Here is a 56690-nt window from a genome sequence, read left to right as displayed (position 1 = left end):
CGATGAAGGGAGCCGATGGCAGGGAAGGGGCGTTCAGCGACGATCTATGCGTGTGCAAGTGCGATGTTCCACCTCGCCTGCTTCCATCCCAGTATTCGTCTTATGTGGAAATCTGAGCGAAATCCGAATGGCGTAAGTTTCGGATTGCCGCCAGGACGGGCGGCATCGGTTCGCAACAGACGCGGGGGGAAACCGCTCGCCGGATTCAAGCGCGCCACCCGCCGTGCAGATTCAGCGAGACCGGTTTCTTGTCCATTCCAGGAATGGTTGGCGCAGCCGGACAGCGGGCTGCCACGTGAGAACCCGGAACCAGCCATCCCGGGTGTTCATTTTCGTGCGGCCACAACGGGTCGTCGGAGCAACCACACGGGCAGTTGGCGCCCATCCCCCGCCACCGCGCCTGCCTACTTGACCGCGCCGAGCGCGAGCCCCTTCACCAGATAGCGCTGCAGCCACGCGAACACGACCGATACCGGCAGCGTCGCGCACAGCGTGGCCGCCATCACGAGTTGCCATTCGACCACGTATTTGCCGGCCACCATGTCGGTCACCTGCACGGTCAGCGTCTTGTTCTCGGGCGAACGGATCAGCGTGTAGACGACCGCGAACTCGTTCCACGCGGCAATGAACGTGAAGATCGCGGTCACGACGATGGCCGGCACCGCCAGCGGCAGGAACACCTTGAAGACCGCCTTCGTGCGGCTGCAGCCTTCGAGCCACGCGGATTCTTCGAGGTCGCGCGGCACGGTCTGAAAGTACGACGACAGCATCCAGACCGCAAACGCAATGTTGAACGCCGCGTACGACACGACCACCGCGAGCTTCGAGTCGACCATGTTGCCGTCGCCGTACGGAATCATCGCGGCGAGCCGGAACAGGCCGACCACCAGCAGGATCGGCGAGAGCATCTGCGTGACCAGCAGGAATTGCCGGTACACCCCGCGTCCGCGAAACGGGAAGCGCGCGAGCGCATACGCGGCCGGCAGGCTGACGGCGAGCGCGAGCGCCATCGACGCAACGCTGATTTCGATGCTGTTTTTCAGCGCGACGCCGAAGTTCGCCGCCTGCCACATGTCGACGAAATTCTCCCAGCGCCAGTGCACCGGCAGCCAGCGCGCCGGATAGACGAAGATTTCGTTGTCGGGCTTGAGCGCGGTGAACAGCATCACCGCGAACGGAAACAGCACCAGCACCACGAGCGGCGACAGCGCGAGCCAGCACCACAGCGAGCGTTTGATCTTCGGGCTCATGCGCTTTCCCCTTCCTTCGCCGGCTGCATCCGCAGGTAGATCAGCGTGAAAACGAACAGCATCACCAGCATGATCAGCGACACCGCGGCGGCCTGGCCGGGGCGGCCCAGCCGGAAGCCGAGTTCGTACAGATAGGTGACGAGAATGTGCGTGCTTTCGTCCGGACCGCCCTGCGTCATCACCCAGATGATCGGAAACGAGTTGAACACGTAGATCACGTTCAGCAGGATCGCCATGTTGACGAACGGCTTGAGCAGCGGCAGCGTCAGCTGCCGGAACTGCTGCCACGCGCTCGCACCGTCGATGCGTGCGGCCTCGTAGATGTCGCCCGGCACCGACGACAGGCCGCCCAGCAGGATCGTCACGGTGAACGGGATCGACACGAGAATGCCCACGCCGATCTCGACCGGAAACGCGAGCCCGGGCGTCGCGAGCCAGTGGATCGGCGCATCGATCAGGCCGAGCCGGTGCAGCGTGACGTTGACCATCCCGTAGTCGTCGTTGAAGGCCCAGCGCCACACGACCGCGGTCATCGTCAGCGACACGGACCACGGCAGCATCACGATCGTGCGCGCGATGCCGCGGCCGTAGAAATCCTGATTCAGCACCAGTGCGACCGGCACCGAAATCAGCACGGTGCCGCCGACCACGAAGAAGGTCCAGTAGACGGTACGCCTGAGCGCGCCGAGAAAATCGGGGTCTTCGAACACCGTGTAGAAGTTCTGCAGACCGTTGAAATCGCGGATCGCGCCGAAGCGCGACACATCGTGCACCGACTGGTACACGATGTTGAAGATCGGATAGCTGATGATGAACAGCGCGAGAATCAGACTCGGCGCAATCAGCAGCCAGGGCGCCGACAGGCGCGGGGAAGCGGAACGGCTCATGCGTGCTCGATCGTAAGTCGCGCCGCGCGCGGGCGCGGCGCAATGGGCCGGGTGCCGCATCGCGCGCGCCGCCGGCTGCCGGCGGCGCGCGGCGCGGTTACTTGCCGAGGTACTTGTCGGCGGTCGCGGCGGCCTGGTTCAGCGCGGCGGCGGGCTGCGCCTTGCCGAGGTAGATCGCCTGCATCGCGTCGCTGACGGCCTTCGCGGTGTCTTCCCAGCCGGTCACGGTCGGCGCGAAGCGCGCGGTCGGCAGCAGCGCGATGAACGCCTGCGTGTCCGCATCCTTGAACGCCGGATCCGCGGCCTCGGCCTTCGTCGTCGGCAGGAAGCCTTCCGTGCTCGTGAATTCGACGCGCGGGCCCTTCGTGAACAGGAAGTCGAGGAACTTCCACGCGGTCTTCTTCACCTTCGAGTTCGAGAACATCACGATCGAGTCGGTCACCGCGTAGGTGGCGTGCGTCGTGCCCATCGGGATCGGATCGATGCCGTACTTCAGGTTCGGCGCTTCCTTCTTGATCTGCTTCGCGAGGAACGGCGCGGAGATCACCATCGCAACGCGGCCCTGCTTGAAGAGGTTCTGCACGTCTTCGCGGCTGTAGCCGGTCACGCCCGGCTCGGTGAGCCCTTCGTCGATCATCTTCTTGTACATCGTCGCGGCCTTCACGCCGGCGGGCGAATTGAACGCGGCCTTGCCGTCCTTGCCGATCACCTCGCCGCCATAGGTCCACAGCGCGTAGTAGAAGTAGACATCCGTTTCGATTTCCTTGCCCTGCAGGCCGAAGCCGGCGATGCCCATCTTCTTCAGCTTCTTCGAGGCGTCGATCACGTCATTCCACGTTTTCGGGCCGTTCGGATAGCCGACCTTCGCGAGCAGATCCTTGTTGTAGTACAGCGCGCGCGCCGACGCCGCGATCGGCAGGCCGTACACCTTGCCGTCGATCTCGCCCGGCGCGAGGAACGCGCCGATGAAGCGCTTCTTGAAGTTCGCGTCCATGTAGCCGTCGAGCGGCTCGGCGATGCCGTCCTTCACGAAGTCGAGCAGCCAGCGCGTACCGACGATCGCGAGGTCGGCGTTCGCGCCGCCGGCGATATCCGTCTGCAGCTTCTGCTGCAGCGAATCCCAGTTGACGTCCTCGATCTTGACCGTCGTGCCGGGGTTGGCCTGTTCGAATTCCTTGGCCATTTTCTCGAAGTACGGCGCGGTCGCGTCGCTGTAGTGCGCGACCGTCACGCGCAGCGTGTCGGCGTGGGCCGCCACGGCCAGACCTGCAAGGGTTAGCGCGACGGCGATCTTGCCGAGCGCGAAGGAAGCACGGGCTTGCAACGACATTTCTCTCTCCTGGGGTGGTCTGCCGCCGTCGCCGGCTGCTGGGTTGTCGACTTGTTTGAAAAAATCCTACATGACGAAAAAAAGCTTGTCACGTAGGGTCTGCGATATTTTTTCTTGTCGCGATTTGTGCTTAATATGCCTGTAAAGCAAAGGGATAGGGTGCGGTGCGGACGTGCGCGGCCGGACTTCCGGCGGTTGTGGCGACGGGCTCTCCGCGTTTCGTATGTTGGAAATTTACAGGCGATGACGGCGCCGGGCCTCGGCGGGCGGCGCGCCGCCGGCGATCTGCGAGGACGGACATGAATCGAGTGGTTCTGGTGACGGGCGCCTGCGGCGGCATCGGCAGTGCGCTGTGCCGGCGCTTCGTCGGGCAGGGCGACAGCGTGCTCGCGCTCGACCGCGACGCCGCTGCGCTTGCCGCGCTCGTCGCGCAGCTTGGCGACGCGCACGCGCTGCCCGTGCTCGCCGATCTCGCGGACGCGGACGCGGTGCAGCGCGCGGTCGCCGCCGCGGTCGCGCAGCGCGGGCCGGTGGACGTGCTGGTGGCGAACGCGGGCTCGGCCACCGGCCTCACGCTCGCGAAGACCGACGTCGCGAGCTGGCAGCACGACGTGCACGTGAATCTGAACGGCACGTATCACACGGTCGAGGCGGTGCGCGCGGCGATGATCGAGCGGCAGCGCGGCGTGCTGGTGCTGATCGGCTCGGTCAACGGGATGGCCGCGCTCGGGCATCCCGCGTATAGCGCGGCGAAGGCGGGGCTGATCAGCTACACGAAGGCGCTCGCGCTCGAACTGGGCCGCTTCGGCATCCGCGCGAACATCGTCTGCCCGGGCACCGTGAAGACGCCCGCCTGGCAGGCGCGGGTCGACAGGCACCCGCGGGTGTTCGAGGACCTGAAGAAGTGGTACCCGCTCGGCGACTTCGCGACGCCGGACGACATCGCCGACGCGGTGCTGTTCCTCGCCTCGCCGATGGCGCGCGTGATCACCGGCGTCGCGCTGCCGGTCGACGGCGGGCTGATGGCCGGCAACCGGCTGATGGCCGCGGAACTCACGCTCGAAGCGCTGTGAGCGCGACGGCCGCGTGACGCAGGACAGGGCCGGCGCAAGCCGGCCAGAGGACAACCAGCGCGCAGCGCACCTGCTGCGCGGCGCGAGGACAACGAGGACAGCATGGCAGCAGTGCAACTGAGCGGCATCTACAAGCGGTACGGCGAGACCCAGGTCGTGCACGGCATCGACCTGCACATCGACGACGGCGAATTCGTCGTGCTGGTCGGGCCGTCGGGCTGCGGCAAGAGCACGCTGATGCGGATGGTCGCGGGGCTCGAAGAGATCAGCGGCGGCGAGCTGCTGATCGGCGGCACGCGCGCGAACGGGCTGCCGCCGCAGCAGCGCAACATCTCGATGGTGTTCCAGAGCTACGCGCTCTATCCGCACCTGAGCGTCTACGACAACATCGCGTTCGGCCCGCGCATCCGCAAGGAGGCGGCAAGCGGCTACAAGCCGCGTATCGAGGCCGCCGCGAAGATGCTCAACCTGAGCGGCTACCTCGACCGGCTGCCGCGCGCGCTGTCGGGCGGCCAGCGCCAGCGGGTCGCGATGGGCCGCGCGGTGGTGCGCGAGCCGTCGCTGTTCCTGTTCGACGAGCCGCTGTCGAATCTCGACGCAAAGCTGCGCGTGCAGATGCGCACCGAGATCAAGGCGCTGCATCAGCGTCTGAAGAATACGGTGATCTACGTCACGCACGACCAGATCGAGGCGATGACGATGGCCGATCGCATCGTCGTGATGAACGCCGGCCGCATCGAGCAGATCGGCAAGCCGCTCGATCTGTACGATCGTCCGGAGAATCTTTTCGTCGCGAGCTTCATCGGCTCGCCCGCGATGAATTTCGTGCAGGGCGAACTCGTGCAGCAGGGCGCGGGCCTTGCGCTCGCGACCGGCGACGGCGTGCGCATCGCGCTCGAACAGGCGCCCGCGGCGGCGCGCGCGGGCGCGCGCGTCACGCTCGGCGTGCGGCCCGAGCACATCGAAACGCACGCGACGCAGGACGGCGTGCCGCTCGATGTCGAGGTGGTCGAGCCGACTGGCGCCGAGACCCACTTGTACGGGAAAATAGGCGGCAACACGTGGTGCGTGACGACCCGCGAGCGCGCGGCGCTCGCACCGGGCCAGCGCGTGATGCTGCGGCTGCCGGCCGGGTTCCTGCATCTGTTCGATACGGAGAGTGGCCGCAGGCTCGCCTGAAACCGCGTGTGCCCGCTGTTGTTGCACCTGGCAAGACGCGGATTCCAGACCTCGAACCCTTTAGGAAGACGCGGGTGCCCGCTCCCAACCTGATCCCCCAGATCCGTGATGCGCTGACCCAGTTGCGCCCCGCCGAGCGCAAGGTGGCCGACATGGTGCTGAGCGACGTCGACTTCGCGATGCGCGCGAGCATCACCGAGCTTGCGCAGCGCGCCGAGGTGTCCGAGCCGTCGGTGACGCGGTTCTGCCGCGCGGTCGGCGCGAACGGGCTGCGCGACTTCAAGATGCAGCTCGCGCAGAGCGTGGCGGGCGGACTGCCGTACGCATCGACCGCGGTCGCGCGCGACGACGATACGCGCGCGCTGCTCGACAAGGTCGGCGAGGCAGCCGTCGACGGGATCACGCATGCGCGCCACGACCTCGATCCGGCCGTGCTCGAACGCGCGATCGTCACGCTGGCGGCGGCGCGCCGCGTGTACTTCTTCGGCGTGGGCTCGGGCTCGGGTCTCGTCGCGCAGGACGCGGCGCTGCGTTTCCTGCGGCTCGACATCGCCGCGAGCGCGTTCGCGGACGGCCATCTGCAGCGCCTCTACGCGGGCTTGCTGGAGCCGGGCGACGTCGCGTTTGCGATCTCGCACTCGGGGCGCAGCGTCGAAGTGAACGAAAGCATCCAGATCGCGAAGGAGCGCGGCGCGACGACGATCGCGCTCACCAACGTCGGCTCGCGCCTCGCGTGGCTCGTCGACATTCCGCTGCTGCTGCGCGTGCCGGGCGCGATCGACCCGCATACGCCGGGCGTCTCGCGGCTCGTGCACCTGTGCATCATGGATGCGCTCGCCATCGGCGTCGCGCTGCGGCTCGGGCCGAACAAGCTCGCGAAGATGCGCGAAGCCAAGGCGCGCGTGCCGCACGAGCCGGAGGCGGGGGCCGGCGAGGCGCCGTGACCGGTTGACGCGGCGTGGGGGGCGCGGCTGTGTCGCTTTGAGGTTGTGCCGAGGTTGCGTTGTAGTTGCGTTGTAGTTGCGTTGTGGTGGCGTTGCGGTTGCGGTTGCGTACAGGGTGCGTTGTTGTGGCGGCGTGGCGGCGTGGCGGTGTGGCGGCGTGGCGCTCGCGCGGCCGTAGCGCCGAAACGTCAGCCGGCGCCGGGCGCGCCTGCCTCGCTCCATCCGAAACGCCGCGACAGGCGCTGCGCCGCCGCGCCAAGCGTGCGGGCAAGCGTGCCGTCGGGCGCGTGATCGAAGCTGCCCGACGGACCCATCACCGCCAGCACGACGCAGACACTGCCGCTATGGTCGAAGACCGGCGCGGCGAGCGTGCCGATGCCGGGTATCGGCTTGTCGAGCGCGCTGTCCAGCCGCGCGGCGCGTACCTGCACGAGCCGTCGCGCGTAGGAGGGCGCGAGCGGGTCAAGGGGCGACTCAGGCGGCGACTCAGGCGGAGACTCAGGCGGAGACTCAGGCGGAGACTCAGGCGGAGACTCAGGCCGCACCCCATGCGCCCCCCCCGCGAAGATTTCCGCGGGCGCCGCGCCGGCGAGCCGCAGGCTGTCCTGGGCCAGCAGCCCGTGCAGGACGTCGTCGGGCAGGTACGCGGCGAACACCCGGCCGATCGCGGTATGCACGAGCGACATCACGGTGCCGAGCCGCAGGCTCACGTGCAGCGGCCGCGCCGCTTCTTCGAGGCGCACGACGGTCGGTCCGAGCGGGCCGAGCACCGCCATCGCGACGCTCATCCCGCTCGACGCGGCCAGCTCGACGATTTCCGGCTCCGCTTCGCGCGTCGGCGACAGCCGTTGCAGGCCGAGCAACCCGAGTTCGAGCGCGAGCGGCCCCGCGTCGAAGCAGCCGTTCGCGTCGCGGCTCAACAGTCCGATCTTCTGCAGGCTCACGAGATGCGCGAACGCCTTGGCCGGCGTCTGGCCCGCCGCAGCCGCCAGATCGCGCAGCGAGAGCGGCCGGCCGGCCGCGACCAGCGCCGCGAGCAGTTCGCCGGTGTTGTCGAGCGACTGGATGCCGCGCTGCGGCTTTGCGTCCGCGGCTTCGTCGGCGGGGGCGGAGGGGCGGGGGACGTTCATCGTGCGGACATGCCGGATAGAGACGGCGACGCCGCGAGTTCCGCGCCGATCGCCTGCGTCGCGGCGCGCAGCGCGCGCGCCGCCGGGCCGTCCCATGCGACGTCGAGCGCGCGGCTCGCGCTGATCACCGTCAACGCGAGATACAGATGACCGGCCGCGTCGAGCACCGGGGCGCTCAGGCTGCTGATGCCGGGGCTCGGCGCGTCGACGCCGCATTCGAGGCCGCGCGCGCGCAGGGCGGCCAGCGCGGCGTCGAATGCGGCCGCGCTCGCGTACCCCGGCGGCGGCGCATCCGGCGCGCCGAGCTGGTGCTGCCACATCGCGCGGCGCGCGTGCGGCGCAAGGAACGCGCAGAACACGCGCCCGGTCGAGGTGGCCGGCAGCGACATCACCGTGCCCACATGCAGGTTCACGTGCAGCGCGAAGCCGCCGTGCTCGTAATGCACGATCGTCGGCCCTTGCGGTCCCGCAATGCAGACCGCGACGCTCAAGCCGAGCGCTTCGGCGAGCGCGGCGGCCCGCGGCAACGCCGCGCGAAAGGCCGGCTGGTGCTGCAGATGCAGCAGCCCGAGGCGCAGCGACAGCGGCCCGGGCTCGTAGCGTCCCGTCAGCGCGTCGCGCTTGATCAGTCCGAGCCGCGTGAGGCTCACCAGATACGCATGCGCCTGGCCGGGCGCGAGCGCGGCGCTCGCCGCGAGATCCGACAGCGCGAGCGGGCCGCGCGCGGCCGCGAGCGCCTGCAGCAGGCGGCCGCTCACGTCGACGCTCTGGATGCCGCGCTGCGGCTTGCCGTTCGCCTGCGCGGCAGGCGCGGCGCGCGTTCGGGCTGCTGTCGTCACACTCGGTTCATCCGAAAAAGGGTTCATGTTAAACGAACGCGGCGGCCTGTCGGGGCACGAACCGTCCGGCTTGAAATTTGTGTATAGCAACACAATTCGTTATTGACAAATAAATTGCGCGCGGCCTAAGATTGGCCCAACCCCGACGCAACGGCGCAGTCGCCGCGTCCATAACGGGGGCGAGACGTTCCACCCTGCCGCCTGCTGCGGCCCGCCGCGCCGGGTTCGCACTCCGGCCGGCCGCGCCCGCCCCCGTCCAACCTCGATGGAGACAGGCATGGCAAAGGCATTCGCATCCCAGGCAGACCTCGAAGCCAAAAAGATCACGTGGACCCAGCTCTCGGAGAACGCGTACGCGTACACCGCGGAGGGCGATCCGAACTCCGGCGTGATCATCGGCGACGACGGCGTGCTGATCGTCGACACCACCGCGACGCCCGCGATGGCGCAAGACCTGATCGCGAAGATCCGCAGCGTGACCGACAAGCCGATCAAGTACGTCGTGCTGTCGCATTACCACGCGGTGCGCGTGCTCGGCGCGTCGGCGTACTTCGCGCAAGGGGCGCAGCAGGTGATCGCCAGCCGCGGCACGTACGAGATGATCGTCGAGCGCGGCGAGGCCGACATGAAGTCGGAAATCGAGCGTTTTCCGCGCCTGTTCGCGGGCGTCGAGACGGTGCCGGGGCTCACGTGGCCGACTCTCGTGTTCGACCGCGAGCTCACGCTGTTTCTCGGCAAGCTCGAAGTGCGCATCGCGCACCTCGGCGCGGGGCACACGAAAGGCGACACGATCGTGTGGCTGCCGTCGCAGAAGGTGCTGTTCTCGGGCGACCTCGTCGAATACGAAGCGGCCTGCTATTGCGGCGACGCGCAGCTTGCCGAGTGGCCGGCCACGCTCGACGCGCTGCGCGCGCTCGGAGCGCGCCAGCTCGTCCCCGGCCGCGGCCCGGCGCTTACCAGCCCCGAACAGGTCAACCGCGGGCTCGACTACACGAAGGACTTCGTCACGACGCTGCTGCAGCAGGGCCGCGAGGCGGTCGCGCGCAAGCTGGACCTGAAGGCGGCGATGGCGCTCGCGCGCGAAGCGATGGACCCGAAGTTCGGCCACGTGTTCATCTACGAGCACTGCCTGCCGTTCGACGTGTCGCGCGCGTTCGACGAGGCGAGCGGCATCACGCACCCGCGCATCTGGACCGCGCAGCGCGACCAGGAGATGTGGGCGGCGCTGCAGGTTTGAGCAACGCAGGCCGCGCAGCGGGAGGAGACACAGGATGGATATCGATTATCAGCGGCAGTCGCTCGCCTACCAGCGGTGCCGCGAACAGGAGCCGGATGCGCCGGCCGGGACGCACCCGGTCGTCGTGGTCGGCGCAGGGCCGGTGGGGCTCACGGCGGCCATCGATCTCGCGCAGCACGGCGTGCCCGTCGTGCTGGTCGACGACGATTGCACGCTGTCGACCGGCTCGCGGGCGATCTGCTTCTCGAAGCGCTCGCTCGACATTTTCGACCGGCTCGGCTGCGGGCAGCGCATGGTCGACAAGGGCATCAGCTGGAACATCGGCAAGGTGTTCCTGAAAGACGAACTGGTCTATCAGTTCGATCTGTTACCGGAGGCGGGGCATCATCGTCCGGCCTTCGTCAATCTTCAGCAGTACTATGTAGAGGGCTATCTGCTCGAACGCGCGCGCGCGCTGCCGAATCTGGAACTGCGCTGGAACAGCCGGGTGGTTGGGCTGGCGACCCACGGCACGCCGGGCGGCCAAGACGCCGGCGCCACGTTGACGGTTGCGACGCCGGACGGCGAGTACGCGCTGCGCGCGCGTTACGTGGTGGCGGCCGACGGCTCGCGCAGCGCACTGCGCAAGATGATGGGGCTCGACAGCGAAGGGCGCGTGTTCAAGGACCGCTTCCTGATCGCGGACGTGAAGATGGAGGCCGATTTTCCGACCGAGCGCTGGTTCTGGTTCGATCCGCCGTTTCATCCGAATCAGTCGGTGCTGCTGCACCGCCAGCCGGACAACGTCTGGCGGATCGACTTCCAGCTCGGCTGGGACGCCGACCCGGTGCGCGAAAAGGCGCCGGAGCGCGTGATTCCCCGGGTGCGCGCGCTGCTCGGCCCGGACGCGAAGTTCGAGCTCGAATGGGTCAGCGTGTACACGTTCGCATGCGTGCGGATGGCGCGGTTTCGCCACCACAACGTGCTGTTCGCGGGCGATTCGGCGCACGGCGTGTCGCCGTTCGGCGCGCGCGGCGCGAATAGCGGCATCCAGGATGCCGAGAATCTCGCGTGGAAACTGCAGATGGTGCTGGAAGGGCGCGCCCAGGATGCGCTGCTCGACACGTATGCGAGCGAGCGCGAGTACGCTGCTGACGAAAACATCTGCAATTCGACCCGTTCGACCGATTTCATCACGCCGAAGAGCGCCGTGAGCCGCGTGTTTCGCGACGCCGTGCTGACGCTCGCGCGCGATCACGCGTTCGCGCGCCGGCTCGTGAATAGCGGCCGGTTGTCGGTGCCGGCGGTGCTGCGCGATTCGCCGCTCAATACCGCGGACCGCGATACGTTCAGTGCGGCGATGATGCCCGGTGCGGCTTGCTGCGACGCGCCGGTGCGCGCGCACGGACAGCCGGCATGGCTGCTGCCGCACCTGGGGCAGCGCTTCACCGGGGTGCTGTTCTGCGGTGCGGGGGCCCCGGACGCGGCGCAGCGCGACGCGTTGCGGGCCGTGCGCGAAGCGCCGGTGCCGCTCGCGCTGGTGCTCGTGACGAGCGGCGGCGACGCGCCCGCCGCCGCGTGGCGCGCGGTTGCGCCGGATGCACAGGTGCTGGACGACGCCGACGGGCTGGCCGTCGCCCGCTACGATGCGACCCCGGGCACGTTCTACCTGATTCGCCCGGATCAGCACGTCTGCGCGCGCTGGCGACGGCTCGACGCGGCACGCGTCGCCCAGGCGGCGACGCGCGCGCTGGGCGTGGCCGGCACGGCCTGAGCGCCGCCCCGCATGACACGGCAGGAGACACAGATGGCATTGAATACCGAACCCAACCTCGCCCGCCCCGACGATTTCTACGAGGCGCTGATCGACATGCACCGCGATCTCGACGACGCACAGAGCCAGTCCGCCAACGCGCAACTGATCCTGCTGCTCGCGAACCACATCGGCGAACACGCGACGCTGCTCGAAGCGATGCGGCATGCGCGCGGCGGCGCGCTGCGCTTGCCAGGCGGCGTCGCCGCGCCGGCGGCAGCCTAGCGTTCGCCCGTGCGGCGGCGCGCGCAAGCGGCGCGCCGGTGGACCGTACGGGCTTGCGTGCGCGTGCCTGAGCGGCGTATTCATCCGCGCGCGGCTATGATGGCGGGGTCGTCGCGGCAGCGTTGCCAGCGGCGTCCTGATTCTTCGCACCGCTCATGTCCGAATCCGCCAACGCCGCTTCTGTTCGTTTCCATTCGTTGCACGCGCAACCGGTCTGTACGGCAACGGCCAGCGTCCGTCCGCGCGACGCGCATGCCGCGCCGGCGGGCGCCGCCGCGACCGCCGGCGCGGCGAGCGGCGAGCCGGACCCGCCCGCGCCGTCGCGACGCGATACGCTGCGGCTCGCGGTCGGATTGTCGCTCGGCGCGGCGATCGCGCTGGGGTTGGCGCGCTTCGCGTACGCGTTGCTGCTGCCGGCGATGAAAAGCGACCTCGGCTGGGACTTCGCGCAAGCGGGTGCGATGAACACCGCGAACGCACTCGGTTATCTGCTCGGCGCACTGTCGTTTCCGGCGCTGTCGCGTCGCCGGCACGCGCAGGCGCTGTTCGTCGCCGGCTGCGTGCTGACCGCGCTCGGGATGGCGGTCAGCGGCCTGTCGTCGGACACGCGCACGCTGCTTGCGCTGCGCGTGGTGACGGGCGCTGCGAGCGCGCTGATCTTCGTGAGCGGCGGCGTGCTGGCCGCGCACCTCGCCTCGATACGGCCGCGCGATGCCGGGCTCGTGCTCGGCCTCTATTACGGCGGCACCGGCTGGGGGATCGTCGTCGCCGCGCTGCTCGTGCCGCATACGATTCTCGCGACCGCGCACGGCTGGCAGTTCGCGTGGTTCGCGCTCGCGGCGGCGTGCATCGCGTGCGCGTTCGCCGCGGCGCGCGCGGCCGCGCGCATCGGCCATCTGCATGCGCAGGGCGCGCGCGCGGCGGCAACCGGGTCGCCCGGCGCGCCCGCGCCCGGCCTGCGCCGTTATGGCTTTGCGCTCGCAGGCTATGGCCTGTTCGGCGTCGGCTATATCGGCTACATGACGTTCATCATCGCGTTGCTGCGCAACGCGGGGATGAGCGCCGCCACGGTGACGGCGTTCTATACGCTGCTCGGCGCGGCAACCGTCGTATCGGCGCGGGTGTGGTCCGGCCTGCTCGACCGGATGCGCGGCGGCGGCGCGCTCGCGGTGCTCAACGGTCTGCTCGGCATCGCGACGCTGCTGCCCGCGCTGTTCACGCAGCCGGCGGTCGCGTTCGTGTCGGGCGTGCTGTTCGGCGCGACGTTCCTGTCGGCGGTGGCGTCGACTACCGCCTTCGTGCGGCACAACCTGCCGGCGTCGCAGTGGGCGCGCGGCATCAGCGCATTCACGATCCTGTTCGCGTTCGGACAAATCGTGGGGCCGACCGCGATCGGCTGGATTTCCGATAGCGCGGGACTCGCGCGCGGTCTGCTGTATTCCGCGCTGCTGCTCGCGCTCGGCGCGGGGCTGGCGGCCTGCCAGCGGCCGATCGGCGCGCGCGCATGAAAACCCGCCGCGCGTTCGCCGGAGCCGATGAAAATGATTTCATCGAAAAACGTTTGCCAGATCGCGCGTGGCGGGTTTTTATTGCACTACGTTGATTCGGGTCAACGTTTGCGCGATTGAATAACGAACATTCGTGCAATGATTTCCCGCAGTTGCATGTCATGCGTATGCAACCCTTGTCAGACAAGCATCTGGCGGGGGGCGAGCCCATATGGACTGACTATTTATTGCCCATTAAATCATACGGATGCTTTCCGCATGAACGAACAGCAAAAATAAGTCAAAAAGGGTTTTCCCATATATTGATCATTTACGTGTTCCCGAATTAAGATGGGGACCCCTGACCGCTTTGCACCGGATTGCGCGTCGCGCGATATGGGCGCCCGGGTCGGGCCCTGTAGCACCCCCATGTAGCACCCCCATGTAGCACCCCCATGTAGCACCCTATACCCACAGGAGACGAAGATGCTGAGCCCTCACGAATTCGCCACGCTGATGCTGGTCAAGGATGCGACGGATCAACTGGAGGTGGACCGCGCCGACCTGGATGCGCTGCTGGAGCGTCAACTGGTCCGGCTCGAACAGCTGGCGAGCGGAGGCGCACTGCCGCGCCTGACCCACGAAGGGCATTCGATGCTCGACGCGGCAAGCCGGCTGCACTGAACGGCCGGCGCCAGCCAGCCCCCTCGCAGCAGCCCGATCAGACTGTGAGAATCCTTCTGCACGGTTTGCAGTACTGAAGAAATACACAACATAATCAACGGTTCCGGGCAATGCATCGGTCCCGTCATAGCCATTCCGACCGGCGCGCCGCGCACCCGCGGCGCGTCTTCACTCCAGGAGCCATGTCATGAACGAGCTGTCCCCGGTCCCGTATGCGGAGGTCCACAAAGCCAACGTCGCGATGGTCTACGGGCTGGCCAATCTGATGTTCGAGGGCGTGCAGACCTTCGCGCAACTGAATCTGCGGGCCGCACACGCGGCGCTCGGGCAGACCCAGGCGGTGCTGCTGGCGGCCGATCCGCGAGCGGCCGCGCTCGCGCAGGCGGGCGCGAACGGCCCGCTCGCCGGCGAACTGCAGACCTACTGGCGCGGCGTCTACGCGTGGACTGCCAGTGCGCAAGGCCGGCTGACGGCCCTCGCGATCGAACGCTTCGAGGCTCGCAACCGGCACTGGCAGGCGCTCTTCGAAGACGTGTCGAAGCAGGCGCCCGCGGGCTCGCAGGCCGCGGTGGACGCGTTGAAGAAAGTGCTCGATTCGGGCAACGTGTTCTACGAAAGCGTTCACAAGACGGTGCGGCAGGCCGTGCAACTGGCCGAAGGCGGCGTCGAGGCAATGCTGCCGCGCGCATCGGACGCGCCAGACGCGCCCGGCACGCCGGACGCGCTGGCCCGCTAAGCCGTTCCCGTCATTTCCTTCCTTCCGGTGCGGCCGGCAGCCCACATGGTGGGTTGCCGGCCTGACTATTCGGCACACGTTATTTTTTCGTGTCAGTATCGTCACGGTTGCCCGAGCAGGCCGGCGGCGCGCTTGCGGCGTCCGCCGCCTGCGGTCCGGCTGCGCGTTGCGGCCGGTTCCGCCATCCGTTGGCTGCGCACGCACGCAGGAAGGGGGAGACATGTCGACCTCACCGCTCTACGAAAATGGCGCCCCGCACGGCGCGGGCGACGCGGCCGCGCCGCATGACGCGCGTCTTTACAACCACGATCTCGCGCCGGTGCCGCTCGACCGGCGTACCTGGACCGGCTATTGCATCTTCGCGATGTGGATGTCCGACGTGCACAGCGTCGGCGGCTATACGTTCGCGGCCAGCCTGTTTCTGCTCGGCATTTCCGGCTGGCAGGTGCTGATCGCGCTGACGGTCGGCATCCTGATCGTCTATGGGCTGATGAATCTGGTCGGCAAGCCGAGCTTCGTGCACGGCATCCCGTTCCCGGTGATGGCGCGCGTCAGCATGGGCGTAATGGGCGCGAACCTCGCGGCGGTGATTCGCGGCGTGGTCGGCATCGTCTGGTACGGCGTGCAAACCTACTTCGCGTCGAAGGCCGTTGCGACGTTGCTGTTGCTGTTCGTGCCGGCCGCGGCGGCGCTGCACGGGTTCAGCTTTCTGCGGCTCGACGCTCTCGGCTGGGTCAGTTTCCTGTTCATGTGGCTGTTCCAGCTCGTGATTTTCCAGCGCGGCATGGAGACGATCCGCAAGTTCATCGATTTTTGCGGGCCGGCCGTGTACCTCGTGATGTTCGCGCTGATGGCATGGATCCTCTCGCAGGCGGGGCTCGGCAGCCTCGACCTCACGCTCGGCGGCAAGGCGCTGTCCGGCGGCGCGCAACTGGCCGGGATGGGCAACGCGACGCTGCTGGTGGTCAGCTACTTTGCCGCGCTGTTGCTGAATTTCGGCGACTTCTCGCGTTTCGCGCGCAGCGAGCGGCAGATGAAGGTCGGCAATTTCCTCGGCTTGCCGGTCAACTTCGTCGTGTTCGCGATCATCACGGTGATCGTCACGTCCGGCAGCGCGACCGTGTTCGGATCGATGATCATGGATCCGGTCGCGATCGTCGCGCACATCCACAACAAGGTGGCCGTCGTGATCGGCAGCCTGACCTTCGTCGTCGCGACGATGGGCATCAATATCGTCGCCAATTTCGTGTCGCCGGCTTACGACATCGCCAATCTGTTTCCGCGCCACATCGACTTCCGCAAGGGCGGACTCGTTGCGTCGATTCTCGCGGTGCTGGTGTGCCCGTGGATCTTCGTCGACAGTCCGAGGGCGATCACGATCTTCGTCAGCGTGTTCGGCGCGGTGCTCGCGCCGCTCTATGGCGTGATGATGGCGGACTTCTATCTGATCAAGAAGCAGCAGGTCGAAACGGCGGAGCTTTACAGCATGTCGCCGCAGGGGCGCTTCTACTACGACGGCGGCTGGAACCGCTATGGCATCGCGGCGCTGGCGATTTCCGGCGCGATTTCGATTGGCTGGGAATTGTGCTCGCAACTGCTGCACGTGTTGCCCGACAACAATCTCGGCTGGCTGATCGGCGCGGTCGCGGGCGCCGTGTGTTACGTCGCGCTAATGCGTGCTGCGCGGCGCAGCTAGCCGCAGTATCGCGCGGCCGCTGGCGCGCTCATTCCCCCGGTGTGGGCGTGGGTGGCGGCGCGAGGCTCGCGGGCGGCGTATGGTCGTCCAGATGAACGGCGATACGGCGGTAGCTGTCTTGCGCAAACTGTGCCCCGCCGCGCGGATGGGGCGCTGCGCGGGGCGCCGGCGCGGGGTTGACCAGCGCGGCGTCGACCGCCATCGTGTCGCCCGGCGTGGCCTGCATGATGCCGATTGCGCGGATCGTCACCGCGAGGCAGGGATCGGGGGTGAGCTGGCCGTGCGTCGCGACGACGTCGAAGTTGATGTTCAGCCGCCAGAACCCCTCGTGTATGTTCCGATGAATGATGACCGCCTTGACCAGCTCCTGATGGGTCAGCAGAAACTCGCGGTGTGCCATGGATGAACTCCTCGAACCGCGCGCGGCGCGGCGACGCTCGCGGTGGCGAACGGCGTGAAGGCGGCCGTCTGCGGCACGCCGGATCCCATTGTACGAGGCACAAAAACCGCGGCAAGGTGGGCGCGCCCACGCAGTGGCGCACAACGAATCGCGCTGGACGAGGCAGAAGGCTTTTTCAGCGGTTCTTTTCAGCGGCCGTTTTCAGCAGCCCTTTTTCAGCGGTTCTTTCCAGCGGCCGTTTTCAGCAGCCCTTTTCAGCGGTTCTTTTCAGCGGCCCTTTTCAGCAGCCCCCTTCCAGCAGTTCCGTCCAACGGCCCTCTCAAGCGCCCTTCCGCGCCCCTTCAGCGTGCAGCCGCCGCGAACGGCAGCTCGCCGGCCAGCGCCTGCCGGTAGGCGGTCTCGAGGCGCGCGAGATCCTGCGGCCGCTCGCTCGCCTGCACGTTGCGCAGGCCGGGCAGCGCGAGCATGACCGCGCGGCAGTGCGGATAGTCGCGCACGCGCAGTTCGGGCGCGACTGTCGTGAAGAACGCGGTGGTCGGTACGTCGAAGCCGGCCGCGACGTGAACGGCGGCGGTGTCGGCGCTCAGCACGTAGCGCGCGTGGCGGATCCACGCGAGAAACTGCGCGGTGCTGCGCGAGTGCGCCGCGATGTCGACATAGTGCGGATGATCGAGCGGACCGAAGCCGAGTACGGGCCAGCCGAAACGGGTCCACAGGCGCTCGACGAGCGCGCCGCGCGCCGCCGGCGCGATGCTGCGGATCGGCGTGCTCGCGTTCGCGCACAGCAACGCGTAGGGCCGCGCGTGCCACGCATCCGGCAGCGGCGGCAGCGCCAGCGTCTGCAGCCAGCGGTTGGTCTTGCGGGATGCCGGCACCGTCTGCGGCGCGGCGCCGAGGGCGACGAGGAAGAAATCGATCATCGGCAGCGTCATGAAAGCCGGCCAGAACAGCTGGTTGCCGACGTCGATCCGCGTGTCGGACGCCGGCACCTCCGCGAGCGGCCACGGCAGCCGGCGCGTATCGATCAGCTGGCCGGCCGCGAGCGCGTACAGCGCCTCGACAAACGGCGGCGCCTGTTCGGGCCGATAGACGACGAAGCGCACGTGCGGATGCGCGTGTCGGAGCGCGGCAACCGCGCCCAGCCCGATGATCGAATCGCCGAGCGTCACGCCGAGTCCGTTGATCAGATGGACGGTGCGCACCGCCGCGTAATCGAGCGTGAACGGTGCGGCTGCCGCATTCAGGATGCCGGGCTGGCTGGCGAGCGCGATATGCGCGCCGATCGGGTCGTCGCGCTGTTCGAGGTCATATGGCGCGACGATGCGTCCATCGGGCGCGAGCAGCGAGCCGGCGTGGGTGAGCGCTTCGTCGGCGCTTAGGGTGCGCAAGGGAGTGGGTCCGTGGCAAGGCGGGGAACGGGCTGCGCGGCATGCGCGCGCCCCTCGAGTCGATGCCCCGCATTATGCCGTGCATTGCCCGCCTTTGCTGCTGCGCTTCGGGCGGCCGCCGTGCCTGCTGCGGCAGCCAGGGCGGCTATGGCAGGCACACACGGCATGGCATGGCACGGCACGGCATGGCATGGCATGGCATGGCATGGCATGGCATGGCTCGGCTCGGCTCGGCTCGGCACGGCACGGCACGGCACGGCACGGCACACACGGCACACACGGCACACACGGCACACACGGCACACACGGCACACACGGCGGCCAGCCCCCGCCGCCCCCGTCAGCCCTTTGCCTTGCCGGCCACGAGGCTTTCGCGCAGCGTCTTGCGCATGACCTTGCCGGTCGCGGTGAGCGGCAGCGCGTCGACGAAGCGGATTTCGCGCGGATACTCGTGCGCGGCGAGGCGCGTTTTCACGTGCTGCTGGATGTCGCGCACGAGCGCATCGCCGGGCGCGAAGCCCGCGTTGAGCACGACGAACGCCGTCACGATCTCGGTGCGCTGCGGGTCCGGTGCGCCGACTACGGCTGCCATGCAGACCGCCGGATGCCGCAGCAGGCAATCCTCGATCGACGCAGGGCCGATCCGGTAGCCGGCGCTGGTGATCACGTCGTCGTCGCGGCCGACGAAGCGGATGAAGCCGTCCGCGTCGCACTGGCCGAGGTCGCCGGTGAGCAGGTAGTCGCCGCGGTACTTGTCGCGGGTGGCGGCCTCGTTGCGCCAGTAGCCGATGAACATCACCGGATCGGGCCGGGCGATCGCGATGTGGCCGGTCGTGCCGGCGGGCAGCGGCGTGCCGGCGTCGTCGACGATCGCCACCCGGTGGCCCGGCACCGCCTTGCCGATCGCGCCGATGCGCGGCTCGAACAGCGTCGCGCACGACGACACCACGACGTTGCACTCGGTCTGCCCGTAGAACTCGTTGATCGTCACGCCGAGCGCGGTGCGGCCCCACGCGATCAGCTCCTCGCCGAGCGATTCGCCGCCGCTCGCCACCGCGCGCAGCGCGAGCGTCCAGCGCTCGGGATGCGCGACCGTGCGCATCATCTTGAGGGCGGTCGGCGGCAGAAACGTGTGCGTGACCGCGTGGCGCGCGAGCAGATCGAACGCCGCCTCCCCGTCGAATTTGTCGAAGCGCCGCGCGAGCACCGCGACGCCGTGGTGCCAGGCCGGCAGCAGCACGTCGAACAGGCCGCCGATCCACGCCCAGTCGGCCGGCGTCCAGATCAGCTTCGCCTGGGCGGGAAAGCACGCCTGCGACAGCTCGACGCCCGGCAGATGGCCGAGCAGCACCCGGTGCGCATGCAGCGCGCCCTTCGGCTTGCCGGTCGTGCCGGATGTGTAGATGATCACCGCCGGATCGTCGGCGGCGGTGTCGACCGGCGTGAACGTGTCGGGCTGCGCGTCGAGCGTCGCGTCGAACGGATGCGCGTCGGCGCCGGGCGCCGCGTCGACGCAGTACACCGCTTTCAGCGCGGGCAGCGTGGCGCGGATCTCCGCGAGTTTCTGCAGGCCCGCGGCGTCGGTGACGAGCGCGGCCGCGCCGCTGTTTTCGAGCCGGTACTGGATCGCGTCGACGCCGAACAGCGCGAACAGCGGCACCGTCACGCAGCCGGCCTTGTACGCGCCGACGTGCGCAATCGCCGTCTGCGGCGATTGCGGCAGAAAGATCGCGACCCGCTCGCCCGCACCGACGCCGTGCACGCGCAGCGCGTGCGCAAACTGCGCGGACCGCCGGCGCAGATCGTCGAACGTGTAATGCACCGCGCTGCCGTCGCGCTGTTCGTAGATCAGTGCGAGACGGCCGGAGCCGTCCGCCCATTTGTCGCAGACGTCGACGCCGATGTTGTAGCGCGCGGGAATGTGCCACGCGAACGTGGCCGCGAGTGTGTCGTACGACTCGCCTTCTGCAAGCATGAACCGACTCCTTCGGGGGGATTGGGTATCGCAAAACGTGAGTAAATCTCACGGTACGGTCCCGGTCAAGTGGGTGATGCCCGCGCATCGGCGCGGAAAAACCGCCCAACTCCCGTGGATGACGCATCTGTTTTAAATTGAGTATGGCTCACAAAATGGGCGGTCATGCTCCGGAGCGGGCGGCGTGCCGCCCGACGCCGCCCGGCCGGATATTGCCGCTGCATCCATGGCGTAATCCTTGGTGATGAGGCCCGCGTGAGTCTCGCCATGCCAAAGCGCATTGGCCCGATTTATGCAGAAGATTAAACGCGAACCGGACGCCATGCTGAATGGCGTAAATCCGCTTCGTTAAAAGAAAGCGCTGGTTGGTAGTGCAGAGCATTGGCGATGCCAGATACGGTCGGGAAGTGAAAATAATGAATGGAGAATCGCGTTTACCCGCAGCCTGTTTCTGCGTTGCAGCAAGCAAAAAGGTCTGATTTTTCAGATGTGTTGCGCTGCAACTCATTGCCGCGCTGCATCAAGCGCGCGATGCAGCAGAATGTGTGTGAAGTGCCTCTTTAAATTGATACGGGATGCAGAAAATTTAGCTTCTCGCGCATTGGCAATCGGTAAATTGCGCCGTCCTGATTGATTTAAATCATTCGGCACGCCCCTGATCGGGAAAGCCCTTACATCGTGCGGGAATGGTTAGCGCTAGTCTTGTGTTGAAAGGAGGGAAACCATGAGACGCGCATTTAATATCGCTGTACTGATGCTCCTTGCTTATCTGACCGTCGGCCGTGCGTTGACGCACGCCCAGGTGGGCGAAGGCGGTGCGGTGTCCTGTGAAAAGGGCGCCGAACTGGTCCGGCTGGGTGCGCTCGGCAAGGGCTTTTCCGAGGTGGCATCGAGCGGGCAGAGCCAGAATTTCCTGTCGAGCTGTCTCGTCACCGGCGAGGCCCGCTTCAACGACGTGATCGCCCGCAACTAGGCACCGGCTTTCCCGCTTCGGCGGCGGGTATTCTGTCTGACGTATGACGCGGTGCACGGCAAGTGCGCCGCAACAGACCGAACCGATGAGTTGGCCGGTCTGCAGCGAGACACTTTTGCCTCGCTGCACGAATGCGTTTGAGTGTGACTTGCTGCGGTGCATCGAGACGGGCCGCGCGACGCATCACACGCGTTATTCCTGCGCGCCTTCTCGCGCGCTCCCGCTCGTTCCTGCACTTTTCTTCCGATGCTCCCGCGTGGCGTGCGCCGGCCGCGCACGGACTCACGTCATTCGAGTTGTCCCGACAGACACGCGTCGATGGCTTCGAAGCCGGGCCGCGCGGCGACGTCCGTCGCGAGGCACGCGTCCTTCAACGCAGCAAGCGGATTCGGCGCCGATGGCGCGCCGGAGTGCGGCTCGATGCATGCGAGCAATTCTTCGAGCAGACGCCCGAACGCGCGAACCTCGATGCGTTCGAGCGCAGGTGCATCGCGGCTGCCTGCGCGCGCATAGAACGACGCTGCGCCGAAATCGCCGAGCAGCGCCTGCCCGTCGTCGCGATACAGGATGTTGTGCGCGTAGAGGTCGCCGTGCAGGATGCCGCGCCGATGCAGATGGCACGCCGCCGACGCGATGCCCGCGGCGATGCGCACAGCGCTCGCCGCCGTCAGACGCAGGCCGTCCGCATAGACGTCGCGGGTGCACGAGTCGAGACTGGGCGGCCCGGCCAGATTACCGAAACGCGGATCGATCAGCGACATCACGAGCGCGTCGCGCGCCGCCGGGTGATCGTCGACCTTGCCGAGCAGGGGGATCAGGTTCGGATGCGCGCCGGCCGCGAGGCACGCGACCATTTCGCTGTGCGGCAGGCCGTCGCTTGTGACGGCGCCCTTGAACAGCTTCACCGCGGCGTCGCGCGTGCTGCCGCCGGAAGAGTCGCGCAGTTCGGCCCGGTGGATCACGCCCGATGCGCCTTCGCCGAGCATCGGGCCGATCGCGAGCGATGTCCACGGAACGCGACGGATCGGCGCGGTGGCGAGCGCGCCGTCTTCGAGCGCTTGCGCGAACGGATTGCCGCCGAACGCAAGCCATGCAAGCCGCGGCAGCGCCAGCAGCCAGGCCGGCAGGCCGGCGAGCCGGTTTGCCGCCAGCCGGACGAGTTCCAGCCGCGTGCACGCGGCCATCTCGTCGGGCAGCGTTCGCAGCCGGTTGCCGGCGAGCATCAGCTTTTGCAGGCGCGTACAGCGGCCGAGTTCGGGCGGCAGCGCGTCGATCCGGTTGTCGGTCAGGATCAGCCAGCGCAGCGCCGGCGGAAGCGCACGGCCCGGCACCGTCCGGATCGCGTTGGCCTTGAAGCCGATCAGGTCGAGTTGCGCGCACTCGCCGAGCACCTCGGGCAGCGTGTCGAAGCGGTTGCCCGAGCAGAACAGGATGCGCAGCTTGTGCAGGCGCGGCAGATCGTCGGGGAGCGACGTCAGTGCATTGCCGGACAGGTCGAGTACTTCGAGCGTGTCGGCGAGTGCGAAGATGTCGCGCGGAAAATCAGTGAGGCCGCCGCCGAGCGTGAGTCGGCGGGCGCCGCTCAGCTGGCCGGCGCGCAATCGGTCGAGGATCGGCTGGGTCAAGTTCAGGGCGCGGAGGGCCGCGGCGAATCGTTCCGTAAGGGGCCCTGATTGTACCGGTTATGCACCGGTCATCGCGCTTGCGTCGGTCGTGCCGGCGCGTCGGTCCGTCGTGAAACGAATGATCGTGCTTTTATTTACAGCGCGCGGACGCGCACGTATGATGGGCCGCATGGCCGGTCCCCCCGGCGCCCCGGCATCCCGGCACGGCAGGAGACCGTCATGAACACGCTTCATCACGCCCATTGGCCCCAGGGCGTACCGCGCCACCTGAGCCTCCCGCAGACGAACCTGTTCTACAACGCCGAAGTATCGGCGACCCGCTACCCGGACAAGCCGTTTCTCCTCTTCTACGATTCGCCGCTGAGCTTCGCGCAGTTCCGCCGCGAGTGCGAGCAGATGGCCGGCTTCCTGCAGCACGTGTGCGGCGTGCGGGCGGGCGACCGCGTGCTGCTGTACATGCAGAACAGCCCGCAATGGATCATTGCCTACTACGCGATCCTGCGCGCGAACGCCGTGGTCGTGCCGGTCAATCCGATGAATCTCGCCGGCGAGCTGCGTCACTACGTGCAGGATAGCGGCGCGCGCACCGTGTTCGTGTCGCAGGAACGGGTCGAGCAGGTCGAGCCGCTGCTGGACGACGCCTCGCCGCACGGGCTCGCGCACGCGATCGTCGCGACCTATAGCGATTATCTGCATGTGCCGCCTTCGTTCGAGCCGCCTGCGTGCGTGAGCGCGCCGCGCCGCGCATTCGCCCGGCACGGCGTGACGGCCTGGCACGACGCACTTGCACGCCAGCATGCGCCCGGCGCGCTGTGCACCGGGCCCGACGACCTGTGCGTGATGCCGTATACGTCCGGCACCACGGGCCGGCCGAAAGGTTGCATGCACACCCATCGGAGCGTGATGAGCACGCTGGCAGGCAGTTGCGCATGGTTTGGCGGCACGCAGGACAGCGTGCACCTGTCGGTGCTGCCGCTGTTTCATGTGACCGGAATGCAGGGCGGCATGAACGCGCCGCTCTTCGCGGGGGCCACGGTCGTGCTGCTGAGCCGCTGGGATCGCGACGCCGCCGCGCATTACATGCAGCGGCATCGCGTGTCGGCGTGGCAGTCGATCTCGACGATGATGGTGGACTTCCTGTCGAACCCCAAGCTTGTCGACTACGATCTGTCGCATCTGCAGGGCGTGCGCGGCGGCGGCGCCGCGATGCCCGATGCGATCGCGCGCAAGCTGAAGCAGTTGACCGGCCTCGATTACGTCGAAGGCTACGGCATGTCGGAGACGATCGCCGCGACGCACATCAATCCGCCGCGGCGGCCGAAGCCGCAATGCCTCGGCGTGCCGGTGTTCGACGTGGATGCGCGGGTGATCGATCCGGTCACGCTCGAAGAACGGCCGCAGGGCGAGTCGGGCGAGATCGTGATGCACGGTCCGCAGGTGATGCAAGGCTACTGGCGCGACCCGAAGGGCACGGCCGACGCGTTCGTCGAACTCGACGGCAAGCGCTTTCTGCGCAGCGGCGATCTGGGCCACGTCGATGCGGAGGGTTACTTCTTCATGACGGACCGGCTCAAGCGCATGATCAACGCGTCGGGCTACAAGGTCTGGCCGGCCGAGGTGGAGGCGCTGATGTACCGGCACCCCGGCATCCAGGAAGTGTGCGTGATCGGCACGCACGACCCGCGCCGCGGCGAAACGGTGAAGGCGCTCGTCGTGCCCGCCGCCGGCTACGCGGACACCCTGACCGGCGAGGCCGTGATCGGCTGGGCGCGCGAGCAGATGGCGCCGTACAAGGCGCCGCGCATCGTCGAATTCGTCGCGTCGCTGCCGAAGTCCGGCAGCGGCAAGATCCTGTGGCGCAAGCTGCAGGAGGAGGATGCCGCGCGCGGGTCCGCGTCGGGCGACGCCCAGTGAGGGCCGCGCGTGCGCGTCAGCGGGCGCGCAGGTCGAGTTCGAGAAAGAGCGCGTCTTCGACCGGATTGAACACGTAAGCCGGGATCGGGCGGAAGCCGAGCGACGTGTAAATGCGTTGCGCCGCTTTCATCTGCGGCAGCGTGTCGAGCCGCATCGCCGCGTAGCCGCTGTCGCGGGCTACCCGGACCACGGCTTCGGCGAGCCGCAGGCCGAGTTGCTGGCCGCGTCCGGCCGGACGCACGTAGAGCCGCTTCATCTCGCACACGGTTTCGTCGAGCGCACGCAGGCCGACGATGCCGAGCGCCGCGTCGTCCTGCCACGCGAGCAGCACGCATCCGCGCGGCGGCGCGTACTTGCCGGGCAGGCCGGCGAGCTCCGCGTCGAAGTTCTGGAAGCCGAGGTCGATGCCCAGTCCCGCGGCGTATTCCCGCATCAGCGCGCGCACTTCGTCGGCTTGCTGCGGGAAGCGGGCGGGACGGATCTCGATCATCGGAAGGCTCCATGCGGGTGAACGGCGGCGTGCCGCGCGCGTGCGCCACATTGTGCCTCACGCGCGCGCTCAGCCGGGCGCGGCCGTTGCCGCGCAGCCGGCAAGCGTGCGTGTTTCATGCTAAAAGACGCACTCCGGCGGCGGGATGCGCGCCGCCGCCGGTGGCGACCCTGCTGCCCGATCTGGCTGGATGAGGAGGTCTCGATGTCCGTCCGTACTCCCCGAAGCGCCGACGCGCGCTACGGCCACGCGGTCCGCTGCGCGCTCGCACTGGCCGCACTGCTCGCCGCGCTGGCCGGCTGCGCGCCGCTCGCACCCGGCGCCGCCGCGGCCGCGCCGGGCCCCGCGCCGCATGCCGCGGCCGGACCGCTGCCGGTGCCCGCCAACCTGGTGGCGCTGACGCAGCCCGCGGGCGCGGCGCGTCTGCTGTCGGCGACGGACAAGACCGCGTACTGGCCGCTGTCGCAGTACTTCGAGACGCAAAAGAACGAAGCGTATTGCTCGGTCGCCAGTGCGGTGATGGCGCTCAACGCGTTGGGGATTCGCCGTCCGGCGACGATGCAGTACCCGGATTTCCCGTTCTTCACGCAAGACGATTTCTTTCGCGGCGTCGATCCGGGCATCGCCCGCGCCGCGCAGGTGGCCCGCGAAGGGATGACGCTCGATCAGCTCGGCGACGCGCTGCAGGACTTTCCGGTGAAGGTCGCGCGCTATCACGCGGACGATCTGACGCTCGCGCAGTTTCGCGCGCTGATTCGCGCGGCGACGGGCACGCCCGGTCGCTTCGCGCTGCTCAATTACCACCGCAAGGAGATCGGCGAGGTGGGCGGTGGTCACTGGTCGCCGCTAGCCGCTTATGACGCCGCGACCGACAGCGTGCTGGTGCTCGACGTCGCGCGCTACAAGTATCCGGCGGTATGGGTGCCGCTTGCGCAGCTTTTCGCGGGCGCGCGGGCGGTCGACAGCGACAGCCGCCGCGCGCGCGGCCTGTTGATCGTGAGCGCGCGCTAGCGGTCGCGCCGTTGCGGCCGGCGGCGCTGCCGCTGCGTGCCGGTTCCCCGCGTGCGCGCTGCTCAGACCGTCTTCAGCAGGCGCGGCCGCGCGTCGCCCGGCTGCGCGAGCGGGTGGGCCGGGGTACGCGCCGGGGTGTGCGCTGGGGTGTGCGCCGGGGTGTGCGCCGGGGTGTGCGCGACCGGTGCCGGCTGGCTGCGCGTCGACAGATAGCGCAGGCAGCAGACGCGCAAAAACGACGCGAAATTGCCCGGCACTTCGCCGCGCAACGTGCTCAGTTCGTCGTGCAGCTTCATCGCGAACTGGCTCGTCGTCAGTCCTTCCTCTGCCGCGATCTCGTGCAGCACGTCCCAGAACAGGTTCTCCAGCCGCACGGTGGTGATCACGCCATGAATGCGCAGCGAGCGCGTGCGCGATTCGTAAAGAACCGGATCAGCGTTGACATAAATCCCGCACATCGGCTCGTCTCCTGCGTAAGGTCCCGATCGCCGGCGCGACAGCGGCCGGCGGCGTAAGGCATCCACGGTACACCTGTTTTGTGGCGCCTGTCGCGCCGCGCGCACCCGCGTCAGCGTGTCTCCCGGTGCGGCCGTTGAAGCAAAAAATGCTATTCATCACACGAAACGCACGTACTTTTATCCGATTTGCGCGATCAATCGATAAACTTTCATGAGTTCGTGCCGATATATGGACCAATGACTGACTGACCAGGCGCGTCGACGCCCGCATGTGACATCCGGATGAATGCGTGGGCATCCGGCGGGCGGTCGCGCCGGTGTACTCGACGCCCGGGCCGGCGTCTTCAGGCGGCTGAAGGCCGGAACAAGGCACAAGCTCATGGATCGCATATCGTCAAAGGGCAGCCGCGCGCGCCCCTCGCACCGCGGCGCGCTATTTCTCGTGCCCACGCTCACCCTGATGGTGCTCGGGGTGCTGTGGGCCACCATCCTGCTGCGACTGCAAGTCGAGCGGGCCGACGTCGTGCACGACACGCGGGTGGCCGCGCGCACGCTCGCCGACGCGCTGCGCATTCATACGCAGAAGACCGTGCACGATGTCGACGAGATCGCGCGGCTCGTCAAGTTCGGCTACGAGACGTCGCCGCGCACGTTCAGTCTCGCGCGCTACGAGGCCTACGGGCTGATCAGCGCGGATACCGCGCTGCAGGTCACGGTGGTCGGCGCCAACGGGCACGTGATCGTCTCGACGCTGCCGTTCTCGGGCACGGTCGACCTTAGCGATCGCGCGCATTTCCGCGTTCATCTGCTGAATCCGCATGCGGGTCTCTATATCAGCCAGCCGGTGATCGGCCGCATCTCGGGGCGCTGGTCGGTGCAGGCGACGCGCCGCATCGATCGGCCGGACGGCCGTTTCGGCGGCGTGGTCGTGGTGTCCGAGAACCCCGCGTATCTGACCGACGGCTTCTACAACAGCGCGGCGCTCGGCGACGACGGGATGATCGCGGTGTTTTCGGATCGCGGCTTCGTGCTGTCGCGCCGCGCGGGCCATGCGCCGAGCCGCACCGGCGCGCCGATCCCGGCCGCTTACGCGGCGCTGCGCGGCAACGGCGTCGCCGAGTTCGTCGATCCGCTCGACCACGTCGAGCGGATGGTCGCGAGCAGCCGCCTGCCGGGCTACGGGCTGACGGTCGTGGCGGGCCTGAGCATGCACGAGGCGCTCGACGACTATCAGCGCATGCGCCGCGTCTACGTGACGATGGCCACCGCGATCTCGGTGATGCTGGTGGCGCTGTCGGGCTGGATCACGGCGCTGATCGCGAAGCTGCTGACGGGCAAGGAGGCGCTGCACCGCCTGTCGCAAACGGACCGGCTCACCGGACTGCCGAACCGCGGCAGCATTGTGGACCTGCTCGACGACGTCGTCGCGGCACCAGCCGCGCGAGGCGAGGTCGCGGCCATCTTCATCGATCTCGACAACTTCAAGGCGCTCAACGATACGTTCGGCCACCACTGCGGCGACGAGGTGCTGGCTGCGGTCGCCGCGCGGCTGCGCGCCGTGGTGCGCTGCCGCGCGATCGTCGGGCGCCTCGGCGGCGACGAGTTTCTGGTGGTGGTGCAGGCGGCGGACGCGCAGGCGGTCGCGATGCGGATCGTCGACGACGTGCTGGTTGCGCTGCGCGCGCCGTTCGCGGTGCACCTGATGGTCGAGGTGATCGACGCGAGTCTCGGGGTGGCGGTGCTCGAACCGGGCGAGAGCGCGAGCGAGCTGATCCGCCGCGCCGACCTGGCGATGTACGCGGCCAAGCAGGCGGACCGGCATCTTCCGCAGGCACACGCCGGCGACCGGCCGACGCTGAGCCGGACCGCGTGACCGCGCGCGCCGGGGGCCACGTTCGCCGTTGTAGGACGACGTATAATGAGACGATCCGCTCTCTCTGAAGGAAGCTTTCGATGACCGCGTCCCCGCCCCTCAGTGCGCCGCCGGCGCGCGTGCGCGCAAGCCTCGCCGACCGGGTCGTGAGCTATGTCAGCGAGCAGGTCGCCTCGCATGCGCTGAAGCCCGGCGACAAGCTGCCGACCGAGACGACGCTGATGTCGCTGGTCGGCGTGAGCCGCACCGTCGTGCGCGAGGCGATCTCGCGCCTGCAGGCGAACGGGGTGATCGAGACCCGCCACGGGATCGGCAGCTTCGTGCTGGAGCCGCGCCGCGAACCGCTCGGCCTCGACGTGGTGCCCGCGACGACGCTGGCCGACCTGCTGTCGGTGATGGAGTTGCGCATCAGCCTCGAAACCGAATGTGCGGGGCTGGCGGCGCAGCGGGCGAGCGAGCGCGACATCGCGGACATCCGCGCGGCGCTCGACGCGATCGAGGCGGCGAGCCGCGCCGGCGGCGACAGCAGCGCCGCCGACCTGCGCTTTCACGTTGCGGTGGCGAGCGCGACCGGCAACCGCTATTTCGTCGATATCCTCACGCAGATGGGCACCGCGCTGATTCCGCGTCATCGGGTCAACTCGCCGAGCCTCGCGAACAGCGACGCCGCCGCTTACATGGCGCGCGTGAACGTCGAGCACGAAAGCATTCTCGACGCGATCCGGCGGCGCGATCCCGAGGGCGCGCGCGCCGCGATGCGCATGCATCTGTCGAGCAGCCGCGAGCGGCTGCGGCGCGCCCGCGGCGATGCGGCCGGCGAGGGCGCCGGACGGACCGCCTGAAAACACGGCCCAAGACTTCATGCCGGCCGGCCGCGCGCGACGGGCAAGCGGGCAAGCGGGCAAGCGGGCAAGCGGGCAAGCGGGCAAGCGGGCAAGCGGGCAAGCGGGCAAGCGGGCAAGCGGGCAAGCGGGCAAGCGGGCAAGCGGGCAAGCGGGCAAGCGGGCAAGCGGGCAAGCGGGCAAGCGGGCAAGCGGGTCATCGTATGACTGGGCGGTATGCGCGCGTTCACAGTGGGTCCACAACGGCTTTCGCATCGTTCGAACGCTATTTCGTCTCTCGAATACGGGTAAACACGGCTTCCTGCCGGTTCGTTCTGATCGTAGATTGTCATAAGACATCGTATAACTCGTGTGCAAACGGCGTGCGCGCCGCACAGGAAGGATCGAGGACGCAATCATGGACCCATCGATAAACCCATCGTCGCCGTACCGCCCCTTGCCGAACGGCTTTCGCGCGGGTGTGCGCCGGCGCGAGCGCCTGATCGGCTGCTGGTCGTCGCTGGCGAGCCCGATCGTTGCCGAGGTGCTGGGCACCGTCGGCTTCGACTGGATCCTGCTCGACGCCGAGCACGCGCCCAACGACGAGCTCACGCTGATTCCGCAGTCCATGGCGCTGAAGGACAGCCGTTCCGCGCCGGTGGTGCGGCCGCCCGCCAACGACCCCGTCGTGATCAAGCGCCTGCTCGACGCGGGCTTCTTCAACCTGCTGGTTCCGTTCGTCGACAGCGCTGCCGACGCCGCGCGCGCGGTCGCCGCGACCCGCTATCCGCCCGCGGGCGTGCGCGGCGTGTCGGTCGGACATCGCGGCAACCGCTTCGGCGCGGTGGCCGATTATCTGCAGACGGCGAACGACAACATCTGCGTCGTCGTGCAGATCGAGAGTCGCGCCGCGGTCGACGCGATCGACGAGATCGTCGCGGTGGACGGCGTCGATGCCGTTTTCATCGGTCCGTCCGATCTCGCGGCCGGCTACGGGCATCTCGGCAACGCGGCCCATCCGCAGGTGCAGCAGGCGATTGCGCATGTGTTCGCGCGCGCCGCCGCCGGCGGCAAGGCGAGCGGCATACTCGCGACGCTCCAGCAGGACGCGGAGCGCTACCTCGCGATGGGCGCGACGCTCGTGTCCGTCTGCGCGGACATCGGCATGCTGCGTCAGGCGGCGCTCGCCGCGCAGCGGCATTTCATGCCGGCCTGAGCGCGACGGCGCCGCGCCCGACGCGGCCTTTCCTGGGAGAAGCAGATGCAAACAGCAGGCTTTATCGGACTCGGCATCATGGGCAAGCCGATGGCGGCCAATCTGCGCAAGCACGGTGTCGAACTCGCCGCGTTCACGCGCAGCGGCCTGCCGGCCGAACTCGCCGCGGCCGGCGTGCACGCGTGCGGCAGCCCGGCCGAGGTCGCGCAGCGCGCCGAGGTGATCTTCATCATGGTGCCGGATACGCCGGACGTCGAGCGCGTGCTGTTCGGCGAGAACGGCGTGGCGGACGCACTGCGCGCGGGTCAGGTGGTGGTCGACATGAGCTCGATCTCGCCGATCGCCACGCGCGCGTTCGCGGCGCGCGTGCGCGAAAAGGGCGCCGACTATCTCGATGCGCCCGTCTCGGGCGGCGAAGTGGGCGCGACCGCCGGGTCGCTGACCATCATGGCCGGCGGCGCGCAGGCCACCTTCGACGCCGTGCAGCCGCTGCTCGCGATGATGGGCAAGAACATCTCGCTGATCGGCGAAGTCGGCGCGGGGCAGATCTGCAAGGTCGCGAACCAGGTGATCGTCGCGGCGACGATCGAGGCCGTCAGCGAGGCGCTGGTGCTCGCGTCGAAAGCGGGCGTCGATGCGGAGAAGGTGCGGACTGCGCTGATGGGCGGGTTTGCGGCGTCGCGGATTCTGGAAGTCCACGGCGAGCGGATGACGAAGCGCACATTCGAGCCCGGCTTTCGCATCGAACTGCATCAGAAGGACTTGAACCTGGCGCTGGCGACCGCGCAGGCGCTCGGCGTCGCGCTGCCGAATACCGCGACCTGCCAGACGCTGTTCAACGCGTGCGTTGCGCATGGCGGCCGCGCGTGGGATCACTCGGGCATGGTGCGCGCGCTGGAGGTCATGGCGCATCACGAGATCGGGCAGCCGCCGGCGCAGTGAGCGTGACGGCTTCGCTCGCCTGTTGCCGGCCGGCGACGGGCGGGCGTCGCCTGGGCTGGTGTTTTGGCGCGCTATGTTGTAGGATGTCTAACATTGTGGAGGCCGGGCGAAAAGCCGGCGTATCGTCCAGAAAGGCGACGGCGCTCAAGCCTCGCCGGCTATTTGCGAGATGGGTGGGGGCATCGCGGGATTGCGGGCGGCTTCCGTTGAGTCATGCGTGTTGCGATGTGTTATCAGACAACGTATTTCGAGCCGGATAGCCGTGCGATGATGTCACGCCCGCGCCGGGACGCCCGGCGGACGGGCGCGCTGCTTCGTCAGCGGATGCGGGCGCGCGTCGACCCGGTGCTATCCGATCCGGTGCTATCGTTCGGGCGGTCCGCGTCCTTGCGCGCTTCTGCGCGCTTCTGCGCGTTTTTGCGCGCTTGCCGCACGGGCGCGTTGCGGGTGTGGCTGCTGCCGCACGTTCATCCCGTCTCCGACTCACTCTCTTCGGCTCATTCTTTCGTCCCATGACTGATCACGTTCTTCCTCCCGGTTACGCGGCACTCGTATCCCATACCCATGACGGCGACATCGCGCTGTTTCATTTCGACGCCGCCGGCGACGCGCTGACGCCCGCCGCGCGCTACCCGGCCGACACGTCCGTCATGCCGCTTGCGTTCTCCGCGGATCGCCGCACGCTGTATGCGGCCACGCGCGGCGCGCACCCTTCGATCGTCTGCTACGACGTCGATCTCGCGACCGGCCAGCTGGCGCTGCGGTGGCGTGCGCCGATTGCGTCGAGCCTCGCCTATCTCAGCACGGAACCGCAGGGGCGCTACCTGCTCGGTGCGTCGTATGCCGAGCACACGGTGAGCGTGTACGCGCTCGCGCAACTGGGCGAGGGCGACGGCACGCCGCATCAGGTGGTGCCCGGCATCGAGCACGCGCATGCGGTGCTGGTGTCGCCCGACGGCCGCTTTGCTTATGCGTCGTCGCTGGGTGCGAGCGTCGTGCACGCTTTCCGGCTCGACGCGGGCGCGCAAGGCGCGGTGCTCGCGCCGCTCGACCCGGTGGCGCTCGGCGCCGGTTTCGGTCCGCGCCATCTGCGTTTCTCGCCGGACGGCCGCACGCTCTACGCGCTGAGCGAATTCCGTGCGACCGTCGCCGCGCTCGCGCGCGACCCGCAGTCGGGCCAGCTGGGCGAGCCGCGGCATTCGGAGCGCCCGCCCGTGCTCGCGCACCTGCGCGACGGTCAGGCGCGTCCGACCCCGAGCGCGCCGGTGCAGCCCGATCCCGCGCTGCTCGCGACGATGGTCTGGGCCGCCGAGTTGCGCGTCGCCCCGGATGGCCGCTTCCTCTATCTGTCGGAGCGCACCACGAGCCGGCTGATCGTCTACCGGGTGGCAGCCGATGGCGCGCTCGCGTACGCGGGCTGCGCCGACACCGAAACCCAGCCGCGCGGCTTCAATCTGTCGCCGGACGGCCGCTGGCTCGTCGCCTGCGGCGAAAAGTCGACGCAGGTCGCGCTGTATGCGCTCGATCCGGCGAGCGGCGCGCTGTCGCTGCGCACGCGCGCCGACGGCGGACGCGGCGCAAGCTGGGTCGAAATCCTCGCGCACGACGGCGCGCGTTCGCCGGGCTGATTGCCGGCGCGGCGCATCGGACGGCCCGTCTGACTGCGCATCCGCTCCGAGGTGCGCCGCCGCTGCTTCATACCACCGACGTCTCAAGCAAACAGGTCAAACGCTCATGTTTTCCGAGTCCACCCAGGCGAACGCCACCCCCGTCGTCACCGAGTTGCGCGTCGTGCCGGTCGCCGGCCGCGACAGCATGCTGCTGAACCTGAGCGGTGCGCACGGTCCGTTCTTCACGCGCAACGTCGTGATCCTGCGCGACAGCGCGGGCCGCACCGGCGTCGGCGAAGTGCCGGGCGGCGAGGCGATCCGCAAGACGATCGACGACGCCCGGCCGCTCGTGGCGGGCCAGTCGATCGGCCATCTGCGCGCGGTGCTCAACCGGGTGCGCACGCAGTTCGCCGAGCGCGACGCGGGCGGCCGCGGCCTGCAGACGTTCGACCTGCGCACCACGATTCACGCGGTGACGGGGCTCGAAGCCGCGCTGCTCGACCTGCTGGGTCAGCACCTCGGCGTGCCGGTGGCGGCGCTGCTCGGCGAAGGCCAGCAGCGCGACGAGGTCGACATGCTCGGCTACCTGTTTTTCATCGGCGATCGCCACCGGACCGATCTGCCCTACGCCAGCGGCGCCGACGGCTGCGACGACTGGGACCGCCTGCGCACCGAAGCGGCGCTGACGCCCGAGGCTGTCGTGCGCCTCGCCGAAGCCGCGCAGGCGCGCTACGGCTTCAACGACTTCAAGCTGAAGGGCGGGGTGCTGGCGGGCGACGCGGAAATCGAAGCGGTCACCGCGCTGGCCGAGCGCTTCCCGCACGCGCGCGTGACGCTCGATCCGAACGGCGCGTGGTCGCTTGCCGAAGCAGTGCGCCTGTGCCGCGACCAGCATCGCGTGCTGGCCTACGCGGAGGATCCGTGCGGCGCGGAGAACGGCTACTCGGGCCGCGAGGTGATGGCGGAGTTCCGCCGCGCGACGGGGCTGCCGACCGCCACCAACATGATCGCGACCGACTGGCGCCAGATGGGTCACGCGATTTCGCTGCAATCGGTCGACATCCCGCTCGCGGACCCGCATTTCTGGACCATGCAGGGTTCGGTGCGGGTCGCGCAGATGTGCCACGACTGGGGCCTCACATGGGGTTCGCACTCGAACAATCACTTCGACATCTCGCTCGCGATGTTCACGCACGTCGCGGCGGCCGCGCCCGGCCGGATCACCGCGATCGACACGCACTGGATCTGGCAGGACGGCCAGCGCCTCACGCGCGAGCCGCTGCAAATCGTCGGCGGCAAGGTGAAGGTGCCCGCGAGGCCGGGCCTTGGCGTCGATATCGATCTGGACGAACTGGAGAACGCGCATGCGCTGTATCTGCAGCACGGCCTCGGCGCGCGCGACGACAGCGCCGCGATGCAGTACCTGATTCCCGGCTGGACGTTCGATCACAAGCGTCCTTGCCTCGTGCGCTGAACCCGGTTGTGCCGTCGCGGGCGGCCGTCCTGGCCGCCTGTCCCCGATCCCCGAAATCCGAAATCCGGAACCCTCATGACGACTCCCCAAGAGCTGAAAGCCATCATTTCCGACGGTCTGCTGTCATTTCCCGTCACCGACTTCGACGCCGCGGGCCACTTCCGCCCCGATACCTACGCGGCGCGTCTCGAATGGCTCGCGCCCTACGGTGCGACGGCGCTGTTCGCGGCGGGCGGCACCGGTGAATTCTTCTCGCTGACGAAGAGCGACTACACGAACGTGATCCGCACGGCGACCGAAACCTGCAAGGGCAAGGTGCCGATCCTCGCCGGCGCGGGCGGTCCGACCCGGGTGGCGATCGAATACGCGCAGGAAGCGGCGCGGCTCGGCGCGGCCGGCGTGCTGCTGATGCCGCATTACCTGACCGAAGCCTCGCAGGACGGCATCGCGCTGCACGTCGAGGAGGTGTGCCGCGCGGTCGGCTCGCTCGGCGTGATCGTGTATAACCGCGCGAATTCGAAGCTCAATGCGGACGCACTCGAACGCCTCGCGCAGCGCTGCCCGAACCTGATCGGCTTCAAGGACGGCGTGGGTGACATCGAGGCGATGGTCGCGATCCGCCGCCGCCTCGGCGAGCGCTTCGCGTATCTCGGCGGCCTGCCGACCGCGGAAGTGTACGCGGCGGCGTACAAGGCGATGGGCGTGCCAGTGTATTCGTCGGCCGTATTCAACTTCATTCCGAAGACGGCGATGCAGTTTTATCGCGCCGTCGCCGCCGACGATCACGCGACGATCGGCGCGCTGCTGGACACGTTTTTCCTGCCGTACCTCGCAATTCGCAATCGTCGGGCGGGCTACGCAGTCAGCATCGTGAAAGCGGGGGCAAAGCTGGTGGGGCACGATGCGGGCCCCGTGCGCGCGCCGCTCACCGACCTGAACGACGACGAACTGGCGCAACTCGACGCGCTGATCCGCAAGCTCGGCGCGCAATAGTGCAATAGCGAAATCGTGCGGCGTGCACGGTGGCGGCCCGGCGGCCCGGCGGCCCGGCGGCCGTGCGCCGCGCGCAGCGGACAGGACGGGCGGCGCCCCGTGTCGCAGGAGACGGCGGCGCGGGGCGCCGCCCGTTTTCACGTGCATCCCGATACGCCGTTTTGCCGCTCTTTGGCGGGGTAGGCAACGATGGAATGTTTCGCGCGATAATTAAATAGGATTCCTGTATAAAATAATCCGCTTGCGTCGAAGCACGCTTCCCGACGGCCTCTGAGCGCCGCGTTCGTCATCGTTTGTAATGTGCCGCTGTCGTCTGAAGATTGACGCGCTCTTTTCGTCGTTATACGGTAGCCGAAACGCAACGGTTGCGTTTCCATATAGTGAGCAAGAGCAGCTTTCATTCATGGCGACCGAGGTACTCCATCCGCACCGGGCCCAGACCGGCGGCCGCCCGACGCGCGAGCAGGCCGAGCAGCGTCTGCTGCGCGTGCTCCAGGTCGCGCAGGACGCGTTTCTGAGCGCAGGCTACGCGGACACGAGTCTCGACACCATCGCGCGCGAATCGGGTGTCGCGAAGAAAACGCTGTACCAGCATTTCGGCGACAAGGCGGGGCTCTTTGCCGCGGTGCTCGCCTGTTTGCGCAATGCGTGGGTTGCGGGTCTGCAGAATATCGTCGTGGAAGGTCAGGATCCATGCACGGTGCTGGAAGGCGCCGCGCTGCACCTGCTCGACGTCGGCACGCGCACCGACATGCTCGAACTGCACCGTTTGCTGCTCATCGAAGCACGCCGCTTTCCCGATCTGATCGACGGTCACTATGGGCGGCGCGGCGGACTGGTCGGCATGGAGCCGCTGTCGGCCTATCTGCGGAGCGCGACGCAACGGGGGCTGCTGCATTTCGACGACGAGGAGCTCGCGAGCGAGCAGTTCGTCTACCTGGTGCTCGGCGGCATTCGTTCGCGCATCCTGCGCGGCGCCTGCCGGCGCCCGAACGCGCAGATGCGCGCCCGCATCGCGCGTCAGGCGGTCGACATCTTCCTGCACGGCTGCACCGTGCGCGGCGCCAAAGCGCGAGCGAGGCGTCCATGACAAGCGAGAACCCGATGGATCAGCCTGATTCGCGCCACCGGATGCCGGCAGGCGTGCGCGCGCGCCATGCGATCGGCGCCGTGCTGCTGTGCGTGGCCGGCTGCGCGGTAGGACCGAACTATCAGCGTCCCGCCATCGCGGTTCCCGATCACTTCAAGGAAGGCGTCGAATGGCAGCGCGCGCAGCCGGGGGTGGCGGCCGCGTTGTCGGGCACGTGGTGGCAGGCGTATCGCGACGACGAGCTCGACCGCCTCGTCGGGCAGGCGCTGCGAGCCAACCAGTCGATCGTCGCGGCCGAGGCCGCCTACCGGGTCGCGCAGGCGAGCGTGCAGAGCAATGTGGCGGCGCTGTTCCCGGTCGTCTCGGCCGGGCTGGGCGCGACCCGCAGCGGCGCGGGGCCGGGCGTGCCGGCGGCTGCATCGAGCGGCGAGTCGGGGACCTACAACCTCGTGTCGGCCACGGCGACGGCAAGCTGGGAGCCCGACCTGTGGGGCTCGGTCCGGCGCAGCATCGCCTCGGCGAAGGCAAGCGCGCAGGCGAGCGACGCGCAGCTTGCGGGCGTGCGGCTGTCGATCGCGGCGAGCGTGGTGAGCGACTATTTCGCGCTGCGCGCCGCCGACGTGGACATTCACCTGCTCGAGCAGGAACGGGATATCGACGCGCATCTGCTGAAGATGACGCAGGCGTCGTACCGGGTCGGCGAAGCCTCGAACGACGATGTGCTCGCCGCCCAGGACACGCTGGAGGCGGCGATCGCCGCGCTGCAGTCCGCCGCAACCTCGCGCGAGCAGGACGAACATGCGCTGGCGGTGCTGGCAGGCGTGCCGCCGGCGGCATTCGCGATTGCGCCGCGTCCGTCGTATGCGTTCAGCGTGCCGCCGGTGCCGCTCGCGCTGCCGTCGCAACTGCTCGAACGGCGCTATGACGTCGTGAGCGCCGAGCGCACCGCGGCCGCGGCCAACGAGCGGATCGGCGTGGCCGAAGCCGCGTTTTTCCCGAGCCTCGATCTGTCCGCCGAAGGCGGTTTCGAGCACAACACGTTCGCGAACCTGCTGACGGTGCCGAACCGCCTCTGGACGCTGGGTCCCGATCTCGCCGCCACGCTGTTCGACGGCGGCGCGCGGCGCGCGGCCGTCGCGTCCGCGCGCGCGACCTACGACGAAGACGTGGCGAGCTATCGCAATACGGTACTGGCGGCGTTCCAGAGCGTCGAAGACGCGCTGTCGTCGATGTATCACCTCGGCGCGCAGGCGCATGCGTATGCCGGCATCCTGCAAGGCAACCAGAAGCTCTTCGACAGCGCGCGCGCCCAGTTGCAGGCCGGCGCGCAGAGCCAGCAGGACGTGCTGACCGCGCAGCTCACGTTGTTGCAGGCGCAACAGAATCTCGTCGATACGCGGGCGGCGCTGAGCGAAAGCAGCGTCACGCTGATCAAGAACCTCGGCGGCGGCTGGCAATGGGACGGTGCGCATGCGCGCGCCGCCGGGCAGGCGGCGCAGCCCGCCTCCGCCCCGGCGACGGCGGCGCAGTGAGCGCTCCTCCCGCCCCGTGCGCCCGCGCGGCGCTGCGCGCGCCGGCAGGGCCGGCCGCCCGCGTCGCTCACGCAGGAACTGGAGCTTTTATGAAACCACCGTTGCTGGCTGTCCGATTGCTTGCGCTCGCCGCGCTGCTGCTTGCCGGCTGCAGCAAGAATCCGCCGCCTGCCGCGCCGCCGGTGCAGGTCGGCACGCTGAGCGTGCATCCGCAGAGCGTGCCGCTCGACAGGCAACTGGTCGGCCGCGTATCCGCCTACTACAGCGCCAACGTGACCGCGCGCGTGTCCGGCGTGCTGCTTGAGCGGCGCTATCGCGAAGGCAGCGAAGTGCATCGCGGCCAGCTGCTGTTCCAGATCGATCCGGCGTTCTACAAGGCGCAGCTCGACAGCGATCTCGCGCTGCTCGCGGAAGACCGCGCGACCGCCATCAACGACCGGATCACGGCCGAGCGTTATCACGTGCTGCTGCCGGTGGGCTCGGTTTCGCAGCAGAGCGTCGACAACGCGGATGCCGCCGCGCGCAGCGCCGCCGCGAAGGTGCAGGCCGACGAGGCGAGCGTCGAGAGTGCGCGCCTGAACCTCGGCTATACGCGTGTGAGCGCGCCGATCGACGGCATTGCCGGCCAGCAGCAGGTCACCGCGGGCGCGGTGGTCGGCAGCAGCACCAGCGACAGCGGGGCGAGCGGCACGCTGCTCACGACCGTCGAGCAGATCGATCCGGTGTACGTGAACTTCGCGATCAGCGCAGCGGATCTCACCACGCTGCGCGAGGCGCAGGCCGCGGGCCGCGTCGCGCTTGCCGGACAGAACGCGACGAAGGTGAAGATCGGCCTGCCGAACGGCGCCCGGTACTCGCGCGACGGCGTGCTCGACTTCTCCGATGTCCTTGTGAACGCAACCACCGGCGCGGTCGATCTGCGCGCGCGCGTGCCGAATCCCGCGCACACGCTGCTGCCCGGCATGTACGTGACGCTGCAAGTGGGCTTCGGCACGCAGGACAACGTGTTTCTCGTGCCGCAGCAGGCCATGCAGCGCGATACGGTGGGCGCCTACCTGATGGTGGTCGGCGCGAACGGCAAGGCCGAGCGCAAGGACGTCGAGGCCAACGTGAACTACGGCACCGACTGGATCGTCACGAAGGGCCTCGCCGACAACGACAAGGTGATCGTCACGAACCTGCAGAACGTGCGCGAAGGGGCGCCGGTGTCGGCGCAGCCGTGGCAGGCGCCGGCCCAGCCGGCGTCGGGCGCGTCCGCGGCGCAGTAGGGGACCGCCGCCATGCCACGTTTCTTCATTCAGCGCCCGGTTTTCGCGTGGGTCATCGCGGTTCTGATCGTGCTGTTTGGCATCATCGCGCTGCGCACGATGGGGGTCGACTCGTATCCGAACATCGCGCCGCCGCAGGTGACGATCACGGCGACCTATCCGGGCGCGAGCGCGGCGACGATGGAGTCGACCGTCACGCAGGTGATCGAGCAGCAGCTCACCGGCATCGACAATCTGCTGTACTTCAGCTCGACCTCGGGCTCGAACGGCCAGACGATCATCACGCTCACGTTTGCCACCGGCACCGACCCGGATATCGCGCAGGTGCAGGTGCAGAACAAGCTCACGCTCGCCGAGCCGCTGCTGCCGGCCGAGGTGACGCAGCAGGGCATCACGGTGGCGAAGGCGAGCCCGGATATCCTGATGTTCGTCGCGCTGCAGTCGAGCAATCCGTCGATCGACGGCGCGCGTCTGAGCGACATTCTCGCATCGCAGATCCAGCCAGTCGTCGCGCGCGTGAACGGGGTCGGCAACACCACGCTGCTCGGCTCCGAATACGGCGTGCGCATCTGGCTCGATCCGGACAAGCTGCAGGGCTATGGCCTGTCCACCACGCAGGTGCTCAATGCAATCAACGCGCAGAATGCGCAGTTCGCGGCCGGCTCGCTCGGCGCCGACCCGGCGGTCAAAGGCCAGGTATTCACGGCAACGGTGTCGGGCGATACGCTGTTCTCGTCGCTGAAGCAGTTCCGCGACATCATCCTGCGCTCGAACAGCGACGGCACCACGGTTCGCCTGGGCGACGTGGCACGCATCACGTTCGGCGCGCAAACGTACGGCATGGCGCCGGTGTACGACGGCAAGCCGGCCGGCGGTCTCGCGGTCTTCCTGTTGCCGGGTGCGAACGCGCTCGCGGTGGCGAAGGCGGTGAAGGCGGAGATGGCGAACCTCGCGCGCGACCTGCCCGCGGGCGTCACCTGGAGCGTGCCGTACGACACCACGCCGTTCATCACCGCGTCGATCGGCGAGGTGGTGCGCACGCTCGCCGAAGCGGTCGTGCTGGTGTTCTTCGTGATGCTGGTGTTCCTGCAGAACCTGCGCGCAACGATCATTCCGACGCTGGTGATTCCGATCGCGCTGCTCGGCACCTTCATCGGCCTCGCGGCGCTGCACTACACGCTGAACCAGTTGACGTTGTTCGGAATGGTGCTGGCAATCGGCATCGTCGTCGACGATGCGATTGTCGTGATCGAGAACGTCGAGCGGATCATGACCGAGGAGCGGATCGGTCCAAAGGAGGCAACCCGCAAGGCGATGGGGCAGATCACCGGTGCGATTGTCGCGATCACCGTGGTGCTGACCGCCGTGTTCGTGCCGTCGGCGCTGCAGCCGGGCGCGACCGGCATCATCTACGCACAGTTCGCGCTGACCATTGCGGTGTCGATGGGCTTTTCGGCGTTTCTCGCGATGTCGTTCACGCCGTCGCTGTGCGCGGCGATCCTGCGGCCCGAGCATCACGAGGGCAAGAACCCGGTGTTCCGCTGGTTCGACCGCACGTTCAACCGGACCGCGCATGCGTATGAGGGGCACGTGGGCCGGGCGGTGCGCCACGCGCCGCGCTGGATGATGCTGTTCGTGCTGGTCGCGGTGCTGACGGGCTTCCTGTACACCCGCATGCCGACGAGCTTCGTGCCGGACGAGGATCAGGGCTTTCTGCTCGCGCTCGTGACGCTGCCGAACGGCGCAACGCTGCAGCGCACCGATCACGTGATGACCGAAATGCGCGCGAAGCTGCTGAAGAGTCCGATCGGCAAGGACATTGCGGACATCTTCCAGCCGGAGGGCTTCAGCTTCGTCGGCACCAGCGAAAACGTCGGCATGGCGTTCATCAAGCTGACCGACTGGAGCAAACGCCCGGATACGGTGATGCAGTTGATCCCGAAGATCAACAAGCTGATGTCGACGATTCACGACGCGCAGATCTTCGCGGTCAACCTGCCGACGATCCGCGGGCTCAGCCGCTTCGGCGGCATCGATCTCTATCTGCAGGCGCGCGCGGGCCAGTCGCGCGCCCAGCTCGACGCGGCGGCGCATACGCTGGTCGTCGATGCGGCGAAGAGTCCGGTGCTTTACGGGATCCGGCCGAACTCGCTGCCGAGCGCGCCGCAGCTGAACATCGCGGTCGACCGCACCCAGGCCGAATCGATGGGGCTGTCGCTCACCGACGTCTACGACACGATCCAGATGGAGCTCGCGCCGTACTACATCGACCAGTTCTCATACGGCGGGCGCATCAAGCGCGTCTACATCCAGGACGATGCGCCGTTCCGGATGAACCTCGATGCGCTGAACCACCTGTATACGCCGGGCAGCACGGCGGCGGCCAGCACCTCGACGGGCAACGGCGTCGCGCCGGTCGATCCGTCGGCGGCCAATACGTCGATCAGCCCGTACGACATGGTGCCGCTGTCGAGCGTCGTGAAGGCGAGCTGGGGGATGGGACCGGTCGTGCTGCCGCGCTACAACGGCTATTCCGCGATCGAGATCGTCGGCAATCCGGGGGCCGGGTACTCGACCGGCGAGGCGATGAAGGCGGTGCAGAACATCATCGACAAGTCGCTGCCGCCGGGCTTCGCCGCGGACTGGACCGGCCAGTCGTATCAGGAGGTGCTGTCGGGTAGCTCCGCGACGATGCTGATGGGGCTGTCGATTCTGGTCGTGTTTCTCGCGCTCGCGGCGCTGTACGAGAGCTGGTCGATTCCGGTCGCGGTGCTGCTGGTCGTGCCGCTCGGCATGCTCGGGATGATCTCGTTCTGCCTGCTGCGCGACATGCCGAACGACATCTACTTCAAGATTGGCCTCGTCACGGTGATCGGCCTGGCGGCGAAGAACGCGATCCTGATCGTCGAGTTCGCGGTGGAGGGGCAGGCGCGCGGCATGACGCTGTACGAGGCGGTGCTGAGCGCGGCGCACCTGCGTTTGCGGCCGATCCTGATGACCTCGCTCGCGTTCATCCTCGGTGTGCTGCCGCTCGTGACGTCGACCGGCGCGGGCGCGGTGTCGCGCCATGAGATCGGCACGGGCGTGATCGGCGGCATGCTGTTCGCGACGTTCTTCGGTCTGCTGCTGATTCCGGTGTTTTATGTGATCGTGCGCCGGCTGCTGGGCGACCGGCTCGACGAGCCGTCGCCGAAGCTCGCACCGCCTGGCAACGTGCGCGACACGGCGCGCTGAGGACCGCTGCGCCGCAGCGTATGCGCTGCAACGCGCGCGAGCGGAACGCTGTCGCTCGGGGCGCTGCCCGGGTCGCTGCTCAGGTCGCGCCGGCGGTGCGGTTGATCTCGAACGTCACATGCGACAGCCCGCGGCACGGCTGGAGCGCCGCGCGATAAAAGCCCGGCGTGCGCTGGGGCGCATCGGTCGCGACCGAGACGATCGCACCCAGATGCCCGGGGCCGAGGCGCCAGACGTGCAGATCCAGTACGGTGTCGCCGTGTGCTTCGATTCGGTGGCGAACCTCGTCGACGAGGGGGCGGTCGGGGCAGACGTCGAGCAGGATCGAGCCGGTATCGCGCATCAGGCTCCATGACCAGTTGGCGATCACGAGCGCGCCGATCACGCCGGCGAGCGGATCCATCCAGAGCCAGCCGAATGCGCGGGCGAGCAGCAGGCCGACGATGGCCAGCAGCGAAACGGCGGCGTCGGCGATCACGTGCACATAGGCCGACCGGATGTTATGGTCGCGCGCGGCCGCATGATGTGCGTGGTCGTGGTCGTGGTCGTGGTCATGGTCATGGTGATGGCCGTGGCCGTGGTGATCGCCGCTCAGCAACCCGATGCTTGCAAGATTGACGAGCAGGCCCACGACGGCGATCGGAATCGCCTCGCCGAAGTGGATCGGCACCGGCGACAAGAAGCGCGACACCGCTTCGTAGCCGATCAGCACCGCGATCATGGCGAGCACGATCGCGCTCGTGAAGCCCGCGAGGTCGCCGAGCTTGCCGGTGCCGAACACAAAGCGCCTGTCGTTCGCGTGCTTGCGCGCATACGTGTAGGCGAGGGCGGCGATCAGCATCGCGCCGGCGTGCGTCGACATATGCAGGCCGTCGGCGACGAGCGCGAGCGAGCCGAACAGGCTGCCGCCGACGATCTCGGCCACCATCATCGCGCTGCATAGCGCGATCACCATCCACGTTCTGCGTTCGTTTTCCTGGTGTGCGGCGCCGAGGAACACGTGGTCGTGTTCCGCGCCGAATGGGACGTGTCTGACTTCGCTCATGGTGTGTGCTTACCTGAAATAACTGTGGACGACCTCGATGAGCTGCTCGGTGCCGCTTGCGTGCCCGTCGTCTGACGCTGCGTCGACGAGGTGCGTGCGGATATGGTCTTCGAGCACGACCGCCAGCAGCCCGTTCATCGCGCCGCGGCAACTCGTGATCTGCTGCAGCACGTCCATGCAGCCGCGCTCTTCTTCGAGCGCGCGCTCGATCGCCTCGATCTGCCCTTTGATGCGGCGAACCCGGTTGAGCAGCTTCTTTTTATCGCGAACGGTATGACTCACGATCGGATCCTAGTAGTATAGGGGGGTATACTATCACTTCCGGCCAATGCCGGATCGACGACAGGGCTATGCTGTCGTCATCATCGAAACACCCATCGCAGGCCCCTCCATGCACATCAGGTTGAACGCCGCGCTCACCGCGCTTCTTGCCGCCGCGCTGTTCGGCGCGACCACGCCGTTTGCCAAACTGCTGCTGGGCACACTGTCGCCGTTCATGGTGGCGGGGCTGTTCTATCTGGGCAGCGGCGTCGGTCTCGCGCTGACCCTGCGGCTTCGGCGCGCGCTGCGCGCCGGCGCGGCGCGGCACGCGGGGCACTGCGAGAGCGGCCTGCGCCGCGCGGAACTGCCGTGGCTCGCCGGTGCAATCGCCGCAGGCGGCGTCGCGGGGCCGGCCTTGCTGATGCTGGGGCTGGCGAGTACCCCGGCTGCGTCGAGCGCGTTGCTGCTTAACCTCGAAGGCGTGCTGACGGCGGTGATCGCTTGGGTCGTGTTTCGCGAGAACGTCGATGTGCCCGTGTTTCTCGGAATGCTCGCGATCGTGGCCGGGGGCGCGCTGCTGTCATGGCAGCCGGGCGCGGCCGGCGTGTCGCGTGGCGCGCTGCTCGTGGCGGGCGCCTGCCTGTGCTGGGCGATCGACAACAACCTCACGCGCAAGGTGTCGACCAACGATGCGATGGTCATCGCCTGCGTGAAAGGGCTCGTCGCCGGGCCGGTCAATCTGGGCCTCGCGTATCTGGCGGGCGCGCACGCTCCGTATCCGGGCCAGGCGGCTGCCGCGATGCTCGCCGGTTTTGCCGGCTACGGCGTGAGCCTCGCACTGTTCGTCGTCGCGTTGCGCAATCTCGGCACCGCGCGCACCGGGGCCTATTTTTCGGTGGCGCCGCTCGTCGGCGTCGCGTTGTCGCTTGCACTGTGGCCGCAGGTGCCGCCCTGGCCGTTCTGGTGCGCGGCGGCGCTGATGGCGGCGGGCGTCTGGCTGCATCTGCGCGAGCGGCACGATCACGCGCATACGCATGAAGCGCTTGCGCACACGCATCGGCACCATCACGATGCGCATCATCAGCATGCGCACGATTTTGCATGGGACGGCACCGAGCCGCACACGCATCCTCACCGGCATCTGCCGGTCACGCACACGCACGCACATTACCCGGACATTCATCACCGGCATTCGCATTGACGCGCGGCGCGGGCGCGCTCACGAAGCCGCTGCGGCATCCGGCGCGACCGTGCGCGCGTCCGGGCGGGCGCAGCAGGCCTCGCGCAGCGTCTTGCCGAATCCGAGCCATAACGCGAGCGAGCCCGTCGATACCGCGCCGAGCACGACGAACGAAGCCGCATAACCGAAGCGCTGCGCGAGCAGCCCGCCGAGCGCGGGACTGAGCGCCGCGCCGATCCCCTGGCAGGTCGCGACCATCCCCTGACCGACGTTGACGCGGCCGCTGCCCTGCAGCAGATGCACGACGAGCGCAGGCACCGCCACGCTCTGCAGCCCCGCGCCGATGCCGTCGAGCACCTGCACGGGCCACACGCCCCATGCGCTCATCAGACCGGCGGCGAGCATGCCGCGCAGCGGCAGCGCCAGATAGGACGCGAGGATCGTGAGCCAGTAGCCGCGCTGCCGGATCAGCCGCGGCGCGAACCATGCCGCGCCGACCATCACGAGCTGCGCGACCACGATGGTCTCGGCGGTCAGCGCGCTCGGGTCGCCCCGATGCGCGGCGACGATCGCCATGCCGTACAGCGGCAGCATCGCCGCGTTGCCGAGATGGAACAGCGCGAGCGAGCCCGCGAGCAGCACCAGCGGGCCGCTGCGCAACAGGTCGGCGAGGCCGCTCGCGTGCGGCTCGGCGCGCGGTTGCGACGTGCTGTCGAGGCCGCGGGCGCTGTCGTGATCGATCGCGTGCGGCGCAATCCGCAGCACGGTGACGATCGTCAGCGCGCCGAACACGGCGGTCAGTGCGAACACGGCGCCAAAGCCGTAGCGCCAGCCCAGCCAGCCCGACAGCGCCGCGCCGATCACGTTGCCGGCGTGATTGGCAACCTGGTTGCGGCCGAACTGGCGGTCGAAGCCGTCGAGCCGCACGATGCCGAGCGTCACGCCCGCGACCGCGGGCCCGAGCGCCGCGCCGGCCACGGCGCCGGCGATCTGCGTGGCCGCGACCATCGCGTAGCTGTGCGCGAACCAGAGCGTGAGCGCCGCGAGCAGCGTCAGCGCGCCGGCGACGACGATCACGGCGCGCTTGCGCCGCGTCGCGTCGACGAGCGCGCCGGCCGGCGAGGTGGCCACCATGCCGGCGATGCCGCCGAGCGTCATCACGCTGCCGATCGCATCGGCGGGCCAGCCGCGCGCCTGCAGGAACACGCCGATGAACGGCCCGATACCGGCCTGCACGTCGGCCATGAAGAAGTTGAGTGCTTCGAGCGCACGGGTGGGCTTCATGCGCGGCGTCTCGCCGGTCGCAGGCGGGGAGTGGGGATGCGTTGCATGGTGATGCTCCTTGGGGCGCGGCGGCGCCGCTGTGTGAGCGGGAGCAAGGCATGTGCCGCGCGGGGGCAGGCGGCGGGCCGCCGGGCGGGTGCGCGGATGCCTGCGGGTGCGGGCGGGTGCCCTGATGATACGTGGAATATCGCTGCGTACACGCGGCGTCGATCCGGGTACGTCCGGGTACGTCCGAGTACGTCCGGGTACGGCCGCGCGTGGACTCTCGCGAGGGGCAAGGCGCTCGCGATTCCTGTGGGCGGGGTCGATGACGAATTCGCCCGGCGTCTTCGCTCCATCGGGTTGACGCCCGATTCGTCCTCTCCAGGGAAAACCCTCTCAATGAATTCCCGTTCAATGGGAATCGTATTTTTGATCGGCGGGAGCGACGTGTCATGCTCTGCGCATTGATCCCGCTTTCGTTTTCCCATGAACCAGGAACCCGGTGTCACCGGCGCGGAGCGCCTGCTGCTCGTGCTCACGGCGCTCGCCAGCCACGGCAAGGCGATGTCCGTGAGGGACATGCTCGGCGCGACCGGCCTCGCGCAGAGCACGCTCTACCGCCAGGTCGCGTTGCTCAAGCGCTGGGGCTTCGTCACCGAGGATGCCGGCTATTACGCGCCCGGTCCGATCAGTCTGCAGCTCGCGCTCGGCTTCGACATCAACTCGCTGCTGGTCGAAGCGAGCCGCGAAGGCATGGCGCAGCTTGCGCGCGCGTCGCAGGAAAGCGTTGGGCTCGTCGTCGTGGTCAACGATCAGGTGGTGTGCCTCGAAATGATCGAAAGCACGCATTCGTTGCGCTGCTCGTTCGAGAAGGGCCGCGCGGTGCCGCTGAAGGCGGGCGCCTCCGCGAAGTCCCTGCTCGCGTTTCTGTCGGACAAGATGCGCGCCGAAGCGCTCGACCGCGTGTTCGCCGACGACCCGCCCGGCCGCGCCCGGATCGAGTCGCAACTGGCGCAGATCCGCACGCAGGGGTACGCGGTGAGCGACAGCGAGGTCGATCCCGGCGTATGGGGCGTCAGCGCGCCCGTGTTCCGGCGCGCCGCGCGCGGCGCGGGCGCGAACGCGTCGATCACGCTGATGGCGCCGTCCTCGCGCGCGGCCGGCCGCGAGATGCAGCTCGCCGACTGGACGCTGCGCACCGCCCACGCGATCTCCGCCCGGCTGCAAGCCGAATGATTCCCCCCGCCACACACTACCCACACCAAGGAGCCCAACGATGAAACTGCATAACGTGTTATCCGCCGCCTGCCTGTGCGTTGCCGCGTTTTCCGCCGCGCTGCCCGGCACGGCATTCGCACAGGACCCGAACGTGTTGCAGGTCGCGACCGACGCGACCTTCCCGCCGATGGAGTTCACCGAGAACGGTCAGCGCACCGGCTTCGACATCGACATCGTGAACGCGCTCGCGAAGGAAATGGGCAAGCAGGTCCAGTGGACCGACATCGACTTCAAGGGCCTGATTCCGGGGCTGATCGCGCATCGTTTCGACATGGCGGTCTCCGCGATCTACATCACGCCCGAGCGCGCCCAGGTGGTCGATTTCACGCAGCCGTACTTCGCCGGCGGTCTCGTCGCGCTCGTGAAAGACAACTCGCCGATCCACACGCTCGCCGATCTGAACGGCAAGAAAGTGTCGGTGCAGGTCGGCACGAAGTCGGTCAACTTCCTGCGCGACAACTATCCGAAGGTCACGCGCGTCGAGGTCGAGAAAAACGAGGAGATGTTCGACCTGGTCGGCATCGGCCGCGTCGATGCCGCGGTCACCGGCAAGCCCGCCGCGTACCAGTTCGTGCGCACCCGGCCCGGCTTTCGCGTGCTCGACACCGAGCTGACGAAGGAACAGTACGGCATCGCCGTGCGCAAGGACGAACCGCAACTGCGCGATGCGCTGAACGCCGCGCTCGTGAAGATCAAGGCGGACGGCACGTACGCGCAGATCGTGCACAAGTGGTTCGGCCAGAACGCGAAGTGATCGCCCGGATCTGACCCATGCAACTCGACTTCTCTCCTGTCTTCGCCGGCTGGACCGAGATTCTGCACGGGGCGCTCGTCACCGTCGAGGTGACGGCGGCCTCGCTCGTGCTCAGCTGCATGCTCGGGCTGCTGATCGGCATCGGCCGGCTGGCGCGCGAGCGCCGGCTCGTCTACGGCTTCTGCACGTGCTATCTGGTGTTCTTCCGCGGCACACCGTTGCTCGTGCAACTGTTCCTGCTGTTCTTCGGGCTGCCGCAGTTCAACATCCTGCTGCCGGCTTTCCTGTGCGGCGTGCTGGGACTCGGCCTGTACTCGGCCGCCTACGTGTCCGAGATCGTGCGCGGCGCGATCCAGTCCGTCGACCGCGGGCAGATGGAGGCGGCGCGCTCGATCGGCATGTCGGGTGCGCAGGCGATGCGCGCGATCATCCTGCCGCAGGCCGTGGTGCGGATGATTCCTCCGCTCGGCAACGAATTCATCGCGCTCATCAAGAATTCGGCGCTCGTGTCGCTGCTGACGATCGACGACCTGATGCACGAAGGCCAGAAGATCATCAGCGTGTCGTATCGCTCGCTGGAGGTGTATCTGGTGATCGCGCTGGTTTATCTCGTGCTTACGCAGACGACCAACTATGTGCTGCATCGTGTCGAGCGCCGTTTGCGCGCAGGAGGGATGGTTCAATGAGCAACGCGCCTGAACCGATTGTCCGCATCCGTGGACTGATCAAGTCGTTCGGCACGCACCGCGTGCTGAACGGTATCGACTTCGATATCCAGCCGCAGCAGGTCGTGGTGGTGATCGGCCCGAGCGGCTCGGGCAAGAGCACGTTCCTGCGCTGCTGCAACGGCCTGGAGCGGCCCGAGGGCGGCACGGTCGACATCTGCGGCCAGCGCCTGTTCGATGCGGGCAAGATGCTCGACGAGCGCGCGCTGAACGGGCTGCGCACCGAAGTCGGCATGGTGTTCCAGTCGTTCAACCTGTTTCCGCATCTGTCGGTGCTGCACAACATCACGGTCGGACCGCGGATGTTGCGGAACCTGTCGAAGTCCGAAGCCGAGGAAGCCGCGATGGCGCTGCTCGACAAGGTCGGGCTCGCGCACAAGGCGCACGGCATGCCCGCGAGCCTGTCGGGCGGCCAGAAGCAGCGCGTCGCGATCGCGCGCGCGCTGGCAATGCAGCCGCGCGTGATGCTGTTCGACGAGCCGACGTCGGCGCTCGATCCGGAACTCGTCGGCGAAGTGCTGCAGGTGATGAAGCTGCTGGCGTCGGAAGGGATGACGATGGTGGTCGTCACGCATGAAATGGGCTTTGCGCGTGAAGTGGCCGACGTCGTCGTCGTGATGGACGGCGGCGAGATCGTCGAAGCGGGCGAGCCGTCGACGATTTTCACGGCGCCCGTGCAGCCTCGGACGCGGACGTTTCTGCAAGCGGTGCTGTCGCGCGCATGACGCCGCTGCTCGAACGTGGCGGGCCGCCTGTGCGCGTGCGCGGCGCACACGCGCCGCGCACTGCGCGGGTGCCCGGATGAGCCGCGCATCCGGCGTGCGGATCACCCGCGTCACGCTGCTGCGCGGAGAAGCGTTGAGCGCGTCGCCCTGGAAGAACGGCGGCGGCGTCACGCGGGAAATCGCCGCGTGGCCGGCGCACGGCGCGTCGCTCGACACGTTTGCATGGCGCGCGAGCGTCGCGCAGATCGCGCGGTCCGGCCCGTTCTCGCGCTTTGCCGGCGTCGAGCGGACCCTCGTGCTGCTGGAGGGCGCAGCGCTGCGTCTTGACGAAACCGCGCCCGATGGCGGCGTATTGCGTACGCACGCGCTGACCCACGCACTGGACATCGCGCACTTCGACGGCGGCGCGCAGATCGACGCGCACGCCGCCGGCGGCGCGGTGCATGTTTTCAACCTGATGGTGCGGCGGGGGGAGGCGCACGGCGCACTCGCCATCTGGCGCGAACCGGCCCGCCGCAGCGTCTGCGCCGAAACGCTCCTGCTGCACGCCGTACAGGATGCGCCCGACGTGTGCGTCGACGGCATGGCGCCGGTTGCGCTGGCGGCGGGCGACACGATGCGCGTCGCCGCGGCCGGTGCGGTCTGCATCGATACGCGCGGCGCGGGCACGCTGATCGTCGTCGCGCTCGACAGCGCGTCCTCGTCCGCGCACGCGATGCGCGCGTCGTGCGCGTCGTGTGCCGCCCCCGTCCTTCCTGTCACGAACCCGCCGCTGCGCGGCACCTGATCCGATGCGTACCGAGAAGCCCTCCACTCCCGACCCTCACGCGCTCTTTGCAGCACATGCGCGTCTTCCCGACGGCTGGCGCCGCAACGTGCTGCTCGAATGGGACGACACGGGCACGCTGCGCGGCGTCACGCCGGACCTGCCGGCTGCTCCCGCAGGCGTTGCGCGCGCGGCGGGACCGCTCTTGCCGGGCATGCCGAACGTGCATTCGCACGCGTTTCAGCGCGCGATGGCGGGCCTGACCGAATACCGCGCGAATCCGGCCGACAGCTTCTGGAGCTGGCGCGACCTGATGTACCGCTTCGCCGCCCGCGTGACGCCCGACGATCTTGGCGCGATTGCACGCTGGCTCTACGTCGAGATGCTGAAGGCCGGCTATACGTCCGTCTGCGAATTCCATTACGTGCATCACGCACCGGACGGCGCGCGCCATGCGCAGCCCGCCGAGATGGCGCAGCGCGTGGTGGAGGCGGCCGCGGCCACCGGCATCGGCATGACGATGCTGCCGGTGCTCTACCGCTATAGCGGCTTTGGCGCGCAGCCGCCGCGCGACGATCAGCGGCGCTTCGTCAATACGCCGGAGCAGCTGCTGGCCATCGTCGAGGCACTGCGGCGCACGTGGCCCGAACACGGCGCGCTGCGCTACGGTGTCGCGCCGCATTCGCTGCGCGCCGTGTCGCAGGCGTGCCTGGGCACGCTGCTCGAGGGGCTCGATGCGATGGCGCGCGATGCGCCGGTGCACATTCACATCGCGGAACAGACCGGCGAAGTGGAGGCCTGTCTCGCAGTGGAAGGCGCGCGGCCCGTGCAGTGGCTGCTCGATCGCTTCGACGTGAACGCACGCTGGTGTCTGGTCCACGCGACCCATCTCGATGCGGCGGAAACCGTTGCGCTCGCAACGTCCGGCGCGAGCGCCGGCCTGTGCCTGACGACCGAGGCCAATCTCGGCGATGGCCTGTTTCCCGCGCACGACTATCTGCAGGCCGGGGGTGCGTTCGGCATCGGCTCGGACAGCCATATCGGCGTAGACTGGCGTGCCGAGCTGCGCTTGCTCGAATATGGACAGCGGCTCGTGCGGCGCGAGCGCAACGTGCTGGCGTCGGCGCAGTGCGCGCATGTCGCCGACCGCCTGTTCGACGCCGCGCTCGCGGGCGGCGCGCGGGCCACCGGGCGCGCGGTCGGCGCGTTGATGCCCGGCGCGCGCGCCGACTGGCTCGTGCTCGATCCGCAGCATGCGGACCTCGCGGAACGGCCGCCGGCGACATGGCTGTCGTCTGTCGTGTTCTGCGAGCATGGAACGACGCCGGTGCGGGACGTTTATGCGGGCGGCGTGCAGGTCGTCGCCGGGCGGCGTCATCGCGACGAGGCGCGCCTGCAGGCGGACTATCGCGCTGCCGTGCGCCGTCTGCTCGCGCCGTAAGCGTAAAAAACACTGAACAGGATTCCTGATGAACGCTCTTTTTTCTCTCGAACGCGGCGATGCACCGCTTCTGGTGTCGATCCCGCATCTGGGCACACAGATTCCCGAGTCGCTGCGCGACGCGTACACCGACGTCGCGCTCAGCGTCGCGGATACCGACTGGCACCTCGACCGGCTCTACGCATTCGCGCGCACGCTGGGCGCGACGATTCTCGGCGCGCGCGTGTCGCGCTATGTGATCGACCTGAACCGCCCGCCGAATGACGAGAGTCTCTACCCGGGCCAGACGACGACCTCGCTGTGCCCGAGCGAAACCTTTCGCGGCGAGCCGCTTTACCGCGAGGGTCGCGCACCGGATGCGGCCGAACGGCAGCGCCGCGTCGCGACCTGCTGGCAGCCGTACCATGATGCGTTGCACGCGGAGCTCACGCGTCTGCGCGCGCAGCACGCGCATGTGCTGCTGTGGGAGGCGCATTCGATTGCGAGCGTGCTGCCGCGCCTGTTCGACGACAAGCTGCCCGATCTGAACATCGGCACGCAGGATGGCCGCACGGCCGCGCCGCCGGTGCAGGCGGCCGTCGAGCGTGCGGCAGCGGCGAGCCGCTTCACGTGGGTCGCGAATGGACGCTTCAAGGGAGGCTATATCACGCGGCGCTTCGGCGCGCCGCGGGACGGCGTGCACGCGATCCAGCTCGAGATGTGCCAGTCGACCTACATGAACGAGCAGGCGCCGTTCGACTATGTACCGTCGCTCGCGCAGCAGGTCGAGCCGGTGCTGCGCGACATGGTCGGCGGCGCGCTCGACGAAGTGCTGGCGCTGAACGCAGCAGGGCGCTAGGGGCGCCGGCCCCGGCCCCGGCCGGTTGCGCGCGGCGCCGCGTGGAGCGCCGTGTGATGGGTTGCTTGAAGCGCCGTGCGACGTGCCGTGCGACGCGCGGTGTGCCACATCGTGGCCGGCGCGTCGAAATGGCGCAGCGCCCGCATGCGTTCCCGCGGGCGTCTATCGCGACAGCGCAGCCTGCTGCGCGATCACGATCTCGACACGCCGGTTCAGCGCGCGTCCGCCGGCGCTCGCATTGCTCGCGACCGGCTGCGCGTCGCCGTAGCCGTGCACGTCGTATTCGCGCGCCTTCAGTCCGTGCGACGCGAGGTAGTCGGCGACAGCCTGCGCACGCCGTTTCGACAGATCGAGGTTGTAGGCGGCCGTGCCGCGCGAGTCCGTGTAGCCGCTGATCGCGACGGTGTCGATCGTTGCACCGGCCGACTGTGCGATCAGCCGGTCGAGGCGCGTGCTTGCGGCGGGCCGCAGCGTGGCCTGCGCGGTGTCGAAGTTCGCGTCGGCCGACAGCGAGAGCCGTTGCACCGTCTGTGCGAGCGGCGCGGCCGGTGCGGCCGCCGCCGGTGCGGGGCTGACGCACGCGAAGCGCAAGACGCGCGGGTCGTCCGGCGACGGCCGGTCGGCCACGGACACGCCTTCGAGCTCGCGCACCGCGCCGCCGCGGTCGTGCGCGCAGATGCGCTGCGCCTCGCGCCGGCACGTCGAACCCGATTCGAACAGCCCATAACATGTGACCTGGTAGACAGGCTGACCGTCCGCGAGCTGCACGCGGCGCGCGGTATAGGTCGGCCCCGATGAGGCACACCCCGCGAGTCCGACGGCGGCCAGCGCGATCGATGCGGCGATTATCCTGAACATCTGCTGCTCCTTTTATCAATCAGGCGGGCGCCCGCAGAGGGCCCCGCGTTCCGGAATGGCAACCCGTCACCACTGGTAGGACATGCCGGCGCCGTACGACGTGCCGGCCGAACTGATGCCGGCGCCCGCCCGCACCTTCAGGTTGTCGGTGATGCGCGCGGTCATCCCGATCGCGGTCGCGCCATAGCCCTGGTAGGTGGCCGCGCCGACCCCCACGGCGATCGTCTTGCCGGCGTCGACGTCCGGGATCATCGTCAGCGCAGTTGCTGCGGCGACGCCCGAGTACGCGGCGCGCGCCACCTGGTTGACGCTCGACTGCACCCCCCACAGCTGGTTCATGTTGGCCGCGTCGGTGCCGTCGATGCCGGGTGCGACGTTGGTCAGACGCCGCTCGTCGCCGGGCGCGCCGATCGAGACCGTGTTCGGCTGGTTCGCGACCGAGCCCTGGCCGAGCGCCACCGAGTTCGGCGCCGTCGCGGACGCGCCCTGGCCGAGCGCGCTTGAGTTCGCGGCGCTTGCTTGCGCGCCTTGGCCCACGGCGGTCGAGTTCGTGCCGGATGCGTTGGAGGCCTCGCCGTCGGCGGTCGTATTGCTGCCCGATGCATTGGACAGCTGACCGGTCGCGGTCGAGTCGGGCCCCGATGCGTTGCCGCTCGACCCTTGCGTGGTCGAGACCTGGCTCGCCGCGTTCTGCGCGGACGCCTGGGCGCCGATCGCGCTGGTGGTTTCGGTGGCGAGCGCGTTGAACGCCTGTTCGAGCGCGTAGAGCTGGCTGCCGTTGATCGCGTCGGTGGAGGTGGCGGTGATGTCGCCGGCCGCGACGTTCTGGACCTGGCGCTCGGCGCCGGCCGCGCCGACGCTGACGACGCCGGCCGCGGTCGAGGCGAGGCCCGCGAACGTCGTGGTGACGCCGTCGAGCGTGACCTGCGACGCGGCCGTGTCCGTATGCGGCGCGCCGGAGACCGATGCGTTGCCGAGCGCGACATCGTTGGCGTTGGTTGCCACCGCGTTCGGCCCGATCGCGACGCTGTTGGTGCCGAGCGCCTGGCTATCCGGTGCGGTCGAGTTCGCGTGGAAGTACTTGATGCCGCCGCCGTTGTCGATGGTGGTGACGGTCTGGTTCAGCGAGGTTAGGTTGGTGTCGACCGCGCCGAGCGCGCTGCCGACGTTGTTGTACGTGTTGCCCTGAATCGTATAGTTCGGCGCGCTGACGGTGCCGTTCGGGTTGACGGTTGCGCCGCCGCCCAGTGCGCCGGCGACGCTCTGCGCGGTGCTGTACAGCTGGCTGCCGTTGAGCGCATCCGTGCTGGTTGCGCTGACGGTGCCGGCGGCGACATTGGCGAGCGTCTGCGCGGCGCCGGGGTTGGCGCCGGTGCCGCCGGGCGCGACCAGCGCGAGCTGGTTCGCGGTGCCGGTGGTCTGCACGGGGCCGATCGAACCGTTCGCGATGTTCGAGTTCAGGTTCGTGATGGCGGTTGCATTCGCGTTGACCGCCTGGTTGGTCGCATAGAGCTGGCTGCCGTTGATCGCGTCGGTGGAGGTGGCGGTGATGTCGCCGGCCGCGACGTTCTGGACCTGGCGCTCGGCGCCGGCCGCGCCGACGCTGACGACGCCGGTCGCGGTCGAGGCGAGGCCCGCGAACGTCGTGGTGATGCCGTCGAGCGTGACCTGCGACGCGGCCGTGTCCGTATGTGGCGCGCCGGAGACCGATGCGTTGCCGAGCGCGACATCGTTGGCGTTGGTTGCCACCGCGTTCGGCCCGATCGCGACGCTGTTGGTGCCGAGCGCCTGGCTGTCGGGTGCGGTCGAGTTCGCGTGGAAGTACTTGATGCCGCCGCCGTTGTCGATCGTCGAGACGGTCTGGTTCAGCGAGGTCAGGTTGGTGTCGACCGCGCCGAGCGCGCTGCCGACGTTGTTGTACGTGTTGCCCTGAATCGTATAGTTCGGCGCGCTGACGGTGCCGTTCGGGTTGACGGTTGCGCCGCCGCCCAGTGCGCCGGCGACGCTCTGCGCGGTGCCGTACAGCTGGCTGCCGTTGACCGCCTGTGTGCTGGTCGTGCTGACGGTGCCGTCGGCGACATTGGCGAGCGTCTGCGCGGCGCCGGGGCTCGCGCCGGTGCCGCCGGGTGCGACCAGCGCGAGCTGGTTCGCGGTGCCGGTGGTCTGCACGGGGCCGATCTTGCCGTTCGATACGTTCGACGTGAGGGTGGTGATGTTGGTCGCGTTGGTGGAGATGGCCTGGTTGGTCGCGTACAGCTGGCTGCCGTTGACCGCCTGTGTGCTGGTCGTGCTGACGGTGCCGGCGGCGACATTGGTGAGCGTCTGCGCGGCGCCGGGGCTCGCGCCGGTGCCGCCGGGCGCGACCAGCGCGAGCTGGTTCGAGGTGCCGGTGGTCTGCACGGGGCCGATCGAACCGTTCGCGATGTTCGAGTTCAGGTTCGTGATGGCGGTTGCATTCGCGTTGACCGCCTGGTTGGTCGCGTACAGCTGGCTGCCGTTGATCGCGTCGGTGGAGGTGGCGGTGATATCGCCGGCCGCGACGTTCTGGATCTGGCGCTCGGCGCCGGCCGTGCCGACGCTGACGACGCCGGCCGCGGTCGAGGCGGGCCCGGCGAAGGTCGTGGTGACGCCGTCGAGCGTGACCTTCGTGGCGGCTGCGTCGGTGTGCGGCGCGCCGGTGACCGATGCGTTGCCGAGCGCGATGTCGTTCGCGTTGGTCGCCGTGGCGCCGTAGCCGATCGCCGTGCCGCCGGCCTTCAGCGCGACCGCATAAGCCG

50 protein-coding genes (2 of these 50 running past the window's edge) are annotated in these 56690 nt (G+C 68.5%); 33 read left to right on the top strand and 17 right to left on the bottom strand.

Annotated elements, in window-relative coordinates; translation table 11 throughout:
• Positions 1-116, top strand: partial view of a PAAR domain-containing protein gene (locus AC3AP7_RS28730; protein ID WP_487363682.1) — the final stretch only. The gene continues 175 nt to the left of window position 1, outside the view; only the last 116 of its 291 coding nucleotides appear in the window; its start codon lies off the left edge, out of view; its stop codon occupies positions 114-116.
• 288 nt (positions 117-404) lie between these two features.
• Here AC3AP7_RS28730 and AC3AP7_RS28725 read toward each other — a convergent pair whose 3' ends face one another.
• The 3 genes from AC3AP7_RS28725 to AC3AP7_RS28715 all read right to left on the bottom strand — a co-directional run bounded on the left by AC3AP7_RS28725 (position 405) and on the right by AC3AP7_RS28715 (position 3467).
• Complete coding sequence (locus AC3AP7_RS28725) at positions 405-1250, bottom strand: carbohydrate ABC transporter permease (RefSeq protein ID WP_487363681.1); 846 nt, start codon at positions 1248-1250, stop codon at positions 405-407.
• A complete protein-coding gene (locus AC3AP7_RS28720) occupies positions 1247-2137 on the bottom strand; it encodes a carbohydrate ABC transporter permease (RefSeq protein ID WP_487363680.1) in 891 nt (296 codons plus the stop codon). The genes AC3AP7_RS28725 and AC3AP7_RS28720 overlap by 4 nt, the downstream gene beginning before the upstream one ends.
• 97 nt (positions 2138-2234) lie before the next feature.
• Positions 2235-3467, bottom strand: coding sequence for an ABC transporter substrate-binding protein (locus AC3AP7_RS28715; protein WP_487363679.1), 1233 nt, complete (start codon positions 3465-3467; stop codon positions 2235-2237).
• A 299-nt stretch (positions 3468-3766) separates the two neighbouring features.
• Here AC3AP7_RS28715 and AC3AP7_RS28710 point away from each other — a divergent pair, with 299 nt between their 5' ends.
• The 3 genes from AC3AP7_RS28710 (at position 3767) to AC3AP7_RS28700 (ending at position 6663) form a co-directional block, all read left to right on the top strand.
• Positions 3767-4540: an SDR family oxidoreductase gene (locus AC3AP7_RS28710; protein ID WP_487363678.1), complete on the top strand. Its 774-nt coding sequence runs from the start codon at positions 3767-3769 to the stop codon at positions 4538-4540.
• Positions 4541-4642: 102 nt separating this feature from the next.
• The gene (locus AC3AP7_RS28705) at positions 4643-5719 is read left to right on the top strand and encodes an ABC transporter ATP-binding protein (protein WP_487363677.1); all 1077 of its coding nucleotides are present in this window, start codon (positions 4643-4645) and stop codon (positions 5717-5719) included.
• 74 nt (positions 5720-5793) lie between these two features.
• On the top strand, positions 5794-6663 hold the full coding sequence (locus AC3AP7_RS28700; RefSeq protein ID WP_487363676.1) for a MurR/RpiR family transcriptional regulator: 870 nt from the start codon (positions 5794-5796) through the stop codon (positions 6661-6663).
• 188 nt (positions 6664-6851) lie between these two features.
• Here the strand turns inward: AC3AP7_RS28700 and AC3AP7_RS28695 are convergent, their stop codons facing one another.
• A complete protein-coding gene (locus tag AC3AP7_RS28695) occupies positions 6852-7793 on the bottom strand; it encodes an IclR family transcriptional regulator (RefSeq protein WP_487363675.1) in 942 nt (313 codons plus the stop codon).
• A complete protein-coding gene (locus AC3AP7_RS28690) occupies positions 7790-8659 on the bottom strand; it encodes an IclR family transcriptional regulator domain-containing protein (protein ID WP_487363674.1) in 870 nt (289 codons plus the stop codon). The genes AC3AP7_RS28695 and AC3AP7_RS28690 overlap by 4 nt, the downstream gene beginning before the upstream one ends.
• A gap of 250 nt (positions 8660-8909) precedes the next feature.
• Here AC3AP7_RS28690 and AC3AP7_RS28685 point away from each other — a divergent pair, with 250 nt between their 5' ends.
• From AC3AP7_RS28685 to AC3AP7_RS28655, 7 genes are all read left to right on the top strand, one after another.
• Positions 8910-9869, top strand: coding sequence for an MBL fold metallo-hydrolase (locus AC3AP7_RS28685; protein ID WP_487363673.1), 960 nt, complete (start codon positions 8910-8912; stop codon positions 9867-9869).
• A 34-nt stretch (positions 9870-9903) separates the two neighbouring features.
• On the top strand, positions 9904-11622 hold the full coding sequence (locus tag AC3AP7_RS28680) for an FAD-dependent oxidoreductase (RefSeq protein WP_487363672.1): 1719 nt from the start codon (positions 9904-9906) through the stop codon (positions 11620-11622).
• 33 nt (positions 11623-11655) lie between these two features.
• Entirely contained in the window at positions 11656-11886 is a 231-nt protein-coding gene (locus AC3AP7_RS28675) for a DUF2783 domain-containing protein (RefSeq protein WP_487363671.1), read from the top strand.
• A gap of 155 nt (positions 11887-12041) precedes the next feature.
• On the top strand, positions 12042-13394 hold the full coding sequence (locus AC3AP7_RS28670) for a YbfB/YjiJ family MFS transporter (RefSeq protein WP_487363670.1): 1353 nt from the start codon (positions 12042-12044) through the stop codon (positions 13392-13394).
• Positions 13395-13859: 465 nt separating this feature from the next.
• Positions 13860-14057, top strand: a complete 198-nt coding sequence (locus tag AC3AP7_RS28665) for a hypothetical protein (RefSeq protein ID WP_487363669.1) — start codon at positions 13860-13862, stop codon at positions 14055-14057.
• 187 nt (positions 14058-14244) lie between these two features.
• Positions 14245-14793, top strand: coding sequence for a phasin family protein (locus AC3AP7_RS28660; protein ID WP_487363668.1), 549 nt, complete (start codon positions 14245-14247; stop codon positions 14791-14793).
• A gap of 220 nt (positions 14794-15013) precedes the next feature.
• Positions 15014-16489, top strand: a complete 1476-nt coding sequence (locus tag AC3AP7_RS28655; protein WP_487363667.1) for an NCS1 family nucleobase:cation symporter-1 — start codon at positions 15014-15016, stop codon at positions 16487-16489.
• A 28-nt stretch (positions 16490-16517) separates the two neighbouring features.
• On the opposite strand, the gene AC3AP7_RS28650 is transcribed toward AC3AP7_RS28655, so the two are convergent.
• The 3 genes from AC3AP7_RS28650 to AC3AP7_RS28640 form a co-directional block, all read right to left on the bottom strand.
• Positions 16518-16889, bottom strand: a complete 372-nt coding sequence (locus tag AC3AP7_RS28650; protein WP_487363666.1) for a hypothetical protein — start codon at positions 16887-16889, stop codon at positions 16518-16520.
• A gap of 341 nt (positions 16890-17230) precedes the next feature.
• On the bottom strand, positions 17231-18277 hold the full coding sequence (locus AC3AP7_RS28645) for a glycosyltransferase family protein (RefSeq protein ID WP_487363665.1): 1047 nt from the start codon (positions 18275-18277) through the stop codon (positions 17231-17233).
• Between the two features lie 340 nt (positions 18278-18617).
• Positions 18618-20252, bottom strand: a complete 1635-nt coding sequence (locus AC3AP7_RS28640) for an acyl-CoA synthetase (protein ID WP_487363664.1) — start codon at positions 20250-20252, stop codon at positions 18618-18620.
• A 724-nt stretch (positions 20253-20976) separates the two neighbouring features.
• On the opposite strand from AC3AP7_RS28640, the gene AC3AP7_RS28635 reads away from it, so the two are divergent.
• Positions 20977-21225, top strand: a complete 249-nt coding sequence (locus AC3AP7_RS28635; RefSeq protein WP_487363663.1) for a hypothetical protein — start codon at positions 20977-20979, stop codon at positions 21223-21225.
• 287 nt (positions 21226-21512) lie between these two features.
• On the opposite strand, the gene AC3AP7_RS28630 is transcribed toward AC3AP7_RS28635, so the two are convergent.
• The gene (locus AC3AP7_RS28630; protein WP_487363662.1) at positions 21513-22850 is read right to left on the bottom strand and encodes a leucine-rich repeat-containing protein kinase family protein; all 1338 of its coding nucleotides are present in this window, start codon (positions 22848-22850) and stop codon (positions 21513-21515) included.
• A 219-nt stretch (positions 22851-23069) separates the two neighbouring features.
• Here AC3AP7_RS28630 and AC3AP7_RS28625 point away from each other — a divergent pair, with 219 nt between their 5' ends.
• A complete protein-coding gene (locus tag AC3AP7_RS28625; RefSeq protein WP_487363661.1) occupies positions 23070-24764 on the top strand; it encodes a long-chain fatty acid--CoA ligase in 1695 nt (564 codons plus the stop codon).
• A gap of 16 nt (positions 24765-24780) precedes the next feature.
• Here AC3AP7_RS28625 and AC3AP7_RS28620 read toward each other — a convergent pair whose 3' ends face one another.
• Positions 24781-25254 (bottom strand): GNAT family N-acetyltransferase, encoded by a 474-nt coding sequence (locus AC3AP7_RS28620; RefSeq protein ID WP_487363660.1) that lies wholly within the window; start codon positions 25252-25254, stop codon positions 24781-24783.
• Positions 25255-25458: 204 nt separating this feature from the next.
• Between AC3AP7_RS28620 and AC3AP7_RS28615 the strand changes: the two genes are divergently transcribed.
• On the top strand, positions 25459-26265 hold the full coding sequence (locus tag AC3AP7_RS28615) for a phytochelatin synthase family protein (RefSeq protein WP_487363659.1): 807 nt from the start codon (positions 25459-25461) through the stop codon (positions 26263-26265).
• 62 nt (positions 26266-26327) lie between these two features.
• Here the strand turns inward: AC3AP7_RS28615 and AC3AP7_RS28610 are convergent, their stop codons facing one another.
• Positions 26328-26723 carry a ribbon-helix-helix domain-containing protein gene (locus AC3AP7_RS28610; protein ID WP_487363658.1) on the bottom strand — a complete coding sequence of 132 codons (396 nt, stop codon included), beginning with the start codon at positions 26721-26723 and terminating at the stop codon, positions 26328-26330.
• A gap of 379 nt (positions 26724-27102) precedes the next feature.
• Here AC3AP7_RS28610 and AC3AP7_RS28605 point away from each other — a divergent pair, with 379 nt between their 5' ends.
• The 7 genes from AC3AP7_RS28605 to kdgD all read left to right on the top strand — a co-directional run bounded on the left by AC3AP7_RS28605 (position 27103) and on the right by kdgD (position 35652).
• Positions 27103-28596 (top strand): bifunctional diguanylate cyclase/phosphodiesterase, encoded by a 1494-nt coding sequence (locus AC3AP7_RS28605; protein WP_487363657.1) that lies wholly within the window; start codon positions 27103-27105, stop codon positions 28594-28596.
• A gap of 80 nt (positions 28597-28676) precedes the next feature.
• On the top strand, positions 28677-29438 hold the full coding sequence (locus AC3AP7_RS28600; RefSeq protein WP_487363656.1) for a FadR/GntR family transcriptional regulator: 762 nt from the start codon (positions 28677-28679) through the stop codon (positions 29436-29438).
• Positions 29439-29835: 397 nt separating this feature from the next.
• The gene (garL, locus tag AC3AP7_RS28595; RefSeq protein ID WP_487363655.1) at positions 29836-30633 is read left to right on the top strand and encodes a 2-dehydro-3-deoxyglucarate aldolase; all 798 of its coding nucleotides are present in this window, start codon (positions 29836-29838) and stop codon (positions 30631-30633) included.
• A gap of 45 nt (positions 30634-30678) precedes the next feature.
• A complete protein-coding gene (locus AC3AP7_RS28590) occupies positions 30679-31575 on the top strand; it encodes a 2-hydroxy-3-oxopropionate reductase (RefSeq protein WP_488324842.1) in 897 nt (298 codons plus the stop codon).
• Between the two features lie 512 nt (positions 31576-32087).
• Positions 32088-33203 (top strand): lactonase family protein, encoded by a 1116-nt coding sequence (locus tag AC3AP7_RS28585; protein WP_487363654.1) that lies wholly within the window; start codon positions 32088-32090, stop codon positions 33201-33203.
• A gap of 106 nt (positions 33204-33309) precedes the next feature.
• Positions 33310-34659 (top strand): glucarate dehydratase, encoded by a 1350-nt coding sequence (gudD, locus tag AC3AP7_RS28580; protein ID WP_487363653.1) that lies wholly within the window; start codon positions 33310-33312, stop codon positions 34657-34659.
• Positions 34660-34734: 75 nt separating this feature from the next.
• Positions 34735-35652, top strand: a complete 918-nt coding sequence (kdgD, locus tag AC3AP7_RS28575) for a 5-dehydro-4-deoxyglucarate dehydratase (RefSeq protein ID WP_487363652.1) — start codon at positions 34735-34737, stop codon at positions 35650-35652.
• Between the two features lie 137 nt (positions 35653-35789).
• On the opposite strand, the gene AC3AP7_RS28570 is transcribed toward kdgD, so the two are convergent.
• Entirely contained in the window at positions 35790-36053 is a 264-nt protein-coding gene (locus AC3AP7_RS28570; RefSeq protein ID WP_487363651.1) for a hypothetical protein, read from the bottom strand.
• A gap of 2 nt (positions 36054-36055) precedes the next feature.
• Between AC3AP7_RS28570 and AC3AP7_RS28565 the strand changes: the two genes are divergently transcribed.
• From AC3AP7_RS28565 to AC3AP7_RS28550, 4 genes are all read left to right on the top strand, one after another.
• Positions 36056-36742 (top strand): TetR/AcrR family transcriptional regulator, encoded by a 687-nt coding sequence (locus AC3AP7_RS28565; protein WP_487363650.1) that lies wholly within the window; start codon positions 36056-36058, stop codon positions 36740-36742.
• A gap of 14 nt (positions 36743-36756) precedes the next feature.
• On the top strand, positions 36757-38274 hold the full coding sequence (locus AC3AP7_RS28560; RefSeq protein ID WP_487363649.1) for an efflux transporter outer membrane subunit: 1518 nt from the start codon (positions 36757-36759) through the stop codon (positions 38272-38274).
• A gap of 89 nt (positions 38275-38363) precedes the next feature.
• Positions 38364-39542 carry an efflux RND transporter periplasmic adaptor subunit gene (locus tag AC3AP7_RS28555; RefSeq protein WP_487363648.1) on the top strand — a complete coding sequence of 393 codons (1179 nt, stop codon included), beginning with the start codon at positions 38364-38366 and terminating at the stop codon, positions 39540-39542.
• Positions 39543-39554: 12 nt separating this feature from the next.
• Complete coding sequence (locus AC3AP7_RS28550; RefSeq protein ID WP_487363647.1) at positions 39555-42776, top strand: efflux RND transporter permease subunit; 3222 nt, start codon at positions 39555-39557, stop codon at positions 42774-42776.
• A gap of 79 nt (positions 42777-42855) precedes the next feature.
• Here AC3AP7_RS28550 and dmeF read toward each other — a convergent pair whose 3' ends face one another.
• Both dmeF and AC3AP7_RS28540 read right to left on the bottom strand, forming a co-directional pair.
• Complete coding sequence (gene dmeF, locus AC3AP7_RS28545) at positions 42856-43821, bottom strand: CDF family Co(II)/Ni(II) efflux transporter DmeF (RefSeq protein WP_487363646.1); 966 nt, start codon at positions 43819-43821, stop codon at positions 42856-42858.
• 9 nt (positions 43822-43830) lie between these two features.
• On the bottom strand, positions 43831-44103 hold the full coding sequence (locus AC3AP7_RS28540) for a metal/formaldehyde-sensitive transcriptional repressor (protein WP_487363645.1): 273 nt from the start codon (positions 44101-44103) through the stop codon (positions 43831-43833).
• A 109-nt stretch (positions 44104-44212) separates the two neighbouring features.
• Here AC3AP7_RS28540 and AC3AP7_RS28535 point away from each other — a divergent pair, with 109 nt between their 5' ends.
• Positions 44213-45283, top strand: a complete 1071-nt coding sequence (locus AC3AP7_RS28535; RefSeq protein WP_487363644.1) for a DMT family transporter — start codon at positions 44213-44215, stop codon at positions 45281-45283.
• A gap of 18 nt (positions 45284-45301) precedes the next feature.
• Here AC3AP7_RS28535 and AC3AP7_RS28530 read toward each other — a convergent pair whose 3' ends face one another.
• Complete coding sequence (locus AC3AP7_RS28530) at positions 45302-46546, bottom strand: MFS transporter (RefSeq protein WP_487363643.1); 1245 nt, start codon at positions 46544-46546, stop codon at positions 45302-45304.
• A gap of 468 nt (positions 46547-47014) precedes the next feature.
• Between AC3AP7_RS28530 and AC3AP7_RS28525 the strand changes: the two genes are divergently transcribed.
• From AC3AP7_RS28525 to hutG, 7 genes are all read left to right on the top strand, one after another.
• Positions 47015-47764: an IclR family transcriptional regulator gene (locus AC3AP7_RS28525; RefSeq protein WP_487363642.1), complete on the top strand. Its 750-nt coding sequence runs from the start codon at positions 47015-47017 to the stop codon at positions 47762-47764.
• 40 nt (positions 47765-47804) lie between these two features.
• Positions 47805-48560, top strand: coding sequence for a transporter substrate-binding domain-containing protein (locus tag AC3AP7_RS28520; protein WP_487363641.1), 756 nt, complete (start codon positions 47805-47807; stop codon positions 48558-48560).
• Positions 48561-48577: 17 nt separating this feature from the next.
• On the top strand, positions 48578-49246 hold the full coding sequence (locus AC3AP7_RS28515) for an amino acid ABC transporter permease (protein WP_487363640.1): 669 nt from the start codon (positions 48578-48580) through the stop codon (positions 49244-49246).
• Positions 49243-50010 carry an amino acid ABC transporter ATP-binding protein gene (locus AC3AP7_RS28510; RefSeq protein WP_487363639.1) on the top strand — a complete coding sequence of 256 codons (768 nt, stop codon included), beginning with the start codon at positions 49243-49245 and terminating at the stop codon, positions 50008-50010. The genes AC3AP7_RS28515 and AC3AP7_RS28510 overlap by 4 nt, the downstream gene beginning before the upstream one ends.
• A 76-nt stretch (positions 50011-50086) precedes the next feature.
• Complete coding sequence (locus AC3AP7_RS28505) at positions 50087-50797, top strand: HutD/Ves family protein (RefSeq protein WP_487363638.1); 711 nt, start codon at positions 50087-50089, stop codon at positions 50795-50797.
• A gap of 4 nt (positions 50798-50801) precedes the next feature.
• A complete protein-coding gene (locus AC3AP7_RS28500; protein ID WP_487363637.1) occupies positions 50802-52217 on the top strand; it encodes a formimidoylglutamate deiminase in 1416 nt (471 codons plus the stop codon).
• Between the two features lie 28 nt (positions 52218-52245).
• Positions 52246-53055, top strand: coding sequence for an N-formylglutamate deformylase (hutG, locus tag AC3AP7_RS28495; RefSeq protein ID WP_487363636.1), 810 nt, complete (start codon positions 52246-52248; stop codon positions 53053-53055).
• 162 nt (positions 53056-53217) lie between these two features.
• On the opposite strand, the gene AC3AP7_RS28490 is transcribed toward hutG, so the two are convergent.
• A complete protein-coding gene (locus AC3AP7_RS28490) occupies positions 53218-53913 on the bottom strand; it encodes an OmpA family protein (RefSeq protein WP_487363635.1) in 696 nt (231 codons plus the stop codon).
• Positions 53914-53979: 66 nt separating this feature from the next.
• Positions 53980-56690: the 3' portion of a YadA family autotransporter adhesin gene (locus tag AC3AP7_RS28485; RefSeq protein WP_487363634.1), read on the bottom strand. It continues 835 nt past the right edge of the window; 2711 of the gene's 3546 nt are visible here — the last part of the coding sequence; its start codon lies off the right edge, out of view; the stop codon is at positions 53980-53982.

It is taken from the genome of Paraburkholderia sp. PAMB 6770, from assembly GCF_057748135.1.
Note: the sequence above shows the minus strand (reverse complement) of the source record. Positions and strands in the feature narration are given on the sequence as shown.

Coding starts and splice junctions, on each gene's coding strand:
- AC3AP7_RS28565 (WP_487363650.1), top strand. CDS start 36,056: ATGGCGACCGAGGTACTCCATCCGCACCGGGCCCAGACCGGCGGCCGC.
- AC3AP7_RS28665 (WP_487363669.1), top strand. CDS start 13,860: ATGCTGAGCCCTCACGAATTCGCCACGCTGATGCTGGTCAAGGATGCG.
- AC3AP7_RS28505 (WP_487363638.1), top strand. CDS start 50,087: ATGAGCCGCGCATCCGGCGTGCGGATCACCCGCGTCACGCTGCTGCGC.
- AC3AP7_RS28620 (WP_487363660.1), bottom strand. CDS start 25,254: ATGATCGAGATCCGTCCCGCCCGCTTCCCGCAGCAAGCCGACGAAGTG.
- AC3AP7_RS28610 (WP_487363658.1), bottom strand. CDS start 26,723: ATGTGCGGGATTTATGTCAACGCTGATCCGGTTCTTTACGAATCGCGC.
- AC3AP7_RS28670 (WP_487363670.1), top strand. CDS start 12,042: ATGTCCGAATCCGCCAACGCCGCTTCTGTTCGTTTCCATTCGTTGCAC.
- AC3AP7_RS28715 (WP_487363679.1), bottom strand. CDS start 3,467: ATGTCGTTGCAAGCCCGTGCTTCCTTCGCGCTCGGCAAGATCGCCGTC.
- AC3AP7_RS28570 (WP_487363651.1), bottom strand. CDS start 36,053: ATGAAAGCTGCTCTTGCTCACTATATGGAAACGCAACCGTTGCGTTTC.
- AC3AP7_RS28680 (WP_487363672.1), top strand. CDS start 9,904: ATGGATATCGATTATCAGCGGCAGTCGCTCGCCTACCAGCGGTGCCGC.
- AC3AP7_RS28520 (WP_487363641.1), top strand. CDS start 47,805: ATGAAACTGCATAACGTGTTATCCGCCGCCTGCCTGTGCGTTGCCGCG.
- AC3AP7_RS28660 (WP_487363668.1), top strand. CDS start 14,245: ATGAACGAGCTGTCCCCGGTCCCGTATGCGGAGGTCCACAAAGCCAAC.
- AC3AP7_RS28515 (WP_487363640.1), top strand. CDS start 48,578: ATGCAACTCGACTTCTCTCCTGTCTTCGCCGGCTGGACCGAGATTCTG.
- AC3AP7_RS28685 (WP_487363673.1), top strand. CDS start 8,910: ATGGCAAAGGCATTCGCATCCCAGGCAGACCTCGAAGCCAAAAAGATC.
- AC3AP7_RS28530 (WP_487363643.1), bottom strand. CDS start 46,546: ATGAAGCCCACCCGTGCGCTCGAAGCACTCAACTTCTTCATGGCCGAC.
- AC3AP7_RS28500 (WP_487363637.1), top strand. CDS start 50,802: ATGCGTACCGAGAAGCCCTCCACTCCCGACCCTCACGCGCTCTTTGCA.
- AC3AP7_RS28690 (WP_487363674.1), bottom strand. CDS start 8,659: ATGAACCCTTTTTCGGATGAACCGAGTGTGACGACAGCAGCCCGAACG.
- dmeF (WP_487363646.1), bottom strand. CDS start 43,821: ATGAGCGAAGTCAGACACGTCCCATTCGGCGCGGAACACGACCACGTG.
- AC3AP7_RS28695 (WP_487363675.1), bottom strand. CDS start 7,793: ATGAACGTCCCCCGCCCCTCCGCCCCCGCCGACGAAGCCGCGGACGCA.
- AC3AP7_RS28555 (WP_487363648.1), top strand. CDS start 38,364: ATGAAACCACCGTTGCTGGCTGTCCGATTGCTTGCGCTCGCCGCGCTG.
- AC3AP7_RS28655 (WP_487363667.1), top strand. CDS start 15,014: ATGTCGACCTCACCGCTCTACGAAAATGGCGCCCCGCACGGCGCGGGC.
- AC3AP7_RS28535 (WP_487363644.1), top strand. CDS start 44,213: ATGCACATCAGGTTGAACGCCGCGCTCACCGCGCTTCTTGCCGCCGCG.
- AC3AP7_RS28675 (WP_487363671.1), top strand. CDS start 11,656: ATGGCATTGAATACCGAACCCAACCTCGCCCGCCCCGACGATTTCTAC.
- AC3AP7_RS28585 (WP_487363654.1), top strand. CDS start 32,088: ATGACTGATCACGTTCTTCCTCCCGGTTACGCGGCACTCGTATCCCAT.
- garL (WP_487363655.1), top strand. CDS start 29,836: ATGGACCCATCGATAAACCCATCGTCGCCGTACCGCCCCTTGCCGAAC.
- AC3AP7_RS28590 (WP_488324842.1), top strand. CDS start 30,679: ATGCAAACAGCAGGCTTTATCGGACTCGGCATCATGGGCAAGCCGATG.
- hutG (WP_487363636.1), top strand. CDS start 52,246: ATGAACGCTCTTTTTTCTCTCGAACGCGGCGATGCACCGCTTCTGGTG.
- AC3AP7_RS28605 (WP_487363657.1), top strand. CDS start 27,103: ATGGATCGCATATCGTCAAAGGGCAGCCGCGCGCGCCCCTCGCACCGC.
- AC3AP7_RS28650 (WP_487363666.1), bottom strand. CDS start 16,889: ATGGCACACCGCGAGTTTCTGCTGACCCATCAGGAGCTGGTCAAGGCG.
- AC3AP7_RS28600 (WP_487363656.1), top strand. CDS start 28,677: ATGACCGCGTCCCCGCCCCTCAGTGCGCCGCCGGCGCGCGTGCGCGCA.
- AC3AP7_RS28615 (WP_487363659.1), top strand. CDS start 25,459: ATGTCCGTCCGTACTCCCCGAAGCGCCGACGCGCGCTACGGCCACGCG.
- AC3AP7_RS28560 (WP_487363649.1), top strand. CDS start 36,757: ATGGATCAGCCTGATTCGCGCCACCGGATGCCGGCAGGCGTGCGCGCG.
- AC3AP7_RS28725 (WP_487363681.1), bottom strand. CDS start 1,250: ATGAGCCCGAAGATCAAACGCTCGCTGTGGTGCTGGCTCGCGCTGTCG.
- gudD (WP_487363653.1), top strand. CDS start 33,310: ATGTTTTCCGAGTCCACCCAGGCGAACGCCACCCCCGTCGTCACCGAG.
- AC3AP7_RS28490 (WP_487363635.1), bottom strand. CDS start 53,913: ATGTTCAGGATAATCGCCGCATCGATCGCGCTGGCCGCCGTCGGACTC.
- AC3AP7_RS28710 (WP_487363678.1), top strand. CDS start 3,767: ATGAATCGAGTGGTTCTGGTGACGGGCGCCTGCGGCGGCATCGGCAGT.
- AC3AP7_RS28525 (WP_487363642.1), top strand. CDS start 47,015: ATGAACCAGGAACCCGGTGTCACCGGCGCGGAGCGCCTGCTGCTCGTG.
- AC3AP7_RS28635 (WP_487363663.1), top strand. CDS start 20,977: ATGAGACGCGCATTTAATATCGCTGTACTGATGCTCCTTGCTTATCTG.
- AC3AP7_RS28625 (WP_487363661.1), top strand. CDS start 23,070: ATGAACACGCTTCATCACGCCCATTGGCCCCAGGGCGTACCGCGCCAC.
- AC3AP7_RS28720 (WP_487363680.1), bottom strand. CDS start 2,137: ATGAGCCGTTCCGCTTCCCCGCGCCTGTCGGCGCCCTGGCTGCTGATT.
- kdgD (WP_487363652.1), top strand. CDS start 34,735: ATGACGACTCCCCAAGAGCTGAAAGCCATCATTTCCGACGGTCTGCTG.
- AC3AP7_RS28640 (WP_487363664.1), bottom strand. CDS start 20,252: ATGCTTGCAGAAGGCGAGTCGTACGACACACTCGCGGCCACGTTCGCG.
- AC3AP7_RS28550 (WP_487363647.1), top strand. CDS start 39,555: ATGCCACGTTTCTTCATTCAGCGCCCGGTTTTCGCGTGGGTCATCGCG.
- AC3AP7_RS28705 (WP_487363677.1), top strand. CDS start 4,643: ATGGCAGCAGTGCAACTGAGCGGCATCTACAAGCGGTACGGCGAGACC.
- AC3AP7_RS28510 (WP_487363639.1), top strand. CDS start 49,243: ATGAGCAACGCGCCTGAACCGATTGTCCGCATCCGTGGACTGATCAAG.